Here is a 57,347-nt window from a genome sequence, read left to right on the forward strand (position 1 = left end):
GCGCCCGGTAGAAGGCGCAGAACTTGCAGGCCGTCACGCAGACGTTGGTGTAGTTAATGTTGCGGTCGATCAGCCCACCCCCTCCGCCGCCCCCCTCCGCCGCCCCGTCGATCTTGTAGTTGTGGTGCCTCAGAAGTCGGATTCGTGGCCTTTGTGAGGGACCACAACTGCAAGATCAACGGGAGGGGTGGGAGGCGTGGAAGGTTTGCGGGGATTTCGCGAGGACCAGGGGTAGGAAGTTCTGGTCGGAGGGCGTACGGGGACGGTGCCGGCGAGTACGTTGGCGACCTCCGTCCAGATCAGAGTGCCCTCGGGACATGTCTCGTACGGGGTGCCGGACCAGCGGGTGATGCGGAACAGGAAGCCGAACCAGTTCTCGCCGTTGCGGCCGAAACCGGGCCAGGAGATGGTGCCGGCCAGTTCCAGCGCCTCGCACTCGATGCCGGCTTCCTCGCGGATCTCCCGCCGCATGCCGGCGACAACGTCCTCGCCGGGTTCGAGCTTGCCGCCCAGCCCGTTGTACTTGCCGCCCAGCCCGTTGTACTTGCCGCCCAGCCCGTTGTACTTGCCGCCCAGCCCGTTGTAATAGCCGCCCAGCCCGTTGTAATAGCCGAAGTGCAGGTCGTCGGGGTGGGTGTCGCGCCGGATTATCAGCACCCGGCTGCCGTCGGGGGAGAGTACGTAGCCGAGAGTGGCGAGGATGGCCTGCACGGGGCCACCTACGGCGGGTTGGGGCTGGTGGCGGAGAGGCGACCTGCGCGTTGGTGCGTGGACCGACTACCGTCTCGGGCCATGACTGGTGTTGCGCTGGCCGAAGAACTGCTGTTGCTCGCGTACGACGACGAGTCGGGCAAAGCGACTGGATCGCGGATCGGACTCGACCTCGCGATGGCCGCCGGGGTCCTGGTCGACCTGGCATTGGCCGGCCGGGTCGCGTACGCCGACGGTTCGATCGTGGTGAGCGACCCGTCGCCGACCGGGTACCCGATCACCGACGAGGTGTTGGGGCGGATGGCGGCGGACACCCCGCACACGCCGGCCTCCTGGGTGCAGCGGCTGCGGCACGGCCTGCGGGACCGGATCCTGGCCGACCTTGTCGCTCGGGGCGTGGTCCGGGACGTCGACGAGACCGCGCTCGGGCACATCCATGTGCACCGCTACCCGGTGGTGGACCCGACGCTGGAGGCGGAGATCCGGGACCGGTTGGCGGTCGCGCTCACCGGTGACCAGGTGCCGGACGAGCGTACGGCCGCGCTGGCGGCCCTGGTCGGGGCGAGCCGGATGGAACCGAGCCTGGGATTGTCCGGTCCGGCCCTGGCGGACGCGCACCGGCGGCTGGCGGAGATCGCCGGTGGTGCCGGGTTCACCGGTGAGGTGAGCCTCGAGGAGTCCACCATCCGCCCGTCGGTGGCACTGGTGATCGCCGCCCTGGCGAAGGCGATCACGGCCGCGCTCGGCGCGCCCCGCTGAGCGCCGACGGCTTGAGCGCCGACGGCTTGAGCGCCGACGGCTTGAGCGCTGACGGCTTGAGCGCTGACGGCTGAGCGCACACGGCTGAGCGCCGACGGCTGACTCGAGCTCTCAGCGGGGTTGGAGCAGGCCGTTGCCGGTGGGGCGGTTGGTCGCGCCGGGTTTGCCGGGGCGGGCGGTCGGCACCGGACCGGCGACGCCCACACCCGGCTGGAGCAGGTGGGCGAGTTCGGTGGCGGTCTGCTGGGCGCGTTCCGCTTCCACCTCGGCGGTCACCTCCCACGGGGACCGGACCGGGAGGTAACGAGCCAGGAAGCTCCGGGCCATGGCGTCCGCCCGCTCCCGGTCGACACCGGCGCCCGTGGTGCCGTCCAGGCTGATGGTGTCGTGGTCCCGGAGACTCAGCAGCTCGTTGAGGCGTACCGGCGTCTGCGGGTCGGTGGGATCGGCGTGGAGGTGCCGGAGCCGGCCGGGCACCGCCGTGGCCCGCAGGTACGACCAGTGGTGGTGCAACGCCGAGGCGAGGCTGACATCGCCCGGGTGCCCGAACTGGTGCCGCCTCGTCCCGGCGAGTTCCTCCGACGCCGCGGCGCAGATCTCGGCGAGCATCGATCGGCGCAGCGCGTGCGGCGCCTGCTTGAGCTGCTGGCTGATCACCCGCCCGAACCGGCGGTTGACGATCCGGCGGTTGTTCTTGGCGGCGGCGGTGGCTGCCGCGTCCGTGTACGCGGGCTCGCCCAGGTCGATCTGGGCCGACCGGGACGGGAAGAACTTGGTCAGGCCGTTGGGGTGGAAGAACGTGCCGGGTAGCACCGGCCGCCCGAGCAGGACGTTGCCGCCGAGGTAGAGGAAGTGTTCGGCGAGTCCGGGGATCAGGTGCAGGACCGACTCGACCGCGTACGGGTTGAAGGTCGGCAGGACGGCGTCGGCGGTGAACAGTTCCCGGTGGCCGACCACGGTCAGGCCGGGTTGGCGTACGTCCAACCAGCGGGGCACCTGCCCGTCGGTGACCAGGTAGATGTGCCGTAGCCAGGGTGCGTACAGGTGCAGCGAGCGCAGCGAGTGGCGTAGGTCGTCCCGGTCGGGCGGGTGGGGTTCGTCGGCGGTCTGCGTACCGGTCGGTGCCTGCCGGTGCCGTGCCGCCTGGTAGCGAGAACGCCAGTGCGGGTCGGTGCCGTCGAACCAGGTGTAGACGGCGTCGATCGGGAAGGTGATCGCGTCCACGCCGACCCCGGCGAAGTCGGCCCGGACCGGGTAGCGGGCGTGGTAGCCGGCCGGCACGAACGGGTTCAGCGAGGCGCCGGGCACCCGTACGTTCGGCCGGTAGCTGGGCAGGCTGCGGGAGAGCCCGTTCGGCCGGGGTGCGGTCAGGCGGCCGTCACCGGCATGCCAGAACTCCAGCTCACACGCGTACGCCGCGCCGTAGGCGAGGTGTTCACCGGTCCACAGCGGCCGGTAGACCAGCACCACGTCGGCCCGCCGCAGGCGGTACGGGCGGCGGCCGGGGCGTGGACGTACCACCCGGCGGTTGGGGCGTCCGACCAGGACACCGGGCAGGCCGGCGACCGCCCGAAGCGCTTCGGTGCGCTGGCTGGCCGGCACGCCGACCCTGCTGCGCAGTCCCCGGTGGTGCGGGATGGCGAAGTGCTCGACCGAGGCGTCCGCGAGCGCGCCCAGCACCCGGTCCAGGTTGCCCTGGTGGGCGCCGAGCGGGGTGGCGTCGGGGTCGACGTCGGCGGCCACCCTGCGCCCGTCGAGGTGGACCCAGCGCCGGCCGGTGGGCCGTTCGGACCGGTCGTCGTACCACTGGCGCACGGTGACCGCGAGGGTTCCGCCCGGCCGGCCCAGCCAGCGGGCGAGTTGCACCTGACGGTCGAAGGGCAGCCGTCGGTGCAGCCGTCGTCGGAGGGCGGTCGGGATCAGTGCGTAACAGCGGCGTGCGAGCACACCTGCTGTAACGACTGGTCGCGAGCAAAGGTGGTGGGCCCGGCCACCCGGGTCACCGGATGCCGAGCGCCGTGGCGATCTCGGTCCGCAGTGTGACCAGGGCATCGGTGGCCGACCGTCGGGCCAGCGTGACCGCGTCCGCGGCGTCCGCGTGCCCGTCCGGGCCGTCGACCGGCGCCACCACTTCGAGGTACGCCTTCAGCTTCGGCTCGGTGCCGGAGGGCCGGATCACCACCCGTGCGGCGTCGGTCCGCAGGATCACCACGTCGGCCTCCGGCAGCAGGTCCTGCACCGAGGTCACCGGGGCGTCGAGCAAGGTGGTGGGGGTGTCGGCCCGGATCCGGTCCATCGCGTCCCGGATCTCCCGCAGGTCGTCGACCCGCAGCGAGAGCTGGTCGGTCAGGTGCACCCCGAACTCGGCGGCGAGTTCGTCCAGCCGGTCGAGCAGCGTACGGCCCTCGGCTTTCAGGTCGGCGGCGAGTTCGGCGACGGTCAGCGCGGCGGTGATGCCGTCCTTGTCGCGTACGAGGTCGGGGGAGACGCAGTAGCCGAGCGCCTCCTCGTAGCCGTAGACCAGCGGCGTGCTGCCGGACTCGGCCCGCACGATCCACTTGAACCCGGTCAGCGTCTCGTCGTACGGCAGTCCTCGGGCGGCGCAGATGGCCCGCAGCAGCGCGGAGGAGACGATCGTGGTGGCGTACAGGCCGGTGATGCCGCGCCGGATGAGCCGGTCGGCGAGGAGCACACCCAGTTCGTCGCCGCGCAGCATGCGCCACTGCCCGTCGGGTCCGCGTACCGCGACCGCGCACCGGTCGGCGTCCGGGTCGTTCGCGATGGCCAGGTCCGCGTCGATCTTCTCGGCGAGCGCGAGCAGCAGGTCGGTGGCGCCCGGCTCCTCCGGGTTCGGGAACGCGACGGTGGGGAAGTCGGGGTCGGGTTCGGCCTGCTCGGCGACGATGCCGGGGACACCGAAGCCGGCGCGGGCGAAGGCGGCGGTGAAGACGGCGGCGCCGACCCCGTGCAACGGGGTGTACGCCACCTTCAGTCCCCGCGGGCCGTCCGGGTCCAGCACCGCCGCTGCCGCGCCCACGTACGCGGCGACCAGGTCGTCTCCGAGCACCTCACCGGCCGGGCCGAGCGGCACCTCGTGCAGCGGGCCGACCGCGCGGATCGCGGCCTCGATCTCCGCGTCGGCCGGCGGCACGATCTGCGCCCCGGCGCCCCGGGGACCGCCCAGTTCGGCGCCGAGGTAGACCTTGTAGCCGTTGTCCTGGGGCGGGTTGTGGCTGGCGGTGACCATCACACCGGCCGCCGCACCGAGCGCCCGGACGGCGTACGCGAGCACCGGGGTGGGCAGTGGTCGGGGGAGCAGCAGCGCCGGCCGTCCGGCGCCGGTGGCGATCTGGGCGGTCCGTTCGGCGAACGTACGGGAGCCGTGGCGCGCGTCGTACCCGATCACCAGCGGTCCGGTGGCGGCGCGGGCGGCGAGCCAGCCGACCAGCCCGGCGGCGGCCTGGCTGACCACGGCGAGGTTCATCCCGTTCGGGCCGGCGCGCAGGGGGCCGCGCAGCCCGGCGGTGCCGAAGGTGAGCGGCCCGGCGAACCGGTCGGCCAGCTCGGCGGCGCTACCCGGCAGCCGGTCGACCAGCGCCCGCAGCTCGTCCCGGGTGACCGGGTCGGGGTCGTCGGCCAGCCAGGCCTCGGCACGGGTACGCAGGTCGTCGGGGTCGTTCGGGTTCGCCGTCACTCGGACTTGATAGCACGGCGGGGGACCCGGTCGGTGAGGGTCCCCCGGTCGGTGGGTCAGCCGATGCCGGTGATGGTGAAGCTGCGGACCATCTCGTCGAAGATCGGCTTGCTTTCCTCGAAGCGCGCGTCCGGGGTGGTCAGGTAGAACTCGTACGCCTTGCCGTCCTGGACGATCGCCCGCCAGATGCCGTGCCGCTTGGTGTCGCCCTCGCCGCAGGTGTATTCGAGTTCGCCGGCCGGCTTGCCGTTGATCTCGACGTCCTGGAGCGCGATCTGGGCGTACGGCTTGGTGCAGGACTTGTTGTCCGGCTTGGCGAGGATGGTGCCGGCGGATTCGAGGAACTTGGTCGGTGCCGGGTTGCTGGCCGCCTTCTCGATCAGCACCCGGACCCGGCGGCCGGCGTCGGCGGGGTCGGTGAAGTCGATGTAGAGGGCACCCTTGGGGGCGTTCTTCTTCCAGCCCTCGGGCACGTTGACCGAGACGCCGCGTTCGGCGTGCGTCTGGACCGGGAACGTCGGCCCGGCCGGCGCGGTGGGGCTCGCCCCGGCCTGGGGCACCGGAGCGGCCGGATCCGAGCCACCGCCGGAGAGGGCGATGATGCCGATTACCAGGACCAGGACCACACCGCCGGCCGCGGCGAGCTGCATCTTGCGCGGCCAGCCCTTGACCGTGGTGAGGGCGGTGTCGCCGAACCGGCGGGCGCCTGCCATGGCGTTGCCGAGGGCGGCGTTACCGCCGGACCGGGAGCCGCCGTAGGTGGCGGTGCTGCCGCCCGGGGTGCCGTAGATCGCCGGCCCGCTCTCGTCCCAGCGTCCACCGGCCGGCATCGCGCCGGTCGGGGTGCTGAACGCTCCACCGGCCTTGGTCTGGTCCGTCCCGCTGCCGGAGTGGGCCGAGCCCTGCGGCGCCTGGCCACCGGACTTGCGTAGCTGGGCCAGCCGGTCGGTCAGCGACTCGCCGGGTGCGAGCATCGCCGAGCCACCGATCTGGCCGGTGGGTTGCGGGGTCGCGGGCGGGGTCGGTGGCTGCCACGGGGCCCGCTGGGCCGGCACCACCGAGTACGGGTCGGTCACGAAGTGCCCGGCGGCGGTGCTGGCCAGCGGGCCGGCGAGCAGTTCGCGCAGCATGTTGCGCGAGGTGTCCACGTCGAAGCGGCGGGACGGGTCCTTTTCCAGCAGACCCATCAGCACGTCGGTCAGCGGCCCGGACCGGCTCGGCGGCGCGGGTGGGTCCTCGACCACGGCGTGCATGGTCTCGATCGGGTCGCCCCGGTCGAACGGCGGGCGCCCCTCCACCGCGGTGTAGAGCGTGACGCCGAGCGAGAAGAGGTCGCTGGGTGGCCCGAAGTCGCTGCCCATTGCGCGTTCCGGGGAGATGAAGTGCGGCGAGCCGAGCACCATGCCGGGGGTGGTGAGCTGGACGTCGGTGGGCATCCGGGCCACCCCGAAGTCGGTCAGTACGCACCGGCCGTCGGAGGCGATCAGCACGTTCGCCGGCTTGACGTCCCGGTGCAGTACGCCGATCGCGTGTGCCACCTCGAGCGCGCCGAGCAGTGCGATGCCGATCTTGGCTACCGCGCGGGGGGCGAGCGGCCCGTCCTCGATCACCATGTCGGCGAGGCTGCGCGCGTCGAGCAGCTCCATCACGATCCAGGGCCGGCCGCCCTCGGTGACCACGTCGTAGACCTGCACCACGGCCGGGTGTTGCAGGGCGGCGGCCGCGCGGGCCTCGCGCAGGGTGCGTTCGTACATCGCGTCGCGGTCACTGGGGGCGAGCCCCGGTGGCAGCACGACCTCTTTGACGGCCACGTCGCGGCGGAGCAGGGTGTCGGCCGCGCGCCACACCGTGCCCATGCCGCCATGGCCGACCGCTGCCCGCAGCGAGTAACGACCGCCGATGGTGGCGCCGGGAGCTGCACGTCCGCTGGTGGGGCTGACTGGTCCGCCACTCCACGTCGGAATCTGAGTCACAGGAAAGGCCGCCGGGAAAAATCGAGGGGCATGGGACACATCCCCCCTATCTTGCGGGTTGTGGCACCGGTAGCGAAAGCCAACGCGGCGTGCCTTCTTCGGAACTCGTACATCCACATCAACTCACTCACTCAACGTACCCAATTCCGGACGCAGTGTATCTAATGACGCGACGAACTGTGGTTTGACGGACACGGTGTGCGTAAGGGGGTGAACGGGGTATGTCAGGGTCACGGTCGCGCTGTTCGCCGTCGGGTCCGCCGACCGTTCGCGGGCCAGGTGCCAGCGGCGAAAATTCCGGCAATTCGGGCGTGGTTGGCGCCGTCCGGGTCGGGGTACGTGACCGGCGCAACCGTCACGCGTTGTAGGAGGTGAGGGGGCCACATGCTGGCGTTTGAGGGCGACCCTCGGACCGGACCGAAGCTTTCCGAACGCTCCTACCAGGACATACGTGACGCTACGCGGTCCGATCACTACCAAATTGATGTTGCGCAGCGTCACCGTCGGAGGTCTAGGCTGTCCGAGTCCCATCCCATCCACAGTGATCGAGAATTCGACGTGACGAGTGCGTTGACGCTGCCGCCCGGCAGCCCGCTGGCGTCGCCCACGCCCGAGCTGCCGCCCGGGGCCGTGCCCCTTCCGTACGAGCTCGACCGGATGCTGGCACTCCGGATGCCGGACCTGGTAGCCACCCGCCGCTTCATCCATGCCCACCCCGAGCTGTCCGGGCAGGAGTTCGGCACCGCCGCGCTGATCGTCCGCGAGCTCACCGCCGCCGGTCTGGAGCCGCGGCTGCTGCCGAAGGGCAACGGCGTGATCTGCGACATCGTCGGCCGGCCGAACGCTCCGGTGGTCGCCCTGCGGGCCGACATCGACGCGCTGCCGCTCACCGACATCAAGGACGTGCCCTACCGGTCCACCGTCGACGGTGTCTGCCACGCCTGCGGACACGACGTGCACGCCACCATCCTGCTGGGCACGGGCCTGCTGCTGGCCCGGCTCGCCGCCGAGGGCAGGTTCGACGGCCGGATCCGGCTGATCTTCCAACCGGCCGAGGAGGCGTTTCCGTCCGGGGCGCCGGAGGTGATCGACGCGGGCGGCCTCGACGAGGTGTCGGCGATCTACGCCCTGCACTGCGCGCCGCAGCTGCCCACCGGCGTGGTCGGCGTACGGACCGGGGCGATGACCGCGGCCTGCGACATGGTCGAGGTGACGGTCACCGGTACGGGCGGACACACCGCCCGGCCGCACCTGACCACCGATCTGGTGTACGCACTCGGCCGGCTCATCGTCGACGTGCCCGGACTGCTCAGCCGCCGGATGGACCCGCGTACGCCGTTGTCGATCGTCTGGGCGGCGGCCCACGCCGGTACCGCGTACAACACGATCCCGGCCGAGGGCACCGTCCGGGGGACCATCCGCACGCTGAGCACGCAAGCCTGGCGGGAGGCGCCCGACCTGGTCCCCGAGCTGATCCGGGAAGCGCTCGCCGGCACCGGGGCGAAGGCCGACATCCACTACAACCGCGGCTTCCCGCCGGTGGTCAACGAACAACGGGCCACCGAGACGATCGCCACCGCCGCCGGTCGCGCACTCGGCCCCGAGCAGGTGCTGGAAGCCGCGGTCAGCATGGGCGGCGAGGACTTCTCGTTCTACCTCGAACACGTACCCGGGGCGATGTTCCGCCTCGGCACCGGCGGTCCCGGCTCGGACCTGCACCACCCCGGGTTCGACGTGGACGAGCGGGCCATCGGGTACGGCATCCGGGTCATGACGCACGCCGCCCTGGTGGCCTTCCCCGGCGTACGGCGACCGGTCCGGACCGACCAGGAATAGCGCGTGGGGCAAGCGGTCGGATCGCCGGTGGCACCGGGCGGCACGAGGCCGCCCGAGCCGACCGCTGACGGGTTGTGGGGCCCGTTCCGGTGAACCACATCCATCGTGTGCAACTCGCGCAGCTTCGCAGTGCGCCCTCAGAAGAGGAGGAACGGTCGTGCGCCAGAGCGTGATGACGGCCGAGCTCGACAGTACGGGCGGGGCTTCGCCATTTTTGCGGCACCAACGGGAACATCTCTGCGTCGACTGCGGACACGTCCATCTCGGCGGTCCCGCGTCCACAGCCGGTCCGCACCACCGCAAGCAGCGGTTCGGGGCCGGCACGATCGTACGCAGCGCCCGCGGTCCGATCACCGAACTGCACATCGTCCCGCACGGTGGCACCGAACTCCCGGACGACCTGATCGCGGAGACCGACCCGGAGAACTTCCAACCGCTCGCCGAACTGGTGCACCAGAACGTCGACCTGGGCACCGGGGCGATCTACCGACGGCTGGTCGACGACGTCAGGTCCGGGGCGGCCGAGGGCGTCGCGGTCGCCGGCTTCCACCTGTCCCGCCTGCTGATCGACGCGAACCGGGCCAGCCTTGAGGGGCAACTGCCCAACGACCCGTACGTGGGCAGCGCCGAGCTGTACCAGACGTACCTGCGTCGGCGGGGCCGGGACCTGCGGCACGAGGCACTGCTGCCGTGGCTGGCCGCGGTGGACGAGGTGCTGGAGTCGATGGACAGCCGGGGCATCGTGTACCACCACCACACGTACGACGTGCTCTCGATGAGCCCCCGCCCGTGGGACCGGGGTGTCGCCGCGAAGCGACCCGCGTTCCAGCTCATCTGGAAGCGGCCGTCGTTGGACGGGGTGATCGACGACCGGGTACCCGACCCGGGGCTGGCTCCGCTGGCCGACGTCGAGGACGTACGGCGCCGGATCCGCGCCTTCCTGGAGCGGGAGATCGGGCTGAGCAACGGCAACGGTGACATCGACTACCCGTTGCTGCTGCCGGTGATGCCGTTCAAGGGTTCCCGGCGGGGCGATCCACCGAGCCTGCCGCAACACCTCGTGTACGACCTGCGCAAGGACATCCTGGCCACCGACGAGCAGATCCGGGCGTGGGTGCTCGACGGCCCCTGGCGGCTGGGAGGCGCCCGGCGCGGCGGGGCGAGGGCGGGCGGCGACGGGGCCGTCTCCGCGTACTTCGGCTGAGCCGACCGTCGTCGGGTGACCGTGCTGGGTCACCCGACGACGGCACCGCCCCGGCTCAGTCGGTGTGGTCGGACGGGACTCCGGCCGGGGGCTCGTTGCGTGGCGTGGGCAGCAGGGGTGCCGGATGGCCCGCCGGTGCCACGATCGGTGGCGCCGGCCGCCCTCGGCGGTTGCGCCGGACCAGCCAGATCACCGCCCACGCCGGTACGCCGAGCGCGATCAGCCACGGCAGCAGCGCGCCGAACACGACCAGTACCACCCGCACGGTGCCGAGCAGCGCCTCCCAGCCGCCGCGCAGCCCGTCGAGGAAGCCGTTCGCCTCCTCTTCCTCCTCCACCACCACGGCCTCGGGCCCGACCAGCCGTACGGTGATGGTGGAAAGCGCGGTCAGGTCGCCCAGCCGGCGCTGCCGGGCCTGGAGCGCGACCAGGTCGGCCTCCCGTTTGGCCAGTTCGCCCTCCAGCATCACCAGGTCGGTCAGGGACTTGGCCTGTGCCAGCAGCCGCCGCCCGCTCTCCACCCGGGCCTGCTGGGTGCTGATCCGTGCGGCCAGGTCCAGGGTCTGCTCGGTGACGTCCTCGGTCTTGATCTCACGCCGTTCCTGGTGGCCGAGCTTGGCCAGGGCGTCGACCACCGAGCTGAACCGGTCCGCGGGCACCCGCAACGTCAGCGTCGCCTCGGCGTCACCGGTGACGCTGGTCCGGTGGTCTCCGCCGACGAAACCACCGGCGCCGGTCGCGATCGTGACCGCCTCGGCGGCGGCCCGCTCGACCTCCTTGACCCGGACCGTCATCGAGCCGGTGTAGATGATCGACCGCTGGTCCACCCGCAGGTTCGTCGGCACCTCCGCGCCCGGCTTCGCCTCCGCGCCGTCCTCCTGCTGCAAGCCTGGTTCCCGGGCGTTGTCGGCCCCGGCCGGCTGGGCGGCGCCCGAGGTGCTCGCACTGTCGTCCGACCCGGCGCTGCATCCCGTCAAGACCAGTACGGCAACCAGCCCCGCCGTACCCAGGAGCCCGAACCATCGTCCTCGCGTCCTATCGCGCATGAGTCCTCCGAATTTTTCGTTTCCCCGTCACGGGTGTTGCTCAGACGCGAGGCGGTCGCGCCCCGGTTCCGGCAGACTGCGCTGGGGGACGTCACGATTCGGTTGTCGAGGAGTCACGATGCGGTGCACCGGTTACGACCACCCGGCGATATCGTCCGAATTGGACTCGGTCGGCCGGTCGGACGTCAGGTGAACCCACCCGTAGCGCGGGATGAGAGCCATGACCGTTGATCTTGTCGAGCGGCTCTACACCGCCCCGCCGGACGGCTTCGTGGCCGCCCGTACCGAGGCGGTCGCGGCGGCGCGGGCAGCGGGCGACGAGGCGACCGCCCGGCAGGTCGCCAAACTCCGCAAGCCGACTGTTGCCGCCTGGATGGTGAACCTGCTCGCCATCCGGCGCCCCGACCTCGTCGCCGACCTGGTCGAGCTTGCCGGCGAACTGCGTACCGCCCAACGGGAACTGCGCGGGCCACAACTGCGCGAACTCTCCGCCCAGCGGCGCAGCACCGTATCCGCCCTGGTCGCGCAAGCGCGAGGGCTGGCGACCGAGGCCGACAGCCGGCTGGCGGCGGGCAAGCTGCCCCTGGCCGAGGTGGAGGCGACCCTGCAGGCCGCGCTCGCCGACCTCGACGTCGCCGAACAGGTACGGTCCGGGCGGCTGGTCCGGGCCGCCAGCTACGCCGGATTCGGTGAGGTCCCCCGACCGCAGCTTCGCCTGGTCGCCGGAGGACCGGAGCTGTCCCTACCGGCACCCGGCACCCGCACCGGCAAACCGTCGACCGGTGCCGGTGCCGGTGCCGGTGCCGGTGCTGGGGCGGCCGGGCAGGGTGGGGACCGGTCGACGACCGGACGGGCCGCCACCGAGCCGTCAGCGGCCGAGCGGGCCGCCGAGAAGCGTGCCGCGGCCGAGCGGGCCAGCCTCCGCCGGACGTTGGCCCGAGAGCTGGCGAACGCCCGTACCGAACAGCGGCGGGCGGAGGCGGACCTGGACCGGGCCACGGCGGCGGAACGGGACGGGGCCGCCGCTCTGGCCGACGCGGAACGAGCCCTGGCCGAGGCGGAACGTCGGCGGGCCGGGGCTGAGCAGGAGGTCAGCCGACGCAAGCTGGCCCGGAAGACGGCCGAGCGGGCGGCGGCCGCCGCCCGGCGCCGCACCGGGGACGTCGAGGCGGCGGTCGAGGCGCTCGATGCCGAGTAGGGTGCCCGCAGACCCGGGGAACGAACAAGCTCGATCGAAGACCACCCCGAGGTACGCAGGATCGCGGGAAGGGTGACCAGTTGACCCCTGAACAGGCCGCCGCGGCGGCCGGACCGAGCATCTCGGCGCTGGTCGGCGCGTTCGGCGAAAGCCCGCAGACGCAGCACCGCGCGCGGGTGTTCGGCCTGTCCGGCTGGGCGTTCCAGGTCGCCGGGCGTGGCGGGGTGCTCGGCGACGTGGCTCCCGAGACGGTGGCCGCGACGCTCGGCTTCCTCGCCCCGGACGCGGTCGCCGAGGGCTGGGAGGCCGCTCGCCGGGTGGCCCGGCCGACCGAGGTCGCGGCGAGCAACCTCGCCGAGTGCTGCCGCTGGGGCACGCAACACCTGCACGGCTTCCCCAAGCTGGACCGGCTGCTCGAGTTGACGTCCCGGGCCGTCGAGGACGCCGACGCGACCGGCATGCCGCTGTTCGCGGCCTGGCGGGCGGTGCCGGCACCGGTACACGACCCGGCCGGCCGGATGGCGGTGCTGCTGTACCTGCTGCGGGAGCATCGCAGTGCGGCGCACCTGATCGCCGTACGGGTCGCCGGGCTGACCCCGCTGGAGGCGATCCTGGCCGGGCCGGACGGCGAGGCAGGCGCACTGGCCAACGGCTGGCAGCCGCCGTACCCGCAGGTCGCCGCACTGATCCGGCGCCGGCTCTGGGCGGACGCGGTCACCGACAAACTCGCCGCGACCGGCTTCCGCAACCTGCGTGACACCGAGCGGATCGAACTGGTCGACCTGCTCGGCAGCCTGCGTACCGGTCTCACCTGAACCGCCCGGCTCTCACCTGACCCGCCCGGCGCCGTGCCGATCGGATGGCCCGGGGCGTCAGGTGGTGGTGGCGGTCCCGGTCGGTCGGGCTCGCAGCTCGGCGACGTAGTCGTCCGGGGCACCGGCCTTCTCGGCCGCGTTGGCGATCTCCGAGAGGTACCAGGCGGTGGGCAGGCCCCCCTCGTACCCGGCGAAGACGTAGACCCAGGCGGTCACCTCGCCGTCCAGCGTCACCACCCGTACGTGCAGCTTGCGGTAGGTCTCCGCGATCACCCCCTCGACCTCGTCGAGTTGGGCCGCATCCCAGGGATGCACGTCGTAGATCGCGACGAAGACGCGATCGCCGGGAGATTCCACGATGGTGGTGACCGCACCCTCCCAACCGATCACCCCCTCACCGGCAAAGGTGAGGCGCCAGCCTTCCAGCCAGCCGGTGCCGATCATGGGCGAATGCGGACAGTAAGCACGCATCCGGGCAGGATCGAGGTTTGAGCCGTACGCGGCGTAGTGACGCACGGCGATGACGATAGCCCGGCGGACGGGTGGTGGAGAATACGACAGTGCGTGTCGGACGGGTTGGGGAGAAGAAAGTCACTGTGAGCGTCAACGAAGGGCAAGTTCTGTGAGCCGTATCGTGATCATCGGCGGGGGGCCGGCCGGTTACGAGGCCGCGCTGGTAGCGGCCCAGTTGGACGCGGACGTCACCGTCATCGAGGCCGAGGGGGCCGGCGGGGCCTGCGTGCTCTCCGACTGCGTCCCGTCCAAGACCTTCATCGCCAGCTCAGACGTGGTCACCGGGTACCGGGACACGGAGGAGTTCGGGGTGCACTCGGACGGGCTGGAGGCGGTCACGGTCGACGCCGAGGCGGTGTACGGGCGGGTCAAGCGCCTGGCACTGGCCCAGTCGGCGGACATCCACGCCAAACTCATCAAAGCGGGCGTCACCTTCATCGCCGGTCGGGCCCGGCTCGGTGAGGACACGCTCGGTCACACCCACCGGGTGCTCGTCACCCCGACCGGTGGTGACTCCGAGTATCCGGTCGACGCCTCTACCGTACTGATCGCGACCGGTGCCACGCCCCGGGTGCTGCCGACCGCCGTACCGGACGGGGAGCGGATCCTGACCTGGCGGCAGGTGTACGACCTGGACGAACTGCCCGAGGACCTGATCGTGATCGGGTCCGGGGTGACCGGGGCCGAGTTCGCCAGCGCCTACCTGGCGATGGGCGTACGGGTGACCCTCGTCTCCAGTCGGGACCGGGTGATGCCGCACGAGGACGCCGACGCCGCCGCCGCGATCGAGCAGGTGTTCCGGGCCCGGGGCATGACCATCCTGAACAACTCCCGCGCCAACGGCGTACGGCGTACCGCCGACGGGGTCGAGGTGGAACTCTCCGACGGCCGTACGATCACCGGCTCGCACGCCCTGATGGCGGTCGGCTCGATCCCCGACACCGCCTCCCTCGGCCTGTCCGAGTACGGCGTGGCGGTTTCCCCGGGCGGGTACGTCACCACCGACCGGGTGTCCCGGACCAACGTGCCGGGCATCTACGCGGCCGGGGACTGCACCGGGGTGCTGCCGCTGGCGAGCGTCGCCGCGATGCAGGGCCGGATCGCGATGTGGCACGCGCTCGGCGAGGCGGTCCAGCCGCTGCGGCTGCGTACGGTCGCGGCGAACGTCTTCACCGATCCGGAACTGGCCACCGTCGGGGTGTCGCAGGACGAGGTGGACTCCGGTCGTACCCCGGCCCGCCAGGTGATGTTGCCGCTGGCCGGCAACGCGCGGGCCAAGATGGCCGACCTCTCCGACGGCTTCGTGAAGCTGTTCTGCCGGCCGGCCAGTGGTCAGGTGATCGGCGGGGTGGTGGTCTCACCGAAGGCCAGCGAGCTGATCCTGCCGATCACCCTCGCGGTGGAGAACAACCTGACCGTGGACCAGTTAGCCCACACGATCACGATCTACCCGTCGCTGTCCGGCTCGGTCACCGAGGCGGCGCGTCAGCTGATGCTGCACGGTTCGGAGTGATCCCGGAGGCTGCCAGCGCCGGCTCCGGCGCTGGCAGCTCCACCGCCGCCCGACCGCTGGTCAGGGTCAACGCCCAGCCGGCAGCGGCGAAGCCGGCCGCGGCCACCAGGGCCACCGTCGCGAGCCGCCACACCGAGTCGGTGAGCGCGGCGCCGCCGAGGTGGCCGACCAGGGCGCCGTACGCCGCCCAGCCGAGCGCGGCCAGCGCGTCGTACGCGAGGAAGCGTCGGTACGGGTAACGGACCCGGCCGGCGTTGAAGCAGGCGATCATGCGGCCGCCGGGTACGAAGCGGCAGAGCAGGATGACCAGCGGTCCGGGTTGCCGCAGGGCGCGGGTGAAGCGTCCGGCGGCCTGCCGGGACCGGGAGCCGTTCACCCGCTCGACCTGCTCATCGCCGTTCCCGGCCCGGCTCCGTGCGCTGCGCCAGCCGCTGAGCAGCCGCCCCGCCCCGGTCCGACCGAGCAGGTAGCAGGCGGTGTCGCCGCAGAACACGCCGAGCGCGCCGACGCCGATGGTCAGCGGCAGGTTCAGGTTGCCGTAGATGGTCAGGGCACCGCCGGTGATCATCACTACCTGGGTCGGTACCACCGGCACGAAGGCGTCCACGACGAGGAGGCCGAACAGCGCCAGGTACGCCGACGTGGGGGACGCGACGTTGGTGAGAAGTTCGAGCACTCGGGTCACCTCGACGCGATCGGCCGCCATGGTCTCCGTCGAGCCTGAACCGGCGCTCTCCGCCGCCTCACATGGGCCCGACCAGTGGTGATACCGGCCACGCTACGGCCATCGGCCACGGATCGGGGTGTGATATTGCCGGTGTCGCGCCCGTGGCGTTCGTGTTGCCACCGGGTGCGCTTCGCGGGACCCGGCAAACCGGGCTGTCGGCGTACCGTTGGAGGGGCGCGACCCGCCACCTCAGGTCCCCCCGTTCCTGACGGTTACGGCTAGCCATCGGGCCGCCGGCGGGTCCCGCGCCGGCGGCCCACCGCTGCGCCGGGGGCACCGGCCGGTCAGATCACCGGTTGCGCGTCGTTGCGCGGTGCCGAGGCCAGCCAGGGCAGGAACCGGCGCAGCCACTGGTCCACGCCGGGGACGGCCAGGACCCGGGTGATCACACCGGCGACGACGATGAGCTGGGCGACCGCCGGTACGGTGTCCAGCCCGGCGGTCGCCGCCACGGTGGGTACCAGGGACAGGGCGCCGACGAGCGCGGCCAGGATGGTCCGGGCGGTGGCCCGCCAGGGGTGCCGGGTCTGGGTGGTGGTGGGGGTCATGGGGTGCCTCCCGAGGGGAATCTCCGTGTCGACCGATCAGGGTGGACACCCTGCCCAACCAGCACCGAACCGGGATGGATGCGCCCATGTCCGAAAGGTGACAATCAATGGAAGAAGATCACCTTGGCGGTCCGGATCCGGCGCAGGTAAGGACGTACGGACGAGTTCCGTCGTTACGTGGGCGCAACGAGATCGGCGTAGCGTCAGGACATGGCGGACTTGTTCGAGGACTACCGCCTCGGCCCTGGATGGGACGAGATGTTCGGCGAGCCGGGCATGCCGCGGGAAACGTACGAGGCGTTGCACGCCACGCTGCAACCACTGTCCAGCGTCGAGCTGGGCATCCGGGCCGAGGTACTGGCCAGGGCGTTCCTCGACCAGGGCATCACGTTCGCGCTCAAGGGCATCGAGCGGCCGTTCCCGCTCGACATCGTGCCCAGGATCATCGCCGCCGACCAGTGGCGGGTGGTCGAGGCCGGGGTGGCGCAGCGGGTCCGCACCCTGGAGGCCTTCCTGGCCGACATCTACGGTGCCGGCCAGGTGCTCGCCGACGGGGTGGTGCCGCGCCGGATCGTGGTGACCAGCGCCCACTTCCACCGCGAGGTCGCCGGGATCAACCCGCACAACGGCGTACGCATCCACGTCGCCGGGGTCGACCTGGTCCGCGACGAGCAGGGCACGTTCCGGGTGCTGGAGGACAACGTACGGGTGCCGTCCGGGGTCAGTTACGTGATGGAGAACCGGCGGGCGATGGCCCACGTACTGCCCGAGGTCTTCGCCGCCACCCGGATCCAGCCGGTCGAGTCGTACCCCGGGCAGTTGTTGCGGGCCCTGCGCGCCGCGGCGCCGGTCGGTGTCAGCGAGCCCACCGTGGTCGTCCTCACCCCCGGCGTGCACAACTCCGCCTACTTCGAGCACGCCCTGCTCGCCCGCGAGATGGGCGTCGAGCTGGTCGAGGGTCGGGACCTGGTCTGCGTGGGTAACGAGGTAGCCATGCGGACCACCGCGGGTGAACAACGCGTCGACGTCATCTACCGGCGGATCGACGACGACTTCCTCGACCCGGTGCACTTCCGGGCCGACTCGGTGATCGGCGTGGCCGGCCTGCTCAACGCCGCGCGGGCCGGCCGCGTCACCATCGCCAACGCGGTCGGCAACGGCGTCGCCGACGACAAGCTGCTCTACACGTACGTTCCGGAGCTGATCCGCTACTACCTGGACGAGGAGCCGATCCTGCCGAACGTGGAAACCTACCGGCTGGAGGACCCGGACGTGCTCGAACACGTACTCGACCGGCTCGACCAGTTGGTGCTCAAACCGGTCGACGGCTCCGGCGGCGCCGGCATCGTGATCGGCTCCCAGGCGAGCGACGAGGAACTGTCGCTGCTCGCCGAGAAGGTACGGCACGACCCGCGCGGCTGGATCGCCCAGCGCGAGGTGGCCCTGTCCATGGTGCCGACGCTGGTCGGCAACCGGCTGCGGGCCCGGCACGTGGACCTGCGCCCGTTCGCGGTCAACGACGGCGAACGGGTCACCGTGCTGCCCGGCGGGCTGACCCGGGTGGCACTGCCAGAAGGTGCGCTGGTCGTCAACTCCAGCCAGGGCGGCGGGTCGAAGGACACCTGGGTGCTCGCCGAGGCGCCGGTCGCCGCGATCACGGTCGCCGCCGCGTCGGAAGCACCGGCCGTCTACCTCGCCCCCGACGAACCGGCCGGATCGGGTACGACCACCGTGGCGGACGGCACCAGCCTGCCGGCGCCGCGCAGCCCCGACCCCGGTCCCGACTCCGGTCCGGTCGCCGTCCAGCAGCAACAGCAGCAGCAGTCCGCCCGGATCGGCGGGGCAGCGGCATGCTGAGCCGGATCGCGGAATCGCTCTACTGGATCGGCCGGTACGTCGAGCGGGCCGAGGACACCGCCCGCATCCTCGACGTACACCTGCACCGGATGCTCGCCGACCCGTGGGCCGACGAGGAAACCGCCTGCCGTTCGCTGCTCGCCGTGATGGGCGTGCCACCACCGGAGCAGCCGGTCTCCGCCGCCCGCGTGGTCGGCCTGCTCGGCCTCGACGAGAGCAGCCACAGCTCGGTCGTGGGCGCGCTCGCCGCCGCCCGGGAGAACGCCCGTGGGGCCAGGGAAACCATCTCCGCCGACATGTGGGAAGGGCTCAACGCCACCTGGCACGGCCTGCCCGACGCCCGTCGCCGGGTCGAGCAGCAGGGTGTGCACGCCTTCTTCCGCTGGGTACGCGAGCGCTGCGCCCTGCTCGCCGGGCTCGCCGACGCCACCATGAGCCGGGACGAGGGCTGGCTGTTCATGGTCCTCGGCCGCAGCGTGGAACGGGTCGACATGACCGCCCGGCTGCTCTCCACCCACGTACGGGCCGGCGGCAGCATCCCGTCCTGGCTGACCCTGCTTCGCTCGTGCGGTGCCTGGGAAACCTTCCTGCGCACCTACCGAGGCTCGCTCGACGACCGGTACGCGGCCGAGTTCCTCCTGCTCGACCGGCTCTTCCCGCGCTCGGTCTTCGCCGCCCTGTCGGCCGCCGAGGCGTGCCTGACCGACCTCGAACCCACCGGTGGCCCCGGCGGTCAGCCCGGTCGGGTCGGTGTCGCCACCGAGGCGCAGCGGATCGTCGGTCGGGCCAGGACCAACCTCGAATTCCGCGGCGCCGAAGAACTCCTGGCCGACTTCCCGAGCGTGCTGGCCAGCCTCGAACGCACCTGTTCACAGGTGAACGAGGCCGTTTCGCGCCGCTACTTCCGCCAGACCTCGGCGGTCCTGTGGGTCCCGGAGGCAGTGGCATGAGGGCAGCACCGGAGGAAACCGCGTGAGCGTCAACAGCTGGCGATTGAAGATCATCCACCGGACCGGGTTCAGTTACGCCGGCAAGGTCGCGTCCTCGTACAACGAGGCCCGGATGTCGCCCCGCAACGAAACCCGCCAGGCGGTGCTCGACGCCCGGGTGGAGGTCTGGCCGTCGGCCCGGACCTACCGCTACGAGGACTACTGGGGCACCTCGGTCACCGCGTTCGACGTACACAGCGCGCACGAGGCGCTGCGGGTCACCGCCGCGTCGACCGTGGAGACCCTGCCCGCCGGTGACCTGCTCCCGCCGACCGGCGGTGCGAGCTGGGCCGACCTGGCCCGGCCCGAACACGTCGACCGGTGGCACGAACTGCTGCTGCCGACCCCGCGTACCGCCCTGGACGAGGAGTTGACCGCGCTGGCCGAGATCGCCCGCGCCGGGCACGCCACCCCGCACGCGACCGCGCTGGCGCTCTGCGAACAGATCCGCGACGAGGTGGCGTACACGGCCGGGGCGACCGGCGTACAGACCGACGCGGTGCAGGCCTGGCGCCAGCGCAAGGGAGTCTGCCAGGACATCAGCCATCTGCTGGTGGGGCTGCTGCGCTCGGCCGGGATCCCGTCCCGCTACGTCTCCGGCTACCTGCACCCGTCACCGTCGGCGAGCATCGGCGAGAGCGTCGTCGGGCAGAGTCACGCCTGGGTGGAATGGTGGGTCGGCCGGTGGACCGGCTTCGACCCCACCAACGGCATCCCGATCGGCGAACGGCACGTCGTGGTCGGCCGAGGCCGGGAGTACGGCGACGTACCGCCGCTGAAGGGCGTCTACTCCGGCCCCAAGAACACCGGCCAGGGCGTGGAGGTCACCATCACCCGGCTGCGGTGAGGGGCAAATGCGGGTGCGGTGGGTGCCGAGGGCGGCGTAACCTGCCCGGCATGCAGCAATTCGTGGCAGTGACGACGACGCCGGGACACCCCGGCGTGCCGCGCTGACGCGAATCTCTCACCGTCAACCAACGGCCCCGGGGCGAACCGCTCCGGGGCTGCTTCGTACTCCGGACCGGTCCGCTCCGACCGTCCACCCGAATCGACACGGGTGGCCGGGCTCAGGGTCGTACCCGAGTTAGGAGCACGACATGGTCGACCACCGCAGGTTGGGCCGCGAACTGGAGTTGTTCCACGCCGACCCCCTCTCCGGCGCGGGCCTGCCGATCTGGTTGCCGGCTGGCGCCGCGGCCCGGCACGCCGTCGAGGAGTACGTCCGTGAGCTGGAGCGCCGCGCCGGCTACCAGCACGTCTACTCGCCCCCGATGGGCAAACGCGAGCTGTTCGAACGATCGGGACACCTCGGCTACTTCGCCGACGACATGTTCCCGCCGATGCGTCTATCCGAAGACGACGAGTTCGTGCTCCGGCCGGCGCTCTGCCCGCACCACTGCCTGGTCTTCGCCGCGCGCGGCCGGTCGTACCGCGAGTTGCCGCTGCGGGTCGGCGAACTGGGCGGGATGTACCGGCCGGAGCGGTCCGGGGTGCTCGGCGGCCTGAGCCGGGTACGCGCGATCTGGCTCAACGACGCACACAACTTCTGCGCCCTGGAGCAGGTCGGGGACGAGGTCGCCGAAATACTCGGGCTGATCCGGACCGCGCACGCCGCGCTCGGCGTACGCCCGGCCGGGTTCCGGCTGTCGCTGCGCGGGCCGGGCGAGAAGTACGTCGGCGACGACGACGTGTGGGAGCGGGCGGAGAACCTGCTCCGGCAGGCGCTCGACGCGGCCGGGCAACCGTACGTCGAGGCGGCCGGGGAGGCGGCGTTCTACGGGCCGAAGATCGACATCCAGGTCCAGGACCCGGCCGGGCGGGAGTCGACCCTGTCCACCATCCAGCTCGACTTCGACAAGGCGGAGAAGTTCGACCTGTCCTACATGGACTCCGATGGTCGGCCACGTCGGCCGGTGATCGTGCACCGCAGCCTGATCGGCAGCATGGAGCGGCTGTTCGCGTACCTGATCGAGGTGCACGAGGGGGCGTTCCCGGTCTGGTACGCCCCGGTGCAACTGGAGGTGCTGCCGGTCGGTCCGGAACAGTACGACGTCGCGGCGGCCCTCACCCGTACCGCCGTCGAGTCCGGCCTGCGGGCGGAACTCGCCGCCGACGGCTCGCTGGGCGCCCGCGTACGCGCTTCGGCTCGCCGCCGGGTCCCGTACGCCGCCGTGATCGGCCCCCGCGAAGCAGCCGAGAACCTGGTCTCGTTGCGCCAACGCGACGGCCGCTCCCTTGACCCCATGCCCATCCCCAAAGCCCTATCCCTCATAACCAACCTCGCCCCCACCCACTCCACCCCCCTCCCCTAATCTCAGGCGGAATTCCTGCACTTTCTCTACAAGAGGGCGATCTTGGGGGTGGGGTGGGGGGATCTTGTCGGTAACTAGATAGGGTTGGGGGGTGACTGGGGAGATGGCGGCGGGGCGGCCTTACCACCATGGTGACCTGCAGCGGGTGTTGCTGGAGGCGGCGGTCGCGGCGATCGAGGAGTCGGGGCCGACGGCGCTGAGCCTGCGGGATCTGGCTCGGCGGGCGGGGGTCTCGCACGCGGCGCCGACGCACCACTTCGGCGACAAGGCCGGCCTGCTCACCGTGCTCGCGACCCAGGGCTTCCACCTGCTCGCCGACAACCTCGGCCGGGTACGCAACGAAACCGGGAGCCTGCTCGAGATCGGCGTGGGTTATGTCCGGTTCGCTGTCGAGCACCGGGCGCACTTCGAGGTCATGTTCCGCCCGGAGCTGTATCGCCCAGACGATCCGCTGCTGGTCGCGGCGAAGCAGCGGTCCACCGACGAGCTACAGGCCGGGGTGGCGACGCTGGGCGAGACGCCGGGCGACGAGCGCGATCCCCGGCTCGCCGGACTGGCCGCCTGGTCGATGGTGCACGGTTTCGCCACGCTCTGGCTCGGCGGGGCACTCCCGCCGGAGGTCGGCGACGACCCGACGACGGTCAGCCGAGCCGTGATCCAGGGCCTGTTCCGCGTCGGCTGACGCGGCGCCGCGCCGCAACTGTCACCTGACGCGGCGCCGCGCCGCAACTGTCACCTGACGTGGCGCCGGGCGGCGGTCGTCGTCACCAGCCTGTCGGCAGCGCCATCCCCTCGGTGTAACCCGCGGCGCTCTGCACGCCGATCAGCGCGTTCGCCGAGAACTCGGCCAGGTTCCTCGCGCCCGTGTACGTGCAGGCGCTGCGTACCCCGGCGATGATCTCGTCGATCAGGTCCTCCACGCCGGGGCGGGCCGGATCGAGGAACATCCGTGCGGTGGAGATGCCCTCCTCGAATACCGCCTTCCGGGCCCGGTCGAACGGGCTGTCCTCGGCCGTACGGGCGCTCACCGCACGCGCCGACGCCATGCCGAAGCTCTCCTTGTAACGCCGTCCGTCCGGATCCGAGTACAGGTCGCCGGGGGATTCGTAGGTGCCGGCGAACCAGGAGCCGATCATCACGTTCGAGGCGCCGGCGGCGAGCGCCAGGGCGACGTCGCGCGGGTGCCGTACGCCGCCGTCGGCCCAGACGTGCCGGCCGAGTTCGGCCGCGGCGCTGGCGCAGTCGAGTACGGCCGAGAACTGCGGCCGGCCCACACCGGTCATCATCCGGGTGGTGCACATCGCGCCCGGACCGACGCCGACCTTGACGATGTCCGCACCGGCGTCGACCAGATCGCGTACGCCGTCGGCGGTGACCACGTTGCCGGCGACCAGCGGGACCGCCGGGTCGAGCGCCCGGACCGCACGCAGCGCCGAGATCATCCGTTCCTGGTGGCCGTGCGCGGTGTCCACGACCAGCGTGTCGACGCCCGCTTCGAGCAGCGCTGCTGCCTTGCCGGCCACGTCACCGTTGATCCCGATCGCCGCCGCCACCCGCAGCCGCCCCTTGCCGTCCAGCGCCGGGCGGTACAGGGTGGCCCGCAGGGCGGCCTGCCGGGTCAGCACCCCGACCAGCCGGCCCTCGACGTCGACCACCGGGGCGAGCCGCCGCCGTCCCTGGGACAGCCGGTCGAATCCCGTACGCGGATCCGCCTCCGCCGGCACCGTGTGCAACTCGGTCGACATCACGTGCCGTACCTGGGCGAACCGGTCCACGCCCTCGGTGTCCGCCTCGGTGACCACACCGAGCGGCCGGTTCTCCTCGTCGACGACCACCAGCCCGCCGTGCGAGCGCTTCGGCAGCAGGTGGATCGCGTCTCCGACGGTGTCGGTCGGGCCGAGCGTGATCGCGGTGTCGTGCACCAGGTGGCGTTGCTTCACCCAGCCGACGACCTCGGTCACCACCTCGATCGGGATGTCCTGCGGCAGTACGGCGATCGCGCCGCGCCGGGCCACCGTCTCGGCCATCCGCCGACCCGCCACCGCGGTCATGTTGGCGACCACGATCGGGATCGTGGTGCCGGTGCCGTCGGAGGTGCTCAGGTCGACGTCGAGCCGGGACGCCAGGTCCGACCGGACCGGGGCCATGAACACGTCGTTGTACGTCAGGTCGTGCGCGGAGGCCGCGCCGGAGAGAAACCGCACCCGATCATCATGCCCCCGGGCGGGACCCGTTATTCCTGGTCAGCGGGACCCGCCCCGGCCGGGGTCAGCGGATGGTGCAGATGGTGGCGCCGGCGGTGATGACGGCACCCGGCTCGGCGCCGAGACCGCCGATCACGCCCGCCTTGTGGGCGTACAGGGGCTGTTCCATCTTCATCGCCTCGAGGACCACCACCAGGTCGCCCTCGGCCACGGTGTCACCGTCGGCGACCGCGATTTTCACGATGGTGCCCTGCATCGGCGAGGTCAGCGCGTCGCCACCGGCACCCGCGCCCGTACCGCCTCGGGCGGCCGAACCGCGGGCGGCGCCACGGCGGGCGACCGGGCCGGGGGCGGGGCTGGCGCCCGTACCGGTGCCGAAGCCGGCGGGGAGGCTGACCTCGAGCCGCTTGCCGCCGACCTCGACCACGACGGTCTCGCGTGGGCCGGTCGCCTCGGCGGCCGGGGCGGTGGCCGTGAACGCCGGTACGGTGTTGTCGAACTCGGTCTCGATCCACCGGGTGTGTACGGCGAACGGATCGGCGGTGAAGGCCGGGTCGCGGACCACCAGCCGGTGGAACGGCAGCGCGGTGGCCATCCCGTCGAGGGTCATCTCGTCCAGCGCCCGCCGGGCCCGCTCCAGCGCCTCGGTACGGGTCTCCCCGGTGATGATCACCTTGGCCAGCAGCGAGTCGAAGTTGCCGCCGATGACGTCGCCGGCCGAGATGCCGGTGTCGACCCGTACGCCGGGGCCGGTGGGCAGGCGCAACGCGGTGACGGTGCCGGGCGCGGGCAGGAAGCCCCGGCCGGGGTCCTCGCCGTTGATCCGGAACTCGATCGAGTGCCCGCGCGGCGTCGGGTCCTGCGCCAGCCGCAGCTTCTCGCCGTCGGCGATCCGGAACTGCTCGCGGACCAGGTCGATGCCGGCGGTCTCCTCGGTGACCGGGTGTTCCACCTGGAGCCGCGTGTTGACCTCCAGGAACGAGATGGTGCCGTCGACGCCGACGAGGTATTCGACCGTGCCGGCGCCGTGATAACCGGCCTCCCGGCAGATCGCCTTGGCGCTGGCGTGGATCTCGGCCCGCTGGGCGTCGGTCAGGAACGGCGCGGGCGCCTCCTCGACCAGCTTCTGGTGCCGGCGCTGCAACGAACAGTCACGGGTGCCGACCACCACCACGTTGCCGTGCTGGTCGGCCAGGATCTGCGCCTCCACGTGCCGGGGGCGGTCCAGGTAACGCTCGACGAAACACTCGCCGCGGCCGAAGGCGGCGACCGCCTCCCGGGTGGCCGACTCGAACAGCGCCGGGATCTCCTCCAGGGTCCGGGCCACCTTGAGCCCGCGCCCGCCGCCGCCGAACGCCGCCTTGATCGCAACCGGCAGGCCGTGCTCGACGGCGAACGCGATCACCTCGTCCGGGCCCTCGACCGGATCCGGGGTGCCGGGCACCAGGGGGGCGCCGGCTCGCTGCGCGATGTGCCGGGCGGTCACCTTGTCACCGAGGTCGCGGATCGCCTGCGGGGTCGGCCCGATCCAGGTCAGGCCGGCGTCGATCACGGCGGTGGCGAAGTCCGCGTTCTCGGAGAGAAACCCGTAACCCGGATGTACGGCGTCCGCGCCGGAGCGCGCGGCGACGTCCAGCAGCTTGTCGATCCGCAGGTACGTCTCGGCGGCGGTGTCGCCGTCCAGGGCGTACGCCTCGTCGGCGAGGGTGGCGTGCAAGGCGTCCCGGTCGGAGTCGGCGTAGACCGCCACGCTGCCCAGGCCGGCGTCCCGGCAGGCGCGGGCGACCCGGACGGCGATCTCGCCTCGGTTGGCGATGAGTACCTTGCGCACGCTCGTCCTCTCCTGGCCACGGCCGCCCTCCGGTGGGCCGGCGGGTGCCGGTCACCGCGTTCCCCGAGCTGCCCGGCCGTCCGGCTGGGCCGCCCGGCGGGCGTTTCCTCGTTGTCCCTGGTTCGTTGTTCCCGCATCCACCCCTACTGGTGGTGGCTACTGCGGGGAGTTTATCGGCGCTTTTGATCAACTTCATCGGGCCGGCGTGTGTGCTGTGGCACTGGCCCGCCCGGCTGGTCGGCCTCGCCCTGGCGGGTCGGCTCCGGCGGCTACCGGGTTTAGTCAAATTTGTTTATTACGCTTGTGCTGTGTCGAGTACCCGAATGATGATTCTCGGTCTGGTGCGCTGGATGCAGCCCGTGCACGGTTACGACGTGCGCCGCGAGTTGCTGAGCTGGAGCGCCGACGACTGGGCCAACGTACAGCCAGGTTCGATCTACCACGCGTTGCGCAAGCTGACCGAGGAGGGACTGTTGCGCGAGGTGGCGACCGAGCAGGTCGGTGCCCGTCCCGCCCGGACCACGTACGAGGTGACGGAGAAGGGGGAGGACGAGTTCGAGACGCTGCTGCGGGACATGTGGTGGCGGCTGCAGACCCCGCCCGACCCGTTCGCGGCGGCGTTCTCGTTCCTGCCGGCCCTGCCCCGTGAGGAGGCGGCGGCGGCGCTGCGCAACCGGGCACAGCTCCTGCGCGCCGCGCACGAGTCGATGCGCGCCTCCCTCGATTCGGACTGGGTACGCAAGTCCAAGCCGGTGCACGTGGGCTGGATGTTCGAGCTGTGGATGGCCCGCGCCGAGGCGGAGAGCGGCTGGTGCGAACGGATCGCGGAGCGGATCGACTCCGGAGTGTCGTACCTGCCTGATCAGCTGGCTGACGCGGAGGGGTGGGGTGCGATGCGGGCGCAGACGCAGGCCTTGGCCGAGTCCGGGGACGCGGACCGTGCGCCGGCCCCCGGTACGGACCGTGAGGTGCCCGGCGACGAGTAATACTCAAGACATGATTCGAGTAATAATCAACCTTGACTAGATAAGTTATATCGCGTTAGCCTCGGGTCGAGTGTTGGGGTGGGCGCCTGTGGCGTTGGTCCCCGGGGGACAGTGGTCGGCGGTCTGCCGGCCCGACCAACCAGGAGCTGAAGATGATCGAGACCAAGGGGCTGCGGAAATCGTTCCGCTCCCGCCAGGGTCGACAGGCCAAGACGGTGGAGGCGGTGCGCGGCGTCGACCTCCTGGTGCGCGAGGGGGAGATCTACGGCTTCCTCGGCCCGAACGGCGCGGGCAAGACGACCACCCTGCGCATGCTCGCCACGCTGATCGAGCCGGACGGCGGAGAGGCCGTCATCGCCGGCACCGACCTGCGCGCCAACCCGGCCGAGGTGCGCCGCCGGATCGGCTACGTCGCCCAGGGCGGCAGCACCTGGGACGAGTCCACCGCCCGTGAGGAACTCATCCTACAGGCCAGGATGTACGGCATCGGCAAGGCCGAGGCACAGCAGCGCGCGGTGGACGCCCTAGCCGCGTTCGAACTCACCGAGTACGCCGACCGCAAGTGCAAGACCTACTCCGGCGGTCAGCGCCGCCGCGTCGACATCGCGCTCGGCATCATCCACGAACCGAAGATCGTCTTCCTGGACGAGCCGACCACCGGCCTCGACCCGCAGAGCCGGGCCCACATGTGGGACGAGATCAGGCGGCTACGCGCCGACGGCATGACCGTCTTCATCACCACCCACTACCTCGACGAGGCCGACGCGCTCTGCGACCGAATCGCGATCATGGACCACGGCGAGATCGTCGCCGAGGGCACACCGGCCGAACTCAAGCGGGAAATATCCGGCGAAATGGTCCAGGTCGGCATCGACTCCGCCGCCACACCGAAGGCCGCGGAGGCCCTCGACACCCAGCCCTTCGTACTCAAGCTGGAAACCCTCGACGAGGGCGGGCTGCGCCTCTACGTCGACGACGGCGCCACCGCCATCCCGCAGATCCTGCGCGCACTCGACACCAGCGGCGTCCCGCTGCGCGCGATCGAACTGCACCGGCCCAGCCTCGACGACGTGTTCCTCACCAAGACCGGCCGCTCGCTGCGCGAGTCCTGAGCCCGCCCCCGCTACAGGAGACTGTGATGAAATTCGCCCGGGACACCTGGCTGATCTTCGAGCGGCAGATGCTGCTCCTCCTCCGTCAACCCATCTGGGTCTTCGTCGGCGTCTTCCAACCGGTGATGTACCTGCTGCTCTTCGCGCCGCTGCTCAAGCCCGCACTGAACGCGCCGACCCAGGCCGACGCATACCGCATCTTCGTACCCGGCCTGCTGGTGCTGCTGGCCATCTTCGGCGGCCTGTTCCAGGGCTTCGGCCTGATCGCCGAACTGCGCGCCGGGGTGATCGAACGGTCCCGGGTCACCCCGATCAGCCGGCTCGCCCTGCTCCTCGGCCGGTCACTGCGCGACGTCGTGTCGCTGATCGTCCAGGCGATCATCATCACCCTGCTGGCGCTCCTGTTCGGACTCACCGTCTTCATCGGCGACCTGCTGCTCGCGTACCTGATGCTCGCCCTGATCGCGCTGATGACCTCGGCGGTCTCGTACGGGATCGCGCTGTTGGTCAAGAGCGAGGACGCGCTCGCACCCCTGATGAACACCATCGCCCAGCCGGTGCTGCTGCTCTCCGGCATCCTGCTGCCGCTCACCTTCGCCCCCGGCTGGCTCCAGGGCGTCGCCGACTGGAACCCGTTCTCCTGGGCGGTCGAGGGGACCCGGGCACTCTTCGCCGGGGACCTCGGCGACGACCGGGTGTGGCAGGGACTCAGCATCGTGGCCGTACTCACCGCCGCCGCGGTCGCCTGGGCGGCCCGCGAGTTCGCGCGCAGCGTACGTTAATCCGTTTTTCCGAAGCTGTTTCACCTGGTCAACGGGGCACGCTCCGAGCGCTTGTAGCGTAAGGAGCGTGCCCCGCCTCCTGCATGACCGGATCACCTGGCTGACCTACGCCCAACTCGGCGTCTGGGGCTTCTTCCTCTACGGCTTCGGGCCGGTCGTCCCCCTGCTCCGCGACGAACAGGGCACCACCGCGGCCGTCGCCGGCCTGCACAGCACCGCACTCGCCGTCGGAGCCCTGCTCGGCGGGTTCCTCTTCCCCTCGCTGTCGGCGAAGATCGGCCGTGGGTGGACAAACTGGCTCGGGCTCGCCGGCATCGTCGCCGCGGTTGTCATGCTCTGCCTGCTGGACACCCTGCCGACCACCCTCGCCGCCGCGACCGTCGCCGCCACCTTCGGATTCATGCTGGTCAACGGCGTCAACACCATCCTCGCCGACCACCACGGACCCAACTCCCCGGCCGCGATCAGCGAGGCCAACGCGGTCTGCGCCGGCATGGGTATCGTCGCCCCGATCGTCATCGGGCTCACCGTCGGCGCCGGCCACGGCTGGCGACCCGCGATCGCCATCGAGGTCGGGCTGATCGCGCTGGTCGCCGCGTCCGCGTTCGTCTTCCGGGTACGCCTACCGCCCGGCACCCCCGCTACCGCGGCTGCCGGCACCCGACCCGGCCGGCTGCCCCGCACTTACTGGATCGCCTGGCTGCTGCTCGGCGTCACCGGCTCGATCGAGGTCTGTCTCTCCCTATGGGCCGCCGACGTGCTGCGCGGCCACGCCGGTATGTCAGCGGGAGCCGCCTCGGCGGCGCTCGCCGCGATCGTCGCCGGCATGTGCCTCGGCCGGCTGGCCGGCGGCCGGATCGCACTCCGGGTCGCCCCGGTGCCGTTCCTGCTCGCCGCCCTCGCCGTCTCGTTGGTCGGCTTCGGCATCTTCTGGGCCGCGCCGATCGGCTGGCTGGCGGTCACCGGCCTGGTCGTGGTCGGACTGGGCAACGCCATGCACTACCCGCTGGGCATCTCGATGGCGCTGGCCGCCGCGCCGGGACAGCGTGACCGGGCGGCGGCCTACTCGTCGTACTCGGTGGCGATCGGGTTCGGCGTCGCGCCGGTCGTACTCGGCCGGGTGGCCGACTCGTTCGGCCCGCACCCGGCCTTCCTACTGCTGCCACTGTTCATCGTGATCGCCGCGCTGCTCGCCCTGCGCCTGGCCCGAGCCCTGCGCCTGCCCCCGGCCCCCACCCCGCCATTGGATGCCCGGATCGACGGCCCCACCGCCCCCGCCGTGGAAGCCGGGACCTGAGCCGGGTTTCACTGTCGTCGCGGTGAGCCGGTGGGCGGGCGGGCCGATGAGCGGCTGAGCCGTTGGGCCGGTGAGCCGGTGGGCCGGTGGGTGGTCAGCGGCGGCGGGCCAGGGTGAGGCCGTCGGCGATCGGCAGCATCACCACGTCGACCCGGACATCGGCCCGTACGTCGGCGTTGAACGCCACGATGGCCCGGTCGGCCGCATCCCGCGGGGCGAGCACCCGACCACCGCGCAGTACGTTGTCGACCGCGATCAGCCCACCCGGACGCATCCGGGGCACCAACTCGTCCCAGTAGATCGGGTAGCTCGTCTTGTCCGCGTCGATGAAGGCCAGATCCAGGTGCGGCTCGGTCGGCAGCGACCGCAGCCCCTCGGCCGCCGGCCCGATCCGCAGTTCGATCCGGTCGTCCACCCCCGCCCGCGACCAGTACCGGCGGGCGACGGAGGTGAACTCGGCGGAGATGTCGAAGCAGGTCAGCCGGCCGTCGGCGGGCAGTCCGCGGGCGATCGCCAGGGACGACATGCCGGTGAAGGTGCCGACCTCCACCGCCTGCCGCGCGTTCACCAACCGGGTGAGGAAGGTGAGCAGCGCCGCCTGTTCCGGAGCAACCTGCATCTGGGCATCGTCCGGCAGGGCGTCGATCGTCTCGTCGATCAACTCGCGGGCGATGTCGTCCGGCGGGGAACCGTGCGCGATGAGGTACGAGTGCAGTTCCTCGGTCAACGGCAGCGACTTCGTGGTCATGCCCAGACGCTAGACCAGTACGGGCGGCGTGCGGTAGAACCGCGCTCGGCCCGCCGGCATCACCGCTGCCAGAGGTCGGTGATCCGTACGTCAAGCTCGGCGAGGAGGTTACGCAGCAGAGGCAGGGAGAGCCCGACGACGGTGCCCGGATCACCCTCCACCCGCTCTACGAACGGGCCGCCCAGCCCGTCGATCGTGAACGCGCCCGCCACCTGCAGCGGCTCACCGGTCGCCACGTACGCGGCGATCTCGTCGTCGTCGATGTCGGCGAAGTGCACGGTCGTGGAGGCAACCGCCTCGGCCCGGCGACCACCGGTCACGTCGATCAGGCAGTGACCGCTGTGCAGGACACCGGAGCGCCCGCGCATCTGCTTCCAGCGCCCGGTGGCGTCGTCGGCGTCGACCGGCTTGCCCAGGATCTCACCGTCGAAGGCCAGTACGGAGTCACAGCCGAGCACGAGCGTCGTCGGCTCACTGGTCGGCCGTACCCGCTCGGTGATCGCCTCAGCCTTGAGCCTGGCCAGGTCGAGACAGAGCGTTTCCGCCAACTCGGCGTTCGCCTTCGACTCGTCGACGCCGCTGACCAGTACCTCCGGTTCGATGCCGGCGGCCTGCAGGCTCTTGTACCGGGCCGGACTGGCCGAGGCGAGCACGAAGCGGAGCTGATTCGTCGGGCGCATGAAGCCGTACGCTACCGTGCCCGACTCCGCCGCCAGCTCAGCCCGGGTCGACGGGCGGCGCGCCCCGCCCGGCAGCGCGCCGATGCGACCTTACGACCAGCAGCGCGACCACGATGGCCAGCACCAGGAAGACGGCGAAGACGCTCAGCAACGTTCCGGTGCTCATGCCACGGGGAGCATCGTCGGGCAGGGGCTCCGCGGCCGCCGTCGCGCTCGGGCTGGTCGCCGCACTCGCGCTCGGCGTCGCACTGGCCGCCAACGGCGGTACGTCCGCCGTCAGCGCCGCCATCAGGTCGAGTACGCCGTCGCCGTACTCGTCGTCGTGTCCGGGCGGCCCCTTGTCCACGGCAGTCGCCGTCAACCGGTGTACGACCTCCTCGGCGGAGAGCTCCGGATACCTACTCCGGATCAGAGCCGCCGCCCCCGCCACAATCGCAGTGGAGAGTGATGTGCCAGTTCCTTTGCCGTAATTTCCGTTAATGCTAGTGCTGTAGATATCGACGCCGGGGGCAAGGATCCCCATCTTGTTACCCTTGACGGAAATGCCTGCTCGGTTTCCATTGCGATCGCTCGCCCCTACTGCAACAACGCCATCCAAGGCGGCCGGGAACGTAATTCCATAGTCCGGTGGGTCGTTTCCTGCGGCAGCGACGACCACGATGTCCGCCTCGACTGCAGCCCTCACTGCTTGGGTCAACTTGGGGGAGGTTGACCCGCCTACCGAAGCGCTGATTACTCGCGCATTCTGTGTGATCGCCCATTCGATGCCATCGGCGAACCTATCGGGGTCACCGTCTCCGGGACTTGTCGCGTAGCGGATGGGGAGAATCTTTGCTTTGGGGGCGATTCCCAATGCGCCGTTGCTGCCTCCGTTGCCATGCGCACCAATGAGCCCGGCCATCCCAGTTCCGTGGCTAGCTGCATCTTGCCGGCCGTCGCCGCTGCCTCCAGGGATGGTGTCGGTGCCATTTAGGAGGTTATTTTGCAGATCTGGGTGCGGGGCGACGCCGGTATCGATAACCGCGACCGTGACCCCAGCTCCCTGGCTCAGCTTGTGGGCCTCGGCCACCTTCAGGTACCGGAGATGCCACTGGTCGTCGCGGATGCGGTCGGCGTGCGCCGGTGCTGCAGGTAGGACCGCGATGGCCGTGGCGCAGAGTGCCGCCACGGCCCCGCGTACCGTACGCAAGGTCACCGATTGAATCCGATAGCTGGTCCGGGATCGATGCGGCCGACCTCCCGAGGGGCATGCATCACGGGAGCGACGCCCTCGCCGGTTTCCCACGGGTTGTCGGGATCCCAGTGCTGACCGTCCTCGTCCTCACCGGGGCGCCTGCCGGGGCGACTGCCCGGCGGGACGACCGAGCGCTGGCCGCCATTGGCACCGATCGGCGTTGCGCCGCCCGGCCGCTGCCCCGCACCACCCATGGGAGCCGTGCTGCCCATGCCCCCACCACCGCCGATCATTCCGCCAACGGGATTGATCTGCCGGGCTGGTGAAATGCCAGCACCTGGCTGTCCTACCCCCGGCACGCTGCCGATCATGCCCCCGGGAGGCATGACGCGGGGAACGGTTGGCATTCCGCCCATGCCCGGCTTGGTGAGCCCACCGGAAACAGGACTGGTGCCGCGCGGGCCGGGGTAGGTGGTGCCGATTCCGCCCGGGGTTGGCGGCAACGGTGTTGGAAAACCCGCCCCGATACCGGGAGGGGACGGCGGAGTGGGTGTGATGACGGGTGGAGACACCGGAGGAGTGGGGGCGGTGGGAATGGTCGGAGTGATGCCGCCGAGTGTCGGCCCGCTTCCTCCGAGAACCGGTCCGACCGACGGCGCTGTCGGCGTCGGCACCATTTGGTGGACCGGAGGACCGCCGCTCGGCATCGACGAACCCGGCCCACCGCTCGGCACTGGGACGACGGGCGGGATGACGGGCGGTGGTCCGCCGCCGTATACATCCGGATCGTAGTCAGTCCTCTGAGGCAAGCCCCGGTACGGAGGAGGCTGCTTCAGTTGGGCTTGGGCCTGCACGAGTTCGCCGCTGAGGCCGTACATGATGGAGCGGGCGCGAGCGTTCAGGCGCTCGAGGTCGGCCTGGGTCACCGGTGGGGTGGGTGCCGGTCCGGGTGACGGCGACGGGGTTGGCGTCGGGTTGGGCGAGGACGAGGCCGCCGGAGGGTTCTGGGTGCGCTCGTATTCGAGCTTTGCCGCTAGCTTGCGCTCGTACTCGTCGTGGATGGTCTTGAGTTCCCGACGCGCGTCACTGATTGCGCTGGTGGCGCCGGACAGGGCCGAGCGGTTGGTGATGGCTGCCTCGTACGACTGCTCGACGCTCTGGATCAGGAAGTCCAGCCGTTCGACGTACGCCCGCGAAGCGGCGCTCTTCTCCGGCGGCCACGCTTGGATCAGGCCCTCGCGGTACGACCGCAGGCGTGACATGTGGGTCCCGGCCAACTCGTGGGTACGTTGCCAGCCGGTGACGTGTTGCCAGTAACCGTCGGACTGCTGGTTCTCCAGCGTCGCCCACATCTGCTTGACGTCGTACTGGAACCAGTTGGTGGTGCCGGAGTAGCCGCCACCCCCGTCGGCGATCAGCATCAGGACACTCCCGAGTTGTCCGTGGCCGGAGGTGGGGTGGTGCCCGCCTCCGGAAGGCGTGCGGCCGAGGTCTTGTCCAGCGCGGACTCGACCTCCTTGACCCGCGCCAGCGCGAACGCGTCGGACTTGCCGTAGTTCTCGCTGACCTCCTTCGCCGCCTGGGCGAAGCCACCGGTCGCGTCCCGGTAGTGGAAGACGACGTTGGTGCTGTCCTGCTGGATCGCCTGGTGTGTTTGGAGGAAGGAGACCAGTTCGGGGAAGGTCGCCGCCGGCTTCGGTATCTCCGCGGTCACGTCCTCGCGGAGGTAGTCCAGGTGCGGGGCGTAGTTCTGCCGGACCTCGGCGTCGAGGTTGGCAGCGAACTCTTCCATCTTGCTGATGTCGGCTTCGATGTCGCCGTAGTCCCGCAGCCAGGCCGGCGGGAGATCCTCCTCGGGAATCGCCATGTGTCCCCTCCCCAGGTGTCACGACGTGGTGCCCACCCGAGGCTAGTCGGCGAGGGCCCGTGTCAGCAGCCCCGTTCGGACGTTCAGCGGGGCAGTCCGGACAACCGCCAGGCATCGATACCCGGACGTGCGGGTAGGCCGGACGCGGACACCGTACCGGGTTGCACGGCGCGTACCCAGGGTGACCTGGTGTTGTGGCGGGCCGGCACGGCCGGTCGCGACCGCAGCATGAGGGCGCCGACCAGCGCGGCGAGTTCCTCCGCGGTGGGGGTGCCCCGCACCACGCGGAACGCCGGCTCAGGGTCGGGCACGGCACGAGGATCAGACACGGGACGAGTTTACGACGCCGACCAGCGTTGCCGTAGTCAAGGCAACGGCCCTGGCAGTAGGTTGCACCGGGCGACGGAGGTACGTCTCACATGCTCGGGTACGTCTCACATGCGCGTGCCGCTGGTGTGAGGAAGCTCCGGTCCGGGTACCGTCCACGGGATGTCCGAGGCGCCCCCCCAATTGATCGCTGACCGGTACCGGCTCGTGGAGCCGCTCGGTCAGGGCGGCATGGGCCGTGTCTGGCGTGCCCGCGACGAGGTGCTGCACCGCGATGTGGCCATCAAGGAGTTGGTTCCGCCGCCCGGACTCACCACCGACGAGCGGCGCGAGATGCGGGAGCGGTCGCTGCGCGAGGCGCGCGCGATCGCCCGGCTGAACAACATCAACGTGGTCCGTGTCTTCGACGTGCTCCGTACGGACGCCGATCCGTGGATCGTGATGGAGTACGTCCGGTCCCGTTCCCTGCAGGACGCGTTGGCCGCCGACGGTCCGGTGTCGCCGGGACGGGCGGCCGAGATCGGCCTCGGTGTGCTGGGCGCGCTGAAGGCGGCGCACAAGGCCGGCGTCATGCACCGGGACATCAAACCGGGCAACGTGCTGCTCGGCGAGGACGGCCGGGTGGTGCTGACCGACTTCGGGCTGGCCACCGTGCCGGGTGACCCGAACGTGACCCGTACCGGGTTGGTGCTGGGGTCGCCCGCGTACATCGCGCCGGAGCGGGCGCGTGACGGCACAGCCGGTCCGGAGGCGGATCTCTGGTCGCTGGGCGCGACCCTGTACGCGGCGGTCGAGGGGCAGTCGCCGTACGCCCGCTCGTCGGCGATCGCGACGCTGGCCGCCTTGGCGACCGAGCCGCCGCCACCGGCGAAGCGGGCCGGCCCCCTGAAGGCGGTCCTGAACGGCTTGCTGCGCAAGGATCCGGCGCAGCGGATCACCGCCGACGTGGCGGAGCGGCTGTTGCGGCGCGCGGCGGACAAGCGGCCGCGCGGGGCGATCTCACTGCTCGACGGGGTACGCCGGCCGAGCCCGTACGGTCCGCGCGAGGCGCGTACCCGGGTGGTGCCGCTGCCGGCGCAACGTCAGCCGGCGAAACCGGCCGAGCCGGCGGAGTCCGCGTCGTCCTCCATCGCTGATTTCATCGGTACGGCCGGGTCCGGTCCCGCCGTGCCGGCGGTGCCCGCCGCCGCGGCAGCGGCGGAGACCGCCGCCGCGGAACGGTCCGCCGAGGACCAGCCGGACACCGACGGTACGCCGACCGCCACCGAACCAGCCGCCGCGTCGAGCGGGGCGGAACCGGACGAGCAGGTCGACGCGCCCGTGTCCGCTGCGGACAAGACGGCGAAGTTGGACGCTCCCGCCGCGCCCCCGTCATCGGTCGATCCGCCGACGGCCGTTGCCGCCGCACCGGTTGCCGACCGTACGCCGGACCAGGACGAACCCGCGCTGGTCGCCGCCGCGCCGACCGAGGCTGTTGCCGGTGTGGCGCGCGGGAGCACGTTCGGCCCGTTCAAGCCGCGTCCCGAGTCCGGCGACAAGGGTTCCTTCCTGAACAAGCAGCGGATGTGGCTGGTCGGTGGGCTGGTCGCGGTGCTGCTTATCGCGCTGGTGGTGGTCATCCCGCTGGCCACCCGCGACTCGGACGACAGTCGGAACGCGGCCCAGACAGGTGGGGAACCGACCCCGTCGGCGTCCGCCTCGGCTCCGCCGGCCACGACCGAGCCGGCCGCCCCACCGCCCGCCGCACCGACAACCGAGCCGGCTGCCCCGCCCTCGACGCCTGCGGCGATGACCCGGGGCGAGGGTCCGCTGCCGACGGGCTGGGTCTGGCACAAGGATCCGACCGGGTTCACCGTGCCGGTGCCGGCTGGCTGGCGGGTGCAGCGCAACCGGACCTCGGTCGAGTTCAACGAGCCCAACGGTGCCCGGATGCTCATGATCGATCAGACGAGCACCCCGCAGCCGGACGCGGTGGCGGACTGGAGGCGGCAGGAGGCGGATCGGATCCGAGCCGGCCGGTACCGCAACTACAAGCAGGTTACGATCAAGAAGATCGACTACTTCCTCGAAGCAGCGGACTGGGAGTGGACCTACACCTCCAGCAACGGCAACCCGCTGCACGTCGTCAACCGGGGTTTTGTCACCGGCCCGAAGCACGGGTACGCGATCTACTGGTCGACGCCGGCCGCCGCGTGGCAGGACAACCTGGACGAACTGAAGCTCATCTCGGACGGATTCCTACCCGCGCCGAACTGATCGGCATGACCTTCCGTCCGTCGGGGTACTGATGACCCGACGACGGAAGGAGGTACGACATGAGTTTCCGACAACGTACGACGAAGCCCAGCGTGGCGCTGTGGATGCTGGTCGCCGTGGGCGACCTTGCACTGATCCTGGCGAGCTTCGGGATGGTCGCGCTGATCGCACTCGCGAGCGTCGTGACTATGGCCGTCGGGGTGGTTGGCGCCTGGCGGCTGCTGCGGCCGACGGTGCCGGCCAGGGAAGTTGCGCGGGCCCCGATGACTGCCCGACGGAGGGCTTGAGAACTCCGCCGGGTTCTACCGCCCCGGACCGACGACGACGTGGTGTTCGGGGCGTCAGCGACAGCCGGACCGGTGATCCCGCCCAGACGGGACGACCGATCCGGCTGTTGCTTGTTCGCGATCCGTACGGCTCCGGTCAGCCCACCCGCTCGATGACCGCCCGCCGGATCAGGAACTTGCCCGGCTCCCGGACCTGCTCGAACGCCGAGTTGTTGAGCAGTACGCAACTGCCGGACGGGCTGGTGACCCGGACCGTGGTGCTCTTGTTGTTGTCCAGGTTCGTGACCTTGAGTTGGGTGCCGATCGGGAACGTGCCGCTGGACGCGCCGGGTGCGGCGTCCTCGTTGAAGAGCGTCACGGTCGAGCCCTTGCACACGACCTCGCCAGCGCCGGTACCACCACCGCCCGCGGCAGGGTCACCGGCTACGGGAGCGGCAGGCGGGTTCGCCGGGTTGGCCGGGGCCGGCGGGTTCGCCGGGGCGGGCGGTGCCGGGCGATCCGCGTTGACCTGACGGGTGCATCCCGCGGTGACCCGGCGCTGCTGGATGAGGTCGACGACCGCCTGCCGGTTGGCGATACGCGCCTCCGACAGGGCGTCCGGGTTGGCCCGCTGGTCGGCCATGAAGTTCAGGTTGTTGCGCAGGGCGGTGTCGAGACCGTTGCAGTTCTCGCCCGCGTTGCTCATCCCCGTACCGACCGCCAGGGCGGTGCCGAGCAGGGCCGTCGCGGCCACACCGATGAGCAGCTTCCGCGCCCGGCCGGTCGTCCTGACTCTCCTGTACATGCACCGCTCCCTTGATCACGTGCTGCCCGGTTGCAGCACCTTTGGGTACGGGCACAGCAGGCGAGCGGATCAGATCGTCTGCCTTAAATGTTCATCAAGTGTCGTGGGTCTGGCGAGTGCGATCGTCGCTCCCCGTTACCGGGTATTCGACACAGAGCTTGCCGAGAAACGACGGGTTCATCGCCAGGTCGTCGCTCTCGCGCAGGTGGGCTAGGCTCCCCGGCTGTGTCGATCGACGGCTTTACCGACGTCTGGAACCGGCTGTTCGACGCCCAACCGGATCCACCGCCACTACTCGTACTGCTCACCGGGCTGGCCGCGCTTGCCGTGGTGCTGACCCGGCTGCCATGGCGGATCGGCCGTAACGCCATCACCATCGCGCACGAGGGCGGGCATGCCCTGGCCGCGCTGCTGACCGGTCGCCGCCTGCACGGCATCAGGCTGCACTCGGACACCTCGGGCCTGACCCTGTCGGCTGGGCGGCCGTCCGGACCGGGCATGGCGTTCACGCTGCTCGCTGGCTATCTGGCCCCGTCGCTGATCGGGCTCGCCGGGGCCTGGTTGCTCGGCGGCAACCGGATCACCCTGCTGCTCTGGATAGCGGTGGTGTTGCTGCTCGCCATGCTCGTCATGATCCGCAACGCCTTCGGCGTCGTGTCGATCGTGGTCACCACCGCGGTGGTCTTCGGCGTCTCCTGGTTCGCCGGCCCGCAGGTGCAGGCGGTGTTCGCGTACACCGGGGTGTGGTTCCTGCTGATCGGCGGGATCAGGCCGGTCGGCGAGTTGCAGACGCTGCGGCGGCGCGGGCGGATGCCGGCCTCCGACGCCGACCAGCTCGCCGGGGTCACCTTCCTGCCCGCCATCTTCTGGGTCGGACTGTTCGGCCTGGTCAACCTGCTGGCGCTCGGCGTCGGTACGAGCCTGCTGGCCGGCGCCCACCTGGCCAACCTCGACCTGCCCTTCTGAGCCCGCGCCGCCCACCCGGCAGCCGCCCACCCGGCAGCCGCCCACCCGGCAGCCGCCCACCCGGCAGCCGCCCACCCGGCAACGGGTCCCCGAGCCGTCGGCAAAACCGGCGCCGGAGCGACCACCGCGGGCCACCCGAGCCTGGCCCGGCGGGCAGGAGCAGAATGAACCCGTGCGGTATGTGATCATCGGCGCCGGTGCGGTCGGCGGGACCATCGGCGTACGGCTGGCCCAGGCTGGCCACGACGTGACCCTGGTGGCGCGCGGCGCCCAACTGGACGCGCTCCGCTCCCGAGGGCTGACCCTGGCCACCCCGGAGGGCGAGCAGACCGTCAACCTGCCCGCGGTCGCCGGCCCGGCCGAGCTGGTGCTGACGCCGGACACCGCGCTGGTGCTCACGGTGAAGTCCCAGGACACCCAGACCGCGCTCGGTGAGTGGGCGGGGGTACCCGTCGCCGACGGCGGTACGGCCGCCGACCGACTGCCGCTGCTCACCGCCCAGAACGGGGTGGCCAACGAACGCGCCGCGCTGCGCCGCTTCGAGCGGGTCTACCCGGTCTGCCTCTGGCTGCCCGCCACCTTCCTGGAGCCGGGAGTGATCGCCGCCGAGGGTCATCCGCACTCGGGCATGCTCCAGCTCGGCGGTTACCCGAGCGGCGCGGACGACACCGTGCGGCAGATCGCCGACGAACTCGCCAAGAGCGGCTTCGTCACCCGGGTCCGGGACGACGTGATGCGCTGGAAGTACGGCAAGCTGCTGGCCAACCTCGGCAACGGGGCGGACGCGCTCTTCGGCCGCAACCCCGACCCGGAGCTGGTGGACCGGCTGCGTGCCGAGGGGGTGACCGCCCTGGCCGCCGCCGGAATCGCGCACACCTCGCGCGAGGAGGAGGCGGCGGACCGGGCCGACAACGTGAAGGCCCACCCGGTGGCCGGTCGGGAGCGCGGCGGCAGCTCGACCTGGCAGAGCCTGGCCCGGGGCACCGGCTCGACCGAGACCGACTACCTCAACGGCGAGATCGTGCTGCTGGGGCGCCTGCACGGGGTACCGACCCCGGTGAACGCCGCCGTGCAGCGTGCCGTCCGGCGCGCCGTACGCGAACGGATCCCGGCCGGCGGCTTCCCCCGCGCCGAACTGCTGCCCTAGACGGCGGCGCCGGAAAAGTCGGTGCCGTCGGCAACCGACCACCCGCCCGTACGCGTATGACCTCCGACGCCCAGGGGAGGTAGCTGGTGCCCGACGTCGGCGGATTCGACGAGTTCTACCGGGGGAGCCGGCAACGGTTGCTCGGCTACGTGTACCTGCTGACCGGTGACCTGTCGGAGGCGCAGGACGCGGTCCAGGAGGCGTACATCCGGGCCTGGCAGCGCTGGTCGACGGTGAGCGGGTACGAGGACCCGGAATCGTGGGTACGGGTGGTCGCCGCCCGGGTCGCGGTCAGCCGCTGGCGGACCATTCGTAGCCGGGCGCGGGCGTACCTGCGTCACGGTGCGGTGGAGACCGTGACGCCGGGACCGAGCACCGACACCGTCGACGTGGTGGCCGCGTTGCGCCGCCTGCCCGAGGAGCAGCGAACCGCGCTGGCCCTCTACTACCTGCTCGGCCTTCCGGTCGCCGAGGTGGCACGGGAGACCGGTGCGCCGGTCGGCACCGTCAAGGCCCGCCTGTCCCGGGGACGGGTGGCGCTGGCCGGACTGCTGGCCGTCGTCGAACTGGAGGAGGCCGCAGATGCCTGAGCCGTGGGTCGAGCGGGTGCCGGAACCGGACCCGGCGAGGGACGCGACGACGGAACCTGGAGCCGAGCGGGAGTCCGAAGTGGATTCGGCGGCGGAGCCGCTGATGGACCTGTCGGCCGAGCCGAGGCGCGACGTACTGCCGGAGTCGCTGGCGGCGCTGATGGCGGAGCCGGCACCGGATCCGTACCCCGATCCGGTCCTGCCCGACGTGCTGGACGACCGGGCGCGGCTGCTCGCCGAACGGCTCGCCGCCGACCTGGCCGGAGTGAGCTGGCCCGCGCCGGAACAGATCCGGGCCGTCGGCCGCAGGCGATCCCGGCGTACGGCGGTGGGGGTGCCGGCCGCCGTCGTGCTGCTCTTCGCCGCGATCTGGGGACTGACCGGTGGGCTGCCCGGGGCCGGGATCGGGCCGCAGTCCGTCGCCGGGCAGCCGGGTGCGGACACGGTGGGGCCGGCGAAGGCGCCCCCGCCGCCGGACGGGCCAGCACCGTTGCGCTCGGCGGGCGGGGTGACGAGTCGCGACCCGGCCTGGATTCCCTCCGTCGCTCTGCTCCAGCCGGCCGACCTCGGGCTCAATTTCCGGATCAGCGACGACCGCAGCGGTGCGCCCGGCTCGTACCCGGATTGGCCGTTCCGGCTCGCCCAGAGTTGCCCGGCCTACTCGGGCCTGCACCTGACCGGCTACCAGAACTACCGGTACAGCCGCGGGCACAGTGTCGGCGGGGACACCGAGGACGGACGCTGGCAGTCACTGAACCAGCAGGTGGCGCGGTACGCCGACGGCGCCGCCGCCCGGTCCGTGGTCGACGACGTCCGCCGGGTGGTCGAGGCGTGCCGGTCGTACGACGCCCCGCCGACCGTCTCGACCGGCTACGTCACCCCGACTCCGCCGGCCACCCCGACCGGCCCGGCCTCCCCTGGTGAACCGAGCCCTCCGGTCGCGTCGGTCGCGCCGTCCGGTGCCGCCGGTTCGGCCGCTCCCGGCGGCACGGGTGACCCCGACGGCACGAGAGGCCCCGGTGTCAGGGGCGCCGATTCCGGTACCGGGCGGACCGATCCGGGCGCGACCGCTGCCACCCGGCATGCCTGGCGGGTGCTCGGCGACGGGTTCGCCGGCAACCAGTCGCTGATGGTCCGGCAGGAGGTGACCGCGCCGACGAGCCCCGTTGGTACGGGACCCGGCAGCGGCACGGTCGTCCTCTACGCGGTGGTACGGGTCGGCGACCTGGTTGCCGTGCTGGAGTCGTACGACTACGACGACGCGCGGATGCGTCAGCTCGCCGACCGGGCTGCCGCCTGGCTCTGCCCGTTCGCCAACCCGCGCTGCTGAGCGTCGTCGAGTGGGGACGGCGGTAACGTGACCGTCCGGTCCTGGGGAGCGGGCGACCGGGCTACAGCGGGATGTTGCCGTGCTTCTTCGGCGGCAGCGTCTCCCGCTTGGTCCGCAGCACCCGCAGCGCCCGGACGATCTGGGTACGGGTCTCGGCCGGCGCGATCACCGAGTCGATGTACCCGCGCTCGGCGGCGACGTACGGGTTCGCCAGGGTCTCCTCGTACTCGGCGATCTTCGCGGCGCGTACCGCGGCCGGGTCCTCGGCGGCGCCCAGTTCGGCGCGGTAGAGGATGTTCACCGCGCCCTGCGCGCCCATGACCGCGATCTGTGCGGTCGGCCAGGCGAAGTTGAGGTCGGCGCCGAGGTGCTTGGAGCCCATCACGTCGTACGCGCCGCCGTAGGCCTTGCGGGTGATGACGGTGACCTTCGGGACGGTCGCCTCCGCGTACGCGTAGATGAGTTTCGCGCCCCGGCGGATGATGCCGTCCCACTCCTGGCCGGTGCCGGGCAGGAAGCCGGGTACGTCCACAAAGGTCAGTACGGGAATGTTGAACGCGTCGCAGGTACGGACGAAGCGGGCGGCCTTCTCCGCGGCGGCGATGTCCAGGGTGCCGGCGAAGTGCATCGGCTGGTTGGCCACCACACCGACCGGGCGACCCTCGACCCGGCCGAAGCCGACCACGATGTTCTGCGCGAAGAGCGGGTGCACCTCGAGGAACTCCCCGTCGTCGAGCACGTGCTCGATCACCCGGTGGATGTCGTACGGCTGGTTGGCCGAGTCCGGGATCAGGGTGTCCAGCTCACGGTCGGCGTCGGTGATCTCCAGGTCGGCGTCGGTGTCGTAGACCGGCGGCTCGTCGAGGTTGTTCGCCGGCAGGTACGACAGCAGTGCCTTGACGTAGTCGATCGCGTCGTCCTCGTCGGTGGCGAGGTAGTGCGAGTTGCCGCTGCGGGTGTTGTGCGTACGGGCCCCGCCGAGTTCCTCCATGCCCACGTCCTCGCCGGTCACCGTCTTGATCACGTCCGGTCCGGTGATGAACATGTGCGAGGTCTGGTCGACCATCACGGTGAAGTCGGTGACCGCGGGGGAGTAGACCGCGCCGCCCGCGCACGGTCCCATCACCAGCGAGATCTGTGGGATCACGCCGGAGGCGCGGACGTTGCGGAAGAAGATCTCGCCGTAGAGGCCGAGGCTGACCACGCCCTCCTGGATCCGGGCGCCGCCGGAGTCGTTGATCCCCACCACCGGGCAGCCGATCTTCATGGCCAGGTCCATCACCTTGACGATCTTCTGGCCGAAGACCTCGCCCAGCGAGCCGCCGAAGACGGTGAAGTCCTGGGCGAAGACGCAGATCTGCCGGCCGTCGACGGTGCCGTAGCCGGTGACCACGCCGTCGCCGTACGGGCGGGTGCGTTCCAGCCCGAAGTTGGTTGACCGGTGCCGGGCCAGTTCGTCCAGTTCGACGAAGGAACCGGGGTCGAGCAGCAGGTCAATCCGCTCGCGGGCGGTCTTCTTACCGCGCGCGTGCTGTTTCTCCACGGCACGGGCGGAGCCGGCGTGGACCGCCTCGTCCGCCCGCCGTTGCAGGTCGGCCAGCTTGCCGGCGGTGCTGTGGATGTTGCTCTCGACCTCGCTGCTCGCGCTCACGTTTCGGTTCTGCCTTTCCTCGCGACTGCGGCGCCAGCCTCGCCCCTCGCGCTCACGGTGCCCGTGCCGCCCGGCGCTGCTCTTCACGTACGCCCAGTTCTGGATCGTAACGATGCGCCCGCCAGCCCGTCGCCGGCCGCCGGGGTGGGCTTGGCCTCACTCGCCTGGGGGCGGCCGTAGGCTGGGCTGATGCCGGGCTCTCCGTACACCGATCTTGACCGTCCCCCGCTCGACGCCCGCGGGCTGCGGCGGGCGCTGGTCACCCCGGACGGCTTCTGGACCCGGCTGGACCTGCGCGCCGAGACTGGTTCCACCAACGCCGACGCAGTCGCCGCGGCGACCGCGGGCGAGCCGGAGGGGCTGGCGGTGGTGGCCGAGGTGCAGACCGCCGGGCGCGGCCGCCGGGGACGGAGCTGGCAGTCGCCGCCCCGGGCCGGAATCGCGACCAGCGTCCTGCTCCGGCCGGGTGTGCCGGTCGCCGACCGTGGCTGGCCGGGTGTCAGCCCGGCGGCGTACGGCTGGTTGCCGCTGCTCGCCGGGGTGGCCCTGGTGGAGGCGGTGACCCGGATCGGTGAGCTGCCCGACGAACTGGCGGTCGGCCTGAAATGGCCGAACGACCTGCTGCTCGGGGCGGCGAAGGGCGCCGGCATCCTGGCCGAGTCGGTGCCGGGCGCGACGCTGGGCGAGCCGCCCGCGGTGGTGGTGGGGATCGGGCTGAACGTGACGCTGCGGGCCGACGAGCTGCCGACCAATCCGACGGGCCTGGTGGCCACCTCGTTGCGGCTGGCCGGCGCGGCGGTGGTCGACCGCGATCCGTTGCTCCGGGCGCTGCTGCGCGGCCTGGCCGACTGGTACGGGCGTTGGCGCTCGGCCGGCGGTGACGCCGAGGCGTCCGGCCTGCGGGCCGCCTACCTGGGCCACAGCGCCACGGTCGGCCAGCGGGTACGGGTGCTGCTCCCGGCCGGCGACGAGTTGGTCGGCTCGGCGAGCACCGTCGATCCGGAGGGCCGGCTGGTCGTCCAGGCAGCCGACGGTGAGCACCGGGTGGCGGCCGGTGACGTGCTGCACCTGCGCTGATCATCGAGGGTCGAGTCGGACAACCAGGGCGGAACCACCGCCGTGTCACATCGGGGGAGTGTCGACGATCAGGTGACGCGCCCGGTAACCCGGAGCCGCTACGGTCAGCGCGAACACTGACGTATCCCAGGAGGTTTGCGTGGCTTTCCCCGAAGATGTGCTCACCGCGGACGAGCACGTCGTGCTGCACCTGCATCCGCACTGGAAGGCCCTGATCCGGCCGGTACTGGTGCTGGTGCTCGCCATCGCCGCGGTGATCGCCGGGGCCGTGCTGCTGCCCGACGGCAACGGCGGCACGATCGGCCTGTACGTGATTGCGGCGATCGGTCTGGTGGCCGTGCTCTGGCTCAGCCTCTGGCCGTTCCTGGTCTGGCGGGCCACCCACTACCTGTTCACCAACGAGCGGGTGGTGCTGCAACAGGGTGTCTTCCACCTGGACCGGCGGGACATCCCGCTCGGCCGGGTGAACGACCACACGATGAACCAGCACTTCGTCGAGCGGCTGCTCGGCTGCGGCACGCTGACCATCGAGTCGGCCGGCGAGCGCGGACAGACGGTACTCACCGACATTCCGCAGGTCAGCCACGTGCAGACCCGGCTCTACGAACTGGTCGAGGCGGACCACGACAAGCACTCGCTCGGCGAGGGCGAGCTGCGTGAGGTGCTCGCCGACGTCAGCGAGGGCAAGCCGCTGCGCGAGAAGCCCTGACCTGGCTCGCGCCGTTTCGGACGGATCGCCGGCACCGGGTGTCAGAACCCGGTGTCGTCACCGTCGCCGGACGGGACGGCCGGCTCGCGTAGTGCGAACCAGCCGCGGAACCTGGTCCGCAGCACCTCTTGTTCCGGCTGGTCGTCATCGTCCAGCCGGAACATGGTGGCGTTCAGGGTGACCGTACCGAGCCCGGGCCGGGCGATGGAGTGCTTGCGGCCGATCACGTCGAGTCGGGTGGCGAGCCGGTCACCGGCCCGTACCGGGGCGAGCCAGCGCAGTTCCTCCAGCCCGGGCGAGGCGTCGGCGGCGGTACGGGACAGCACGTGGTCGACGTACGCGCGCATGAACAGGCTCACCGTGAAGAAGCCGCTGGCGATCCTCGTGCCGTAGTGACTCTCCCGTGCGAGTTCGGCGTCGAGGTGGTACCACTGCGGGTCGAAGCGTTCCGCGAAGGCGAGCATCTCGGCCTCGTCGACGCGGGTCACGCCGAGGTCGAAGGTCCGACCGGGGGTCAGGTCCTCGAAGAAGAGGTCGGCCGGGGCGCCGGTGCCGGATCGCACCGACTGTCCGGTCCGTGCGGTGCTGCTGTCGGTCACCGCGGTCGGGTCGTTCAGTGCGCGGTGGGACGGTGGACGGCAGCGGCTCGCAATTCGTCGGCGAACTCGGCCGCCAGGTCGTCCTTGACCCCGAGCAGGTCCTGCTCGACCGCCGGAATCTTGCCGTTGGTGTGGCCGTCCGGCGCCCGGTGGGACGACTCCTCCAACTCGGTGACCGCCTCGGCCAGTTCGGCCACCGGGTCGAGTTCGACCAGCCCGTCCGCGGTGTGGTCGTGTCCGCCGTCGTGCGTCGCCACCGGCTGGAAGACGAAGGTCCGGTACGACCAGAAGCGGAACACCGTCGCCACGCCCACCCCGACGACCTTGGCGATGTTCAGCGCGAGCAGCCCGTGGATGCCCAGGCCGTACTTTGCCGCCGCCACCGCCCCGAGTTCGATGGCGAGCCCGGTGGTGTTGAACAGGAAGAACAGGAGGTATTCGCGGCGCATCGCCGACTTCGGGCGGTCCCGGTAGGTCCAGTACCGGTTCATCAGATATGAGCTGGTCGCCGCGATAACGGTGGCGATGACCGTTGCCTTGAGCTGCCCGTTCACGAAGACCGTCAGCACCAGCGCGTTGAACACCGCGAAGTTGACTATGGTGTTCAATCCGCCCACGATGCCGAACTTCGCGGCTTCGCGGGCGAACTTCTGCCAACGGTCGGGGAGCAGCCGGACAAGACGCATTTGGACACCTTAGGGCAGGACAACTCCGACCGGCAGCGGTCGGCGCGCAGGTGGGCGCCAGGTCACGCTACTTGTCACTCTTGGTAATTACGTCCGGAGCATCCTGTGCTGCCGGACCAACAAAGACAAACCGCCGATAAGACCAGAACCGGAACAGAGTGCCCAGTGCGGCACCGACCAGGTTCGCGGCGATGTTGTCGGCGAGCAGCGACTTGAAGACGCCTGGCCAGATGCTGCCGAGGGCGTAGTGGCTGATCCCCAGGCAGGCCAGGGCGATGCCCAGACCAACCGTGTTGAAGAAGAAGTAAAGCCCGTACTCGCGGGCCATGCCGGTGCGTTCCCGATGCCGCCAGGTCCAGAACCGGTTCCCGACGAACGCGATCGTCGCGGCGACGACGGTGGAGACCGTCTTCGCGCTCAGTGTCTCCATCTCCCAGGCCTGCCGGGCGACGTTGAACACCGCCAGGTCCACGGCGAACGCGACCCCACCGACCAGACCGAATTTGCCCAACTCGCGGACGAGATGGCCGAACCGGTTGAGGAGGGTGCGGAATAGGCCCTGCCGGGTGCCCGGGGAAGAGGGCTGGTCGCCGGTTACGGTCGCTGACACGTGTCGAGCCTACCGGCTCCGGGGCCGCCCTGACTCCCGGCTACCGCGAGTCGTCCCCGGGCGCGCCGGACAAGCGGAAACCGCTGCACCGCAACGGGTCCACTGTCACCCAACGGTGACAGCGGGACACAGACGGCCGCCTGGTACGGCTGGGATACAAGCGCCTCGGCCGGGTGCGGTTCTCGCGCCCTCCGCAAATCGTCGCGCGGCACATCCGACGACACATCCGGCGGCACGTCGGGTCGCTGCCGCGCGGGAGCGCTCGCAAAGATTTGCGTGAAACTGCGCGTGGGAGCGGGAGATTGCTCGCCTTACCGCAAAACCACCGTATCTTGTGCAGTTCTTCACAACCGGTCCCGCTGCCCCGATCGGCTATTCGGTTTAGGCTGGTGGAAATCCCAGGCTTTTACACCGGCGAGCATCTCCAGCCCGCCGGGTGTTGCTTCACCCCTCATATCGGTCAGCGTCGACCACAAGGAGATTCGTCATGTCTGCTCCGGCAACCATCCGGGGGCTCGATCAAGCTCCTACGTCCCACTCGAAGCTGCTCGCCTGGGTCAAAGAAGTCGCCGAGCTAACCCAACCCGAACGTGTGGTCTGGGTGGACGGCTCCGAGGCGGAGTGGCAACGGCTCACCGAAGAGTTGGTGCAGGCAGGCACGCTGGTCCGGCTCAATCCGGAGCGCAAGCCCAACTCGTTCTGGGCGCGTACGGATCCCTCCGATGTGGCGCGGGTCGAAGACCGTACCTACATCTGTTCGGTCGACGAGGCAGACGCCGGCCCCACCAACAACTGGATGGCGCCGGCCGAGATGAAACGGCTGATGACGGACCTCTACCGCGGATCAATGCGTGGCCGGACGATGTACGTCATCCCGTTCTGCATGGGCCCGCTGGAGGCGGAAGACCCCATGTACGGCGTGGAAATCACCGACAGCGCGTACGTGGTCGCGTCCATGCGCATCATGACCCGGATGGGTGCGACGGTACTGGAGGCGATGGGCAAGAACGCCAACTTCGTACCCGCACTGCACTCGCTCGGTGCCCCGCTCGCACCCGGTCAGCAGGACTCGATCTGGCCGTGCAACGACACCAAGTACATCTCGCACTTCCCGGAGTCCCGCGAGATCTGGTCGTACGGGTCCGGTTACGGCGGTAACTCGCTGCTGGGCAAGAAGTGCTACTCGCTGCGGATCGCCAGTGTGATGGCTCGCGACGAGGGCTGGCTGGCCGAGCACATGCTGATCATGAAGGTCACCTCCCCGGAGGGGAAGGTGCACTACATCGCGGGTGCGTTCCCGTCCGCCTGCGGGAAGACCAACCTCGCCATGCTGGAGCCGACCATTCCGGGTTGGAAGGTCGAGACCATCGGTGACGACATCGCCTGGATGCGGTTCGGCCAGGACGGCCGCCTGTACGCGGTCAATCCCGAGTTCGGTCTGTTCGGGGTGGCGCCGGGCACCGACTGGAAGACCAACCCCAACGCCATGCGCACCCTCGACCGGGGCAACTCCATCTTCACCAACGTGGGGCGTACCGACGACGGCGACGTCTGGTGGGAGGGGATGGGTGAGCCGCCGGCGCACCTGATCGACTGGAAGGGCAAGGACTGGACGCCGGACAACGGTGAACTGAGCTCGCACCCGAACTCGCGGTTCTGTACGCCGCTGGCCCAGTGCCCGATCGTCGCGGACGAGTTCAACGACCCGAACGGGGTGCCGATCGACGCGATCCTCTTCGGCGGCCGGCGCAAGGACACGATTCCGCTGATCACCGAGGCCCGGGACTGGGTCCACGGTGTCTACATGGGAGCGACGCTCTCCTCGGAGACGACCGCCGCGGCAGCCGGCCAGGTGGGTGTGGTCCGCCGCGACCCGATGGCGATGCTGCCGTTCATCGGTTACAACGCGGGCGACTACTTCGGACACTGGATCGAGATGGGCAAGGGCACCGACGGTGACGCGGCCAAGCTGCCGAAGGTGTACTACGTCAACTGGTTCCGCAAGGACCAGGACGGCAACTTCCTCTGGCCCGGGTTCGGTGAGAACTCGCGGGTGATCAAGTGGATCGTCGAGCGGATCGAGGGCCGCGGGGCCGCCGTCGAGACGCCGATCGGCATGGTGCCGGCGCAGGACGCGCTCGACGTCGAGGGTCTGGGGCTCACCCCGGAGGATGTCCGGATCGCGCTGAAGGTCGACGTGGACGAATGGCGCGACGAGCTGCCCATGATCAACGAGTGGTTCGAGAAGTTCGGCGACAAGCTGCCGGGTGTGCTCTGGGCCGAACTGGACGCGCTGCGGGCTCGCCTGGACGCCGAGCAGCCTGCCTGAGCCGAAAAAAGGACACGCCGGCCGAGGCGGGACAAGCTATCCGTCCCGCCCGGAAGCGGGCATCATCAGCAGCATGACAACGGCCGCCGGGACCAGTGCTCGGCGGCCGTCCCGCTGCCCACCCGCCGTCGCGCCGACCGCCGCTCCGACCGGCTACGCGACGACCGCCGGTCCGGTCGGGTACGCACCGACCGCCGCTCCGACCGGGTACGCACCGACCGCCGGTCCGATCGGGTGCGCGACGACCGCCGGAGCACTGCGGTGACCATGGACTGCTACGACGTCGTGGTGGTCGGTGCCGGGCCGGCCGGGGCGAGCGCCGCGCTGGCCGCCCGCCGGGCCGGGGCGAGCGTGCTCCTGCTGGACCGCTCCGACTTTCCCCGGGACAAGGCGTGCGGGGACGGAATCGCCGCCCACACGCTGGACGTACTCGCCGATTTGGGGGTCCGGGACGCGGTCGCCGGCTTCGCGGCGGTGCCGGCGCTGCGGATGGTCGCGCCGGGCGGGGGTCAGGTCGCCCGACCGCTGCCCCGGCCCGCGTACACGGTGCCTCGGCGGGTCTTCGACGCCCGTCTGGTCGCCGCCGCGGTTGCCGCCGGTGCGGAACTGCGCCGGCACACCGTACGCCGGATCGAGAGCCGGCCCGACCGGGTGGTGCTGGACCGGATGCTGGCGGGGCGGGCGGTGGTCGGCGCCGACGGCGCCGGTTCCGTGGTCCGCCGTGCGCTCGGCCACGGCAACAACCCCGACGGCCACCTGGCCATCGCCATCCGGGGCTACGCCCCGGCCGCCGACGGCCCGCTCGAGCAGCAGATCATCACTTCCGGCACCGAGTGGCCGGCCTACGCCTGGTCGTTCCCGATCGGCGACGGCCGGGCCAACGTCGGGTACGGCGAGGTCCTGCGCGGTACCCCGGTCAGCCGGTCCCGCCTGCTCGACGGCCTGCACACCCTGCTGCCCGACCTGGCGGCCGAATCCGTGACCGACCTGCGTGCCCACCACCTGCCGCTGTCCACCCGCCGACCGGCGCCCGGCCGGGACCGGATAGTGCTCGCCGGTGACGCGCTCTCCCTGGTCAACCCGTTCACCGGGGAGGGCATCTTCTACGCCGTCCTCTCCGGTGCCCTCGCCGGTACGGCCGCGGCCCGCTCCCCGCGCCACGCCGCCGACCGGTACGCCCAGGCGCTGCGGCGCCGTCTCGGCCGGCACCTGAGGCACAGTTCGGCGGTCGCGCGGCTGGCCCGGCACCGGCTGGTGGTCGACGCGGCCATCCGCGCGGCGCAGCGTGACCGGCGAGTCTTCGGGGTGATGGTCGAGTTGGGGCTCGGTGACGGGCTGCTCGACCTGCGCACCATGCGGAAGATCGGACGCGGACTCGCCGCCCGGGGATAGGCGCCCCCGGCTCGCCCCGGGATTTAGGTCGTTAGTCTGCAGGGGATGACTCTGCGGGACCTGGTCTACTCAGCGTACGAACGGCGGTTGGCGGCGAAGCTGGCCGGTAAGCCCGTGCCCCAGCACGTCGGCGTGATGTGTGACGGCAACCGAAGATGGGCCCGCGAGATGGGCTACGTCGACCCGAACGACGGCCACCGGGTTGGTGCCGCCAAGATCAAACATGTCCTGGAGTGGTGCGACCAGGCCGACATCGGGCACGTCACGCTCTATCTGCTCGCCACCGACAACCTGCGCCGGCCCGCGAGTGAGCTGGACCCGCTGCTCCAGATCATCGAAGACCTGGTCGTCGAACTCGCCGAAGAGGGCAATCCGTGGCGGCTACGGATGGTCGGCGCACTCGACCTGCTACCGGCACAAACCGCTAGCGCGCTGAAGGCCGCCGAGGAGCGTACCCAGGAACGGGCCGGTGGTGCCCAGGTGAACATCGCGGTCGGGTACGGCGGCCGCCGCGAGATCGCCGACGCCGTACGGTCGCTGCTCTACGAGCACGCCGCGGCCGGCGGGACCATCGAGGAACTAGCCGAGGTCCTCGACGTCGAGCACATCGCCGAGCACCTCTACACCCGCGGCCAGCCCGACCCTGACCTGGTCATCCGTACCAGCGGGGAGCAGCGCCTGTCCGGCTTCCTGCTCTGGCAGTCGGCCCATTCCGAGTTCTACTTCTGCGACGCCAACTGGCCCGACTTCCGCCACGTCGACTTCCTCCGCGCCCTGCGCTCGTACGCCAGCCGCCAACGCCGCTACGGCGTCTAGCCCGCCCCCCCCGGGCACCCACCCCTCGCCCCCGCTCCGTACCCATCCTCGGTCCGCTCTTGTAGTGAAAGAGTGCGAAACCGCGCTGGGATAGCCACTCTTTCTCTACAAGAGGGGCCGCTTCTCTACAAGAGGGGCCGCGGAACCACGTGAGTGGTGGGGTGGGGTGGGTGGGGTCAGTTGAAGCGGTGGACGGCCTCGGTGAGGAAGTCGCCGAGGGCCTCGGGAGAGTCGATGGTGAGGTCCGCGGCCGTGGCGACCTCCTCGCCGGTCTCGGGGTTCGCGACCGCCACGCACACGCCGAAGAAGTCGGGGTGGGTTTCCTCGCGGGCCCGCAACGCGGCGAAGGCCTTGATGTCGGAGACGTCGTCGCCGAAGTACCAGGCACAGCCGGCACCCTGTACGGCTTCCCCGATGACCATGCCCTTGTCGCGGTCGACCGGGGGCTTGATCTCGATGACCATCCGCCCGACCTGCACCCGCAGGCCGCGGCGCTCGGCCTGCTCCCGGCCCCAGGACTCGATGGCCCGGCCCAGCTGCGGCGCGGTGCGGTAGTGCAGGGCGACGGAGAGCCGCTTGTACTCGACCAGGGTGCCGCCGGGTAGCTCGTCGCGGGCCTGCTGGGCCAGTTCGGCCATGGTCGGCACCCAGGGCAGCGCGGTCGGTTCGGTCACCGTCTCGCCGGACCCGTGGCTGTGTTCCAGCCCGTAGAGCCCGTAGAGGTCGACCTCGGCCAGCCCGTTGAAGTGGTCGCGGAGGAACTCGACCGGACGGGCCGAGACGATCGCCACCCGCTGCACCATGCCGGCCAGGGCGTCGAGGGCCGCGAGGACCTTCGGTGCCGGCTGGACCGCGGTCGGGTCGTCCTGGACCGGGGCGAGCGTGCCGTCGAAGTCGAAGAAGAGCGCACACTGCCCGGCCCGGTCAGTGGTGGCCTGCCAGGCCTGTTCCGCAGTGAGGGGACGGGTCGGGCGCTGATTGCCCGTGTTGATCGGCCGCACGGGCGTCAGCGTACCCCGGTCGTTACGGTCTTAGATGGAGTCCAGCTGAACCTTCAGTCGTCGCCTCCGAGCATGGCGCGGCGGCTGTGCATCCGTGGCCCGATCGGCACCACCGACGGGTCGGGGTGGCTGAGCAGGTAGCCCTCGACGAACCCGGTGTTGCGGTCGCCCGCATGGCTGTCGAGTTCGTTCAGGCGGGCGATGAGGAATTCGGTGAGCGCGGTGACTCGCTCGTTGAGTCGTTCGTGCAGATCGGCGACGACGGCAAGAACGGTCGCGACCCCGGTGGCGGTGAGAGCGATCATGTTCACCACTACCGGAAGCTCCGCGCCGTTGACCGTGCCGAGCACGACATTGGCGGTCACGCACAGTGTCACTGACACCGCCGCGACCATGACTGCCATCCATTTCAGGGTCATGGCTAGACCCCTCCTTCTGTCCCGCAGGGCTGGGTTCGGCTTTGTCCCGTCCCCCCGCCGACGACGAGCCCAAGCAGTACGAAAAGGCACGTTAGCGCGCGTGTTCAGGTGCTGGTGCGGTACGCATGAGAAGCATGTAGATTCTTGCGCCATTTGAGGAACTAGCCTGCTCGCTTACCTCCTTTTCGGACATCTCCTGGCAAGGTGGGCCGGTAAGCCAGATATCTGATTGTCTCTCTGATGTGAAATTTCTCCGCCTCGGAGACATTTGGATCTACCAGTCGGCGGAGCAGCGCTTCGACGTCCGGGTCCATCGGCGGAGCGCTCGGTGCGGGTCGTCCTGAGGTGGCCCGGTCCCAGCCGAGCACCCCGAAGGCGGTGGTCGCGGGAATGCCGAGTCCTTCACAGAACGCGACGACGCGTTCGGCCTCCGGGTCGCTGGCCCACTCGCCGCGTACCCATCGGTTGATGGTCTGGCGGGAGACGCCGGTACGCCGGGAGACCTCCGTGCCGGACCACGCGCGGGTGGCGCGGGCGTCGTCGAGGGCCTTGCGTACGAAGGCGGCGAAGGCGATCTTGCGCCCGTGGGCACTGTCCGGCACGCGGTGACGGTACGGCCAGTCGTCGGATTCTGCCGGGGCCGATGTGCTTTCGTGCCGTGCACGTGACACTTGGGTGGGGATCCCGGTAAACGACTTCGTGCTCGTGTTGAGGGGTATCACGTGGTCAGACTAGTGGTACGCGGGTCTGGGGGTAATCAGACGAAAAGATGATACTGTCACGTACGTGGGACGATCTAACGTGTGTCACGTGCTTGAGACCATCTGTGCTCACGTGGGTCACTTCCTCGTGACAGGAGGGATTCGGTGACCGAACTCGCAACCCGTGCCCAGGCATTCGGGTTGATCGCCGACGGGGTGGCCGCCGGGCTCAGTGCCCCGTGGCGCCTCTATCTGGCCCGGGGTTGTCGTTACCTGTCGCTGAACGTCGGCGACCGGGCCGAGTGGAACTCGTGGCGTACGCACCTGGGCTGCCCCGAGCTGAGCGTGCGGGTCTACGACGCGGGCGGGGAGATCCGTCGGGCCTCCGTCGCCGAGATCGTGCTCGACGGCTGCCGGATCAGTGTCGAGCTGGTCGAAGAGGTGAGTACGGACGATCTCGATCGGCTGCTCATCGCCGATCCCACCCCGACCGAGTCGGAGGACTCATGAACGGGCGACACGTACCGGCCGGGGTGGCCCGATGAGCCCCTTCTTCGCGGTTTTCCTCGTACTCCTGCTTGGTTCGTCCAGTTACGCCGCGGGGCGCCTGCACGGCCAGCTCAGCTACCGGATCGGCTACCGGTTCGGTTACCGCCAGGGTTACTTCGACGGCGACCGGGGGGCCTGGAACCGCCGTCGGCGGGAAGCCCAGGCCGCCATCGCCTCGGTACTGGCCGGTCCGCCGACCGGTACCGCAGCCGCTCCGGACCCCGCCGCCGGGGACCAGGGCACGACGTACACGGGTTCTTCTTTCGCGGGGACCGCAACCAACGGCGGACGGCACTCCACCGACGCGTACGCCGGCCGGAACGCTTAGCCGGCGGTGCGGTGGGGTGAGCGGTCACCCGCGATCACGGTGCGTCGTCCGCGGCGGACACGCACCGTCGGGATCACGTCAGACCGGTGACGGTGATCCCACCGGCCGGGGTGCGCGCAGGGGGCATGCATCCCGGCCGGTCTCCGTACCGCCGGGCCGGGGGTTGATCGGACTCCCGGCCCGGCGGGTAGCACCGGCGCGGGCCGCCGCCTCCGCCCCAGGGCGCTTACCTGCTGTTACCGGCACTCACGAGTGACCGCGAGCGGCGTGGACGGGCGGCGAGCGGGCTATGGCGAGATGCATTCCGTATGCCCTAGCCGCGTCGGCGTCCGGCAGCTAGCGTCTAGGCATGGCGAGGGGTCCTCCCACGCCAGCCGGCCGGCCCGGACTCTGAGTACTGATCCATGGGGCCCGCATCCGACCCCGTGGTTCCGGGCACCGGACGAGGCGGAACGCGGGTGGACCGGGTGCACGCCCGCCGGAGCAGCCTGTGACGACTCGCCGTACCAACTCCAGGGCCGACCAGGACCCGGGCGCGACTCCCGCGACCGGCCGTGCAAAGGGCGGACGGAGGGCCACCACGGCCCCGGCCGCCGGTCTGGAGCCCGCACCAACCGGCCGCGCCTACGTTCTGGACACCTCGGTGTTGCTCTCCGACCCGGCGGCTTTCCACCGGTTCGCCGAGCACGAGGTCGTGCTCCCGCTCGTGGTGATCTCCGAGCTGGAGGGGAAACGACACCATCCGGAGCTGGGCTGGTTCGCCCGTCAGGCCCTGCGCATGCTCGACGAACTACGGATCAAGCACGGCCGGCTGGACCAGCCGGTGCCGACCAACGACGCAGGCGGCACGCTGCGGGTCGAGCTGAACCACGCCGACGACTCGGTGCTGCCGCCCGGTTTCCGCAACGAGTCAAACGACACCCGGATCCTCTCGGTCGCGCTCAACCTGGCCGCCGAGGGCCGCGAGGTCATCCTGGTCAGCAAGGACATGCCGCTGCGGGTCAAGGCCGCCTCGGTCGGCCTGACCGCCGACGAGTACCGGCACGGCCAGGCCAGCGACCCGACCTGGACCGGCATGACCGAGCTGGAGCTGGGGGAGGAGCAGATAAACCAGCTGTACGCGGGTGAGCCGCTGGACCTGGACGAGGCGGCCGGGATGCCGTGCCACACCGGTCTGGTGCTGCACTCGCCCCGGGGCTCGGCACTCGGCCGGACCGCCCCGGACAAGACCGTACGGCTGGTCCGCGGCGACCGGGAGGCGTTCGGGTTGCGCGGCCGCTCGGCGGAGCAGCGGATCGCGCTGGACCTGCTGCTCGACGAGTCGATCGGGATCATCTCGCTTGGTGGCCGGGCCGGCACCGGCAAGTCCGCCCTGGCGCTCTGTGCCGGGCTGGAGGCGGTGATGGAACGCCGCCGACACAAGAAGGTGATCGTGTTCCGCCCGCTCTACGCGGTCGGTGGCCAGGAGTTGGGCTACCTGCCGGGGTCGGAGTCGGAGAAGATGTCGCCGTGGGCGCAGGCGGTCTTCGACACGCTCGGCGCGGTGGTGCACGACAACGTCATGGACGAGGTGCTCGCCCGCGGGATGCTCGAGGTGCTCCCGCTGACCCACATCCGGGGTCGGAGCCTGCACGACGCCTTCGTCATCGTGGACGAGGCGCAGTCGCTGGAGCGTGGGGTCCTGCTCACCGTGCTGTCGCGGGTGGGCCAGGGATCCAGGGTGGTGCTCACCCACGACGTCGCCCAGCGCGACAACCTCCGGGTCGGCCGGCACGACGGGGTCACGGCGGTGATCGAGGCGCTGAAGGGGCATCCGCTCTTCGCGCACGTCACGCTGACCCGGTCGGAACGGTCCCCGATCGCGGAAGTGGTCACCGATCTGCTGGAGGACATCCCGTTGTAGCGGCGATGCGTTGGGGCCTTTGACCTGGTTTAAGGCTATTATTTGAGTGGTCCAGGTCACAATCGTGCTTGTTGGTTTCCCAGCCGACTCACTGTGCGCAATGGTGTGCTTCGAGCAACTCCTGCCCCACGGACATCGGTGAAGATCGGTATACCAGGGGCAAACGGTACGGATGATCACGAGTCGTCCGGCCCGGAGATCCGCCGGATCTGGGTGCTCGCGGCGCGTACGTGCCGGCCGCCGGGCCGGTTCGCGCCAGTCCTTGTCCCCGACGAAGGGATCACTTCGTGAGTCGGCTGTGGAGCCGCTTCGGCGTCCGGACACTCGCGGTCTCACTGCTGGTGGTGGGCGTCACCGGCGGATATTTCCTGGGCCAGGACCGGGAAACCCAGCAGGTCGGCATCAACGCCCAACTCATCGCCGACGCGGAGCGCGCGGAGTTCGACCTGTTGCGTGAGCGCAACGCCGCGCACAAGCAGGCGATGGCCGCCCAGTTGGCCGCCGAGCGGGAAGCC

General features: G+C 70.9%; 55 protein-coding genes (1 of these 55 running past the window's edge). 31 read left to right on the top strand and 24 right to left on the bottom strand.

Features of this window, described 5'->3' with window-relative positions; translation table 11 throughout:
- Positions 1–129 precede the first annotated feature (129 nt).
- The gene (locus AB0J90_RS32135) at positions 130–711 is read right to left on the bottom strand and encodes an NUDIX domain-containing protein (RefSeq protein WP_363602382.1); all 582 of its coding nucleotides are present in this window, start codon (positions 709–711) and stop codon (positions 130–132) included.
- Positions 712–792: 81 nt separating this feature from the next.
- Between AB0J90_RS32135 and AB0J90_RS32140 the strand changes: the two genes are divergently transcribed.
- Positions 793–1,470 (top strand): GPP34 family phosphoprotein, encoded by a 678-nt coding sequence (locus AB0J90_RS32140; RefSeq protein WP_363602384.1) that lies wholly within the window; start codon positions 793–795, stop codon positions 1,468–1,470.
- A 111-nt stretch (positions 1,471–1,581) separates the two neighbouring features.
- Here AB0J90_RS32140 and AB0J90_RS32145 read toward each other — a convergent pair whose 3' ends face one another.
- The 3 genes from AB0J90_RS32145 to AB0J90_RS32155 are packed head-to-tail and all read right to left on the bottom strand — an operon-like array spanning position 1,582 to position 7,137.
- Entirely contained in the window at positions 1,582–3,417 is a 1,836-nt protein-coding gene (locus tag AB0J90_RS32145; RefSeq protein WP_363602386.1) for a stealth conserved region 3 domain-containing protein, read from the bottom strand.
- 52 nt (positions 3,418–3,469) lie between these two features.
- Positions 3,470–5,164 carry a phospho-sugar mutase gene (locus tag AB0J90_RS32150; RefSeq protein ID WP_363602388.1) on the bottom strand — a complete coding sequence of 565 codons (1,695 nt, stop codon included), beginning with the start codon at positions 5,162–5,164 and terminating at the stop codon, positions 3,470–3,472.
- A 56-nt stretch (positions 5,165–5,220) separates the two neighbouring features.
- Positions 5,221–7,137, bottom strand: coding sequence for a serine/threonine-protein kinase (locus AB0J90_RS32155; protein WP_363602390.1), 1,917 nt, complete (start codon positions 7,135–7,137; stop codon positions 5,221–5,223).
- Between the two features lie 558 nt (positions 7,138–7,695).
- On the opposite strand from AB0J90_RS32155, the gene AB0J90_RS32160 reads away from it, so the two are divergent.
- Both AB0J90_RS32160 and AB0J90_RS32165 read left to right on the top strand, forming a co-directional pair.
- The gene (locus tag AB0J90_RS32160) at positions 7,696–8,973 is read left to right on the top strand and encodes an amidohydrolase (protein WP_363602392.1); all 1,278 of its coding nucleotides are present in this window, start codon (positions 7,696–7,698) and stop codon (positions 8,971–8,973) included.
- A gap of 157 nt (positions 8,974–9,130) precedes the next feature.
- Positions 9,131–10,177 (top strand): hypothetical protein, encoded by a 1,047-nt coding sequence (locus AB0J90_RS32165; protein ID WP_363602394.1) that lies wholly within the window; start codon positions 9,131–9,133, stop codon positions 10,175–10,177.
- A 55-nt stretch (positions 10,178–10,232) separates the two neighbouring features.
- On the opposite strand, the gene AB0J90_RS32170 is transcribed toward AB0J90_RS32165, so the two are convergent.
- A complete protein-coding gene (locus AB0J90_RS32170; protein WP_363602396.1) occupies positions 10,233–11,153 on the bottom strand; it encodes a DUF4349 domain-containing protein in 921 nt (306 codons plus the stop codon).
- 280 nt (positions 11,154–11,433) lie between these two features.
- Here AB0J90_RS32170 and AB0J90_RS32175 point away from each other — a divergent pair, with 280 nt between their 5' ends.
- Complete coding sequence (locus AB0J90_RS32175; protein WP_363602398.1) at positions 11,434–12,420, top strand: hypothetical protein; 987 nt, start codon at positions 11,434–11,436, stop codon at positions 12,418–12,420.
- Positions 12,421–12,500: 80 nt separating this feature from the next.
- Entirely contained in the window at positions 12,501–13,235 is a 735-nt protein-coding gene (locus AB0J90_RS32180) for a hypothetical protein (RefSeq protein WP_363602400.1), read from the top strand.
- Between the two features lie 57 nt (positions 13,236–13,292).
- Here the strand turns inward: AB0J90_RS32180 and AB0J90_RS32185 are convergent, their stop codons facing one another.
- Positions 13,293–13,751, bottom strand: coding sequence for a gamma-glutamylcyclotransferase family protein (locus AB0J90_RS32185; RefSeq protein ID WP_363602402.1), 459 nt, complete (start codon positions 13,749–13,751; stop codon positions 13,293–13,295).
- Between the two features lie 106 nt (positions 13,752–13,857).
- Between AB0J90_RS32185 and AB0J90_RS32190 the strand changes: the two genes are divergently transcribed.
- Complete coding sequence (locus tag AB0J90_RS32190; protein WP_363602404.1) at positions 13,858–15,261, top strand: NAD(P)H-quinone dehydrogenase; 1,404 nt, start codon at positions 13,858–13,860, stop codon at positions 15,259–15,261.
- Here the strand turns inward: AB0J90_RS32190 and AB0J90_RS32195 are convergent.
- Positions 15,218–15,967, bottom strand: coding sequence for a DedA family protein (locus AB0J90_RS32195; protein WP_363602406.1), 750 nt, complete (start codon positions 15,965–15,967; stop codon positions 15,218–15,220). The genes AB0J90_RS32190 and AB0J90_RS32195 overlap by 44 nt on opposite strands.
- 305 nt (positions 15,968–16,272) lie before the next feature.
- Entirely contained in the window at positions 16,273–16,536 is a 264-nt protein-coding gene (locus AB0J90_RS32200; RefSeq protein WP_363602408.1) for a hypothetical protein, read from the bottom strand.
- Between the two features lie 210 nt (positions 16,537–16,746).
- On the opposite strand from AB0J90_RS32200, the gene AB0J90_RS32205 reads away from it, so the two are divergent.
- From AB0J90_RS32205 to AB0J90_RS32225, 5 genes are all read left to right on the top strand, one after another.
- A complete protein-coding gene (locus AB0J90_RS32205) occupies positions 16,747–18,393 on the top strand; it encodes a circularly permuted type 2 ATP-grasp protein (RefSeq protein WP_363602410.1) in 1,647 nt (548 codons plus the stop codon).
- Entirely contained in the window at positions 18,387–19,343 is a 957-nt protein-coding gene (locus AB0J90_RS32210; protein ID WP_363602412.1) for an alpha-E domain-containing protein, read from the top strand. The genes AB0J90_RS32205 and AB0J90_RS32210 overlap by 7 nt, the downstream gene beginning before the upstream one ends.
- Positions 19,344–19,365: 22 nt before the next feature.
- Positions 19,366–20,229, top strand: a complete 864-nt coding sequence (locus tag AB0J90_RS32215) for a transglutaminase family protein (protein ID WP_363602414.1) — start codon at positions 19,366–19,368, stop codon at positions 20,227–20,229.
- Positions 20,230–20,479: 250 nt separating this feature from the next.
- On the top strand, positions 20,480–21,694 hold the full coding sequence (gene thrS / locus AB0J90_RS32220) for a threonine--tRNA ligase (protein WP_363602416.1): 1,215 nt from the start codon (positions 20,480–20,482) through the stop codon (positions 21,692–21,694).
- A gap of 103 nt (positions 21,695–21,797) precedes the next feature.
- A complete protein-coding gene (locus AB0J90_RS32225) occupies positions 21,798–22,376 on the top strand; it encodes a TetR/AcrR family transcriptional regulator (RefSeq protein WP_363602526.1) in 579 nt (192 codons plus the stop codon).
- A gap of 82 nt (positions 22,377–22,458) precedes the next feature.
- On the opposite strand, the gene AB0J90_RS32230 is transcribed toward AB0J90_RS32225, so the two are convergent.
- Positions 22,459–23,898, bottom strand: coding sequence for a GuaB1 family IMP dehydrogenase-related protein (locus AB0J90_RS32230; protein ID WP_363602418.1), 1,440 nt, complete (start codon positions 23,896–23,898; stop codon positions 22,459–22,461).
- A gap of 64 nt (positions 23,899–23,962) precedes the next feature.
- The gene (locus AB0J90_RS32235; RefSeq protein WP_363602420.1) at positions 23,963–25,729 is read right to left on the bottom strand and encodes a biotin carboxylase N-terminal domain-containing protein; all 1,767 of its coding nucleotides are present in this window, start codon (positions 25,727–25,729) and stop codon (positions 23,963–23,965) included.
- A 308-nt stretch (positions 25,730–26,037) separates the two neighbouring features.
- On the opposite strand from AB0J90_RS32235, the gene AB0J90_RS32240 reads away from it, so the two are divergent.
- The 4 genes from AB0J90_RS32240 (at position 26,038) to AB0J90_RS32255 (ending at position 29,906) form a co-directional block, all read left to right on the top strand.
- Positions 26,038–26,715 carry a PadR family transcriptional regulator gene (locus tag AB0J90_RS32240; protein ID WP_363602422.1) on the top strand — a complete coding sequence of 226 codons (678 nt, stop codon included), beginning with the start codon at positions 26,038–26,040 and terminating at the stop codon, positions 26,713–26,715.
- Between the two features lie 152 nt (positions 26,716–26,867).
- A complete protein-coding gene (locus AB0J90_RS32245) occupies positions 26,868–27,827 on the top strand; it encodes an ATP-binding cassette domain-containing protein (protein WP_363602424.1) in 960 nt (319 codons plus the stop codon).
- 26 nt (positions 27,828–27,853) lie between these two features.
- Positions 27,854–28,609 (top strand): ABC transporter permease, encoded by a 756-nt coding sequence (locus AB0J90_RS32250; RefSeq protein ID WP_326562564.1) that lies wholly within the window; start codon positions 27,854–27,856, stop codon positions 28,607–28,609.
- A 67-nt stretch (positions 28,610–28,676) separates the two neighbouring features.
- The gene (locus AB0J90_RS32255) at positions 28,677–29,906 is read left to right on the top strand and encodes an MFS transporter (protein ID WP_363602426.1); all 1,230 of its coding nucleotides are present in this window, start codon (positions 28,677–28,679) and stop codon (positions 29,904–29,906) included.
- Positions 29,907–30,000: 94 nt separating this feature from the next.
- Here the strand turns inward: AB0J90_RS32255 and AB0J90_RS32260 are convergent, their stop codons facing one another.
- From AB0J90_RS32260 to AB0J90_RS32285, 6 genes are all read right to left on the bottom strand, one after another.
- Positions 30,001–30,654 (bottom strand): O-methyltransferase, encoded by a 654-nt coding sequence (locus AB0J90_RS32260; protein WP_363602428.1) that lies wholly within the window; start codon positions 30,652–30,654, stop codon positions 30,001–30,003.
- A 59-nt stretch (positions 30,655–30,713) separates the two neighbouring features.
- Positions 30,714–31,334, bottom strand: coding sequence for a nucleoside triphosphate pyrophosphatase (locus tag AB0J90_RS32265; RefSeq protein ID WP_363602430.1), 621 nt, complete (start codon positions 31,332–31,334; stop codon positions 30,714–30,716).
- A gap of 37 nt (positions 31,335–31,371) precedes the next feature.
- Positions 31,372–32,502, bottom strand: coding sequence for a type VII secretion-associated serine protease mycosin (mycP, locus tag AB0J90_RS32270; protein WP_363602528.1), 1,131 nt, complete (start codon positions 32,500–32,502; stop codon positions 31,372–31,374).
- Positions 32,503–32,525: 23 nt separating this feature from the next.
- A complete protein-coding gene (locus AB0J90_RS32275) occupies positions 32,526–33,929 on the bottom strand; it encodes a hypothetical protein (RefSeq protein WP_363602432.1) in 1,404 nt (467 codons plus the stop codon).
- Entirely contained in the window at positions 33,929–34,375 is a 447-nt protein-coding gene (locus AB0J90_RS32280) for a hypothetical protein (RefSeq protein WP_363602434.1), read from the bottom strand. The genes AB0J90_RS32275 and AB0J90_RS32280 overlap by 1 nt, the downstream gene beginning before the upstream one ends.
- An 83-nt stretch (positions 34,376–34,458) precedes the next feature.
- The gene (locus AB0J90_RS32285; RefSeq protein WP_363602436.1) at positions 34,459–34,686 is read right to left on the bottom strand and encodes an acyl-CoA carboxylase subunit epsilon; all 228 of its coding nucleotides are present in this window, start codon (positions 34,684–34,686) and stop codon (positions 34,459–34,461) included.
- Between the two features lie 178 nt (positions 34,687–34,864).
- Here AB0J90_RS32285 and AB0J90_RS32290 point away from each other — a divergent pair, with 178 nt between their 5' ends.
- On the top strand, positions 34,865–36,958 hold the full coding sequence (locus tag AB0J90_RS32290) for a protein kinase (protein WP_363602438.1): 2,094 nt from the start codon (positions 34,865–34,867) through the stop codon (positions 36,956–36,958).
- 59 nt (positions 36,959–37,017) lie between these two features.
- On the top strand, positions 37,018–37,245 hold the full coding sequence (locus AB0J90_RS32295) for a hypothetical protein (protein ID WP_326562573.1): 228 nt from the start codon (positions 37,018–37,020) through the stop codon (positions 37,243–37,245).
- A 136-nt stretch (positions 37,246–37,381) separates the two neighbouring features.
- On the opposite strand, the gene AB0J90_RS32300 is transcribed toward AB0J90_RS32295, so the two are convergent.
- Positions 37,382–38,029: a hypothetical protein gene (locus AB0J90_RS32300; protein ID WP_363602440.1), complete on the bottom strand. Its 648-nt coding sequence runs from the start codon at positions 38,027–38,029 to the stop codon at positions 37,382–37,384.
- Positions 38,030–38,254: 225 nt separating this feature from the next.
- Here AB0J90_RS32300 and AB0J90_RS32305 point away from each other — a divergent pair, with 225 nt between their 5' ends.
- The 4 genes from AB0J90_RS32305 to AB0J90_RS32320 all read left to right on the top strand — a co-directional run bounded on the left by AB0J90_RS32305 (position 38,255) and on the right by AB0J90_RS32320 (position 42,062).
- Entirely contained in the window at positions 38,255–38,995 is a 741-nt protein-coding gene (locus AB0J90_RS32305; RefSeq protein ID WP_363602442.1) for a M50 family metallopeptidase, read from the top strand.
- A 172-nt stretch (positions 38,996–39,167) separates the two neighbouring features.
- Positions 39,168–40,142, top strand: a complete 975-nt coding sequence (locus tag AB0J90_RS32310) for a 2-dehydropantoate 2-reductase N-terminal domain-containing protein (RefSeq protein WP_363602444.1) — start codon at positions 39,168–39,170, stop codon at positions 40,140–40,142.
- An 86-nt stretch (positions 40,143–40,228) separates the two neighbouring features.
- Positions 40,229–40,732 carry a sigma factor-like helix-turn-helix DNA-binding protein gene (locus AB0J90_RS32315; RefSeq protein ID WP_363602446.1) on the top strand — a complete coding sequence of 168 codons (504 nt, stop codon included), beginning with the start codon at positions 40,229–40,231 and terminating at the stop codon, positions 40,730–40,732.
- Positions 40,725–42,062: a hypothetical protein gene (locus tag AB0J90_RS32320; protein WP_363602448.1), complete on the top strand. Its 1,338-nt coding sequence runs from the start codon at positions 40,725–40,727 to the stop codon at positions 42,060–42,062. Before AB0J90_RS32315 ends, AB0J90_RS32320 begins: the two co-directional genes overlap by 8 nt.
- Positions 42,063–42,123: 61 nt before the next feature.
- Here the strand turns inward: AB0J90_RS32320 and AB0J90_RS32325 are convergent, their stop codons facing one another.
- A complete protein-coding gene (locus tag AB0J90_RS32325; protein WP_363602452.1) occupies positions 42,124–43,713 on the bottom strand; it encodes an acyl-CoA carboxylase subunit beta in 1,590 nt (529 codons plus the stop codon).
- A 189-nt stretch (positions 43,714–43,902) separates the two neighbouring features.
- Here AB0J90_RS32325 and AB0J90_RS32330 point away from each other — a divergent pair, with 189 nt between their 5' ends.
- Both AB0J90_RS32330 and AB0J90_RS32335 read left to right on the top strand, forming a co-directional pair.
- Entirely contained in the window at positions 43,903–44,790 is an 888-nt protein-coding gene (locus AB0J90_RS32330) for a biotin--[acetyl-CoA-carboxylase] ligase (RefSeq protein ID WP_363602456.1), read from the top strand.
- 139 nt (positions 44,791–44,929) lie between these two features.
- Entirely contained in the window at positions 44,930–45,499 is a 570-nt protein-coding gene (locus AB0J90_RS32335) for a PH domain-containing protein (protein WP_363602458.1), read from the top strand.
- A gap of 41 nt (positions 45,500–45,540) precedes the next feature.
- Here the strand turns inward: AB0J90_RS32335 and AB0J90_RS32340 are convergent, their stop codons facing one another.
- The 3 genes from AB0J90_RS32340 to AB0J90_RS32350 all read right to left on the bottom strand — a co-directional run bounded on the left by AB0J90_RS32340 (position 45,541) and on the right by AB0J90_RS32350 (position 47,394).
- Complete coding sequence (locus tag AB0J90_RS32340) at positions 45,541–46,098, bottom strand: MaoC/PaaZ C-terminal domain-containing protein (RefSeq protein WP_363602461.1); 558 nt, start codon at positions 46,096–46,098, stop codon at positions 45,541–45,543.
- A 14-nt stretch (positions 46,099–46,112) separates the two neighbouring features.
- On the bottom strand, positions 46,113–46,784 hold the full coding sequence (locus AB0J90_RS32345) for a GtrA family protein (protein ID WP_363602463.1): 672 nt from the start codon (positions 46,782–46,784) through the stop codon (positions 46,113–46,115).
- Positions 46,785–46,851: 67 nt separating this feature from the next.
- Positions 46,852–47,394 (bottom strand): GtrA family protein, encoded by a 543-nt coding sequence (locus AB0J90_RS32350; protein ID WP_363602465.1) that lies wholly within the window; start codon positions 47,392–47,394, stop codon positions 46,852–46,854.
- Between the two features lie 487 nt (positions 47,395–47,881).
- Between AB0J90_RS32350 and AB0J90_RS32355 the strand changes: the two genes are divergently transcribed.
- From AB0J90_RS32355 to AB0J90_RS32370, 4 genes are all read left to right on the top strand, one after another.
- Positions 47,882–49,723, top strand: coding sequence for a phosphoenolpyruvate carboxykinase (GTP) (locus AB0J90_RS32355; protein WP_363602468.1), 1,842 nt, complete (start codon positions 47,882–47,884; stop codon positions 49,721–49,723).
- A gap of 73 nt (positions 49,724–49,796) precedes the next feature.
- The gene (locus AB0J90_RS32360; RefSeq protein WP_363602470.1) at positions 49,797–49,988 is read left to right on the top strand and encodes a hypothetical protein; all 192 of its coding nucleotides are present in this window, start codon (positions 49,797–49,799) and stop codon (positions 49,986–49,988) included.
- A 2-nt stretch (positions 49,989–49,990) separates the two neighbouring features.
- Positions 49,991–51,115, top strand: a complete 1,125-nt coding sequence (locus tag AB0J90_RS32365; RefSeq protein WP_363602530.1) for a geranylgeranyl reductase family protein — start codon at positions 49,991–49,993, stop codon at positions 51,113–51,115.
- Between the two features lie 45 nt (positions 51,116–51,160).
- Complete coding sequence (locus tag AB0J90_RS32370; protein ID WP_363602472.1) at positions 51,161–51,931, top strand: isoprenyl transferase; 771 nt, start codon at positions 51,161–51,163, stop codon at positions 51,929–51,931.
- 176 nt (positions 51,932–52,107) lie between these two features.
- Here AB0J90_RS32370 and otsB read toward each other — a convergent pair whose 3' ends face one another.
- The 3 genes from otsB to AB0J90_RS32385 all read right to left on the bottom strand — a co-directional run bounded on the left by otsB (position 52,108) and on the right by AB0J90_RS32385 (position 53,953).
- Positions 52,108–52,932 carry a trehalose-phosphatase gene (otsB, locus tag AB0J90_RS32375; RefSeq protein WP_363602474.1) on the bottom strand — a complete coding sequence of 275 codons (825 nt, stop codon included), beginning with the start codon at positions 52,930–52,932 and terminating at the stop codon, positions 52,108–52,110.
- A 53-nt stretch (positions 52,933–52,985) separates the two neighbouring features.
- On the bottom strand, positions 52,986–53,351 hold the full coding sequence (locus tag AB0J90_RS32380; protein WP_326562590.1) for a hypothetical protein: 366 nt from the start codon (positions 53,349–53,351) through the stop codon (positions 52,986–52,988).
- A 161-nt stretch (positions 53,352–53,512) separates the two neighbouring features.
- Positions 53,513–53,953 carry an XRE family transcriptional regulator gene (locus AB0J90_RS32385; RefSeq protein ID WP_363602476.1) on the bottom strand — a complete coding sequence of 147 codons (441 nt, stop codon included), beginning with the start codon at positions 53,951–53,953 and terminating at the stop codon, positions 53,513–53,515.
- Positions 53,954–54,217: 264 nt separating this feature from the next.
- On the opposite strand from AB0J90_RS32385, the gene AB0J90_RS32390 reads away from it, so the two are divergent.
- The 4 genes from AB0J90_RS32390 to AB0J90_RS32405 all read left to right on the top strand — a co-directional run.
- Positions 54,218–54,562 (top strand): hypothetical protein, encoded by a 345-nt coding sequence (locus tag AB0J90_RS32390; protein ID WP_326562592.1) that lies wholly within the window; start codon positions 54,218–54,220, stop codon positions 54,560–54,562.
- Positions 54,563–54,593: 31 nt separating this feature from the next.
- Entirely contained in the window at positions 54,594–54,929 is a 336-nt protein-coding gene (locus AB0J90_RS32395; RefSeq protein WP_363602478.1) for a hypothetical protein, read from the top strand.
- 490 nt (positions 54,930–55,419) lie between these two features.
- Positions 55,420–56,832 (top strand): PhoH family protein, encoded by a 1,413-nt coding sequence (locus tag AB0J90_RS32400; RefSeq protein ID WP_363602480.1) that lies wholly within the window; start codon positions 55,420–55,422, stop codon positions 56,830–56,832.
- Positions 56,833–57,119: 287 nt separating this feature from the next.
- On the top strand, positions 57,120–57,347 hold the 5' end (the start) of the coding sequence (locus AB0J90_RS32405; protein ID WP_363602482.1) for a lytic transglycosylase domain-containing protein. Its footprint extends 447 nt past the window's final position; 228 of the gene's 675 nt are visible here — the first part of the coding sequence; the start codon lies at positions 57,120–57,122; its stop codon lies beyond the right edge, outside the window.

The organism is Micromonospora sp. NPDC049523 (assembly GCF_040676775.1).
Taxonomy (GTDB): domain Bacteria; phylum Actinomycetota; class Actinomycetes; order Mycobacteriales; family Micromonosporaceae; genus Micromonospora_G.

Bases quoted from the DNA above. Each gene is read 5' to 3' on its own strand.
- AB0J90_RS32140 (WP_363602384.1), top strand. From the start codon at position 793: ATGACTGGTGTTGCGCTGGCCGAAGAACTGCTGTTGCTCGCGTACGAC.
- AB0J90_RS32175 (WP_363602398.1), top strand. From the start codon at position 11,434: ATGAGAGCCATGACCGTTGATCTTGTCGAGCGGCTCTACACCGCCCCG.
- AB0J90_RS32195 (WP_363602406.1), bottom strand. From the start codon at position 15,967: ATGGCGGCCGATCGCGTCGAGGTGACCCGAGTGCTCGAACTTCTCACC.
- AB0J90_RS32200 (WP_363602408.1), bottom strand. From the start codon at position 16,536: ATGACCCCCACCACCACCCAGACCCGGCACCCCTGGCGGGCCACCGCC.
- AB0J90_RS32205 (WP_363602410.1), top strand. From the start codon at position 16,747: ATGGCGGACTTGTTCGAGGACTACCGCCTCGGCCCTGGATGGGACGAG.
- AB0J90_RS32210 (WP_363602412.1), top strand. From the start codon at position 18,387: ATGCTGAGCCGGATCGCGGAATCGCTCTACTGGATCGGCCGGTACGTC.
- thrS (WP_363602416.1), top strand. From the start codon at position 20,480: ATGGTCGACCACCGCAGGTTGGGCCGCGAACTGGAGTTGTTCCACGCC.
- AB0J90_RS32225 (WP_363602526.1), top strand. From the start codon at position 21,798: ATGGCGGCGGGGCGGCCTTACCACCATGGTGACCTGCAGCGGGTGTTG.
- AB0J90_RS32245 (WP_363602424.1), top strand. From the start codon at position 26,868: ATGATCGAGACCAAGGGGCTGCGGAAATCGTTCCGCTCCCGCCAGGGT.
- AB0J90_RS32250 (WP_326562564.1), top strand. From the start codon at position 27,854: ATGAAATTCGCCCGGGACACCTGGCTGATCTTCGAGCGGCAGATGCTG.
- AB0J90_RS32260 (WP_363602428.1), bottom strand. From the start codon at position 30,654: ATGACCACGAAGTCGCTGCCGTTGACCGAGGAACTGCACTCGTACCTC.
- AB0J90_RS32265 (WP_363602430.1), bottom strand. From the start codon at position 31,334: ATGCGCCCGACGAATCAGCTCCGCTTCGTGCTCGCCTCGGCCAGTCCG.
- AB0J90_RS32275 (WP_363602432.1), bottom strand. From the start codon at position 33,929: ATGCTGATCGCCGACGGGGGTGGCGGCTACTCCGGCACCACCAACTGG.
- AB0J90_RS32280 (WP_363602434.1), bottom strand. From the start codon at position 34,375: ATGGCGATTCCCGAGGAGGATCTCCCGCCGGCCTGGCTGCGGGACTAC.
- AB0J90_RS32290 (WP_363602438.1), top strand. From the start codon at position 34,865: ATGTCCGAGGCGCCCCCCCAATTGATCGCTGACCGGTACCGGCTCGTG.
- AB0J90_RS32295 (WP_326562573.1), top strand. From the start codon at position 37,018: ATGAGTTTCCGACAACGTACGACGAAGCCCAGCGTGGCGCTGTGGATG.
- AB0J90_RS32300 (WP_363602440.1), bottom strand. From the start codon at position 38,029: ATGTACAGGAGAGTCAGGACGACCGGCCGGGCGCGGAAGCTGCTCATC.
- AB0J90_RS32320 (WP_363602448.1), top strand. From the start codon at position 40,725: ATGCCTGAGCCGTGGGTCGAGCGGGTGCCGGAACCGGACCCGGCGAGG.
- AB0J90_RS32330 (WP_363602456.1), top strand. From the start codon at position 43,903: ATGCCGGGCTCTCCGTACACCGATCTTGACCGTCCCCCGCTCGACGCC.
- AB0J90_RS32345 (WP_363602463.1), bottom strand. From the start codon at position 46,784: ATGCGTCTTGTCCGGCTGCTCCCCGACCGTTGGCAGAAGTTCGCCCGC.
- AB0J90_RS32355 (WP_363602468.1), top strand. From the start codon at position 47,882: ATGTCTGCTCCGGCAACCATCCGGGGGCTCGATCAAGCTCCTACGTCC.
- AB0J90_RS32360 (WP_363602470.1), top strand. From the start codon at position 49,797: ATGACAACGGCCGCCGGGACCAGTGCTCGGCGGCCGTCCCGCTGCCCA.
- AB0J90_RS32365 (WP_363602530.1), top strand. From the start codon at position 49,991: ATGGACTGCTACGACGTCGTGGTGGTCGGTGCCGGGCCGGCCGGGGCG.
- AB0J90_RS32370 (WP_363602472.1), top strand. From the start codon at position 51,161: ATGACTCTGCGGGACCTGGTCTACTCAGCGTACGAACGGCGGTTGGCG.
- AB0J90_RS32380 (WP_326562590.1), bottom strand. From the start codon at position 53,351: ATGACCCTGAAATGGATGGCAGTCATGGTCGCGGCGGTGTCAGTGACA.
- AB0J90_RS32395 (WP_363602478.1), top strand. From the start codon at position 54,594: ATGAGCCCCTTCTTCGCGGTTTTCCTCGTACTCCTGCTTGGTTCGTCC.